This window comes from Methylobacterium sp. 001424705, from assembly GCF_059816145.1.
Map to the genome: position 1 here is coordinate 1 of NZ_JCBANU010000030.1, position 56,952 is coordinate 56,952.

General features: G+C 69.8%; 48 protein-coding genes (1 of these 48 only partly in view). 21 read left to right on the top strand and 27 right to left on the bottom strand.

Annotated features, from left to right (window positions below; all coding sequences use genetic code 11):
* Positions 1-3,096 (top strand): beta strand repeat-containing protein (locus AC6EUL_RS19575; protein ID WP_499872118.1); only part of this gene is annotated, 3,096 nt, incomplete at its 5' end.
* Positions 3,097-3,179: 83 nt separating this feature from the next.
* Here AC6EUL_RS19575 and AC6EUL_RS19580 read toward each other — a convergent pair.
* Positions 3,180-3,371, bottom strand: coding sequence for a hypothetical protein (locus AC6EUL_RS19580; protein WP_499872119.1), 192 nt, complete (start codon positions 3,369-3,371; stop codon positions 3,180-3,182).
* A 504-nt stretch (positions 3,372-3,875) separates the two neighbouring features.
* Here AC6EUL_RS19580 and AC6EUL_RS19585 point away from each other — a divergent pair.
* Together AC6EUL_RS19585 and AC6EUL_RS19590 are read left to right on the top strand one after the other, a co-directional pair.
* Complete coding sequence (locus AC6EUL_RS19585) at positions 3,876-4,643, top strand: CDP-diacylglycerol diphosphatase (protein ID WP_499872121.1); 768 nt, start codon at positions 3,876-3,878, stop codon at positions 4,641-4,643.
* A gap of 320 nt (positions 4,644-4,963) precedes the next feature.
* A complete protein-coding gene (locus tag AC6EUL_RS19590; protein WP_499872123.1) occupies positions 4,964-6,043 on the top strand; it encodes an acyltransferase family protein in 1,080 nt (359 codons plus the stop codon).
* Positions 6,044-6,348: 305 nt separating this feature from the next.
* Here the strand turns inward: AC6EUL_RS19590 and AC6EUL_RS19595 are convergent, their stop codons facing one another.
* From AC6EUL_RS19595 to AC6EUL_RS19605, 3 genes are all read right to left on the bottom strand, one after another.
* Positions 6,349-6,879 (bottom strand): hypothetical protein, encoded by a 531-nt coding sequence (locus tag AC6EUL_RS19595; RefSeq protein ID WP_499872125.1) that lies wholly within the window; start codon positions 6,877-6,879, stop codon positions 6,349-6,351.
* Between the two features lie 1,066 nt (positions 6,880-7,945).
* Positions 7,946-8,941, bottom strand: a complete 996-nt coding sequence (locus AC6EUL_RS19600) for an AAA family ATPase (protein ID WP_499872127.1) — start codon at positions 8,939-8,941, stop codon at positions 7,946-7,948.
* A gap of 17 nt (positions 8,942-8,958) precedes the next feature.
* Positions 8,959-10,701, bottom strand: a complete 1,743-nt coding sequence (locus AC6EUL_RS19605; RefSeq protein WP_499872129.1) for a Mu transposase C-terminal domain-containing protein — start codon at positions 10,699-10,701, stop codon at positions 8,959-8,961.
* Between the two features lie 536 nt (positions 10,702-11,237).
* Between AC6EUL_RS19605 and AC6EUL_RS19610 the strand changes: the two genes are divergently transcribed.
* Positions 11,238-11,750 carry a helix-turn-helix domain-containing protein gene (locus AC6EUL_RS19610; RefSeq protein ID WP_499872131.1) on the top strand — a complete coding sequence of 171 codons (513 nt, stop codon included), beginning with the start codon at positions 11,238-11,240 and terminating at the stop codon, positions 11,748-11,750.
* A gap of 538 nt (positions 11,751-12,288) precedes the next feature.
* Complete coding sequence (locus tag AC6EUL_RS19615; protein ID WP_244472574.1) at positions 12,289-13,149, top strand: SGNH/GDSL hydrolase family protein; 861 nt, start codon at positions 12,289-12,291, stop codon at positions 13,147-13,149.
* Between the two features lie 144 nt (positions 13,150-13,293).
* On the opposite strand, the gene AC6EUL_RS19620 is transcribed toward AC6EUL_RS19615, so the two are convergent.
* The 9 genes from AC6EUL_RS19620 to AC6EUL_RS19660 all read right to left on the bottom strand — a co-directional run bounded on the left by AC6EUL_RS19620 (position 13,294) and on the right by AC6EUL_RS19660 (position 22,712).
* The gene (locus AC6EUL_RS19620; protein WP_056349819.1) at positions 13,294-14,106 is read right to left on the bottom strand and encodes an MBL fold metallo-hydrolase; all 813 of its coding nucleotides are present in this window, start codon (positions 14,104-14,106) and stop codon (positions 13,294-13,296) included.
* A 72-nt stretch (positions 14,107-14,178) separates the two neighbouring features.
* Positions 14,179-14,958: a TatD family hydrolase gene (locus tag AC6EUL_RS19625; RefSeq protein ID WP_499872134.1), complete on the bottom strand. Its 780-nt coding sequence runs from the start codon at positions 14,956-14,958 to the stop codon at positions 14,179-14,181.
* A 59-nt stretch (positions 14,959-15,017) separates the two neighbouring features.
* On the bottom strand, positions 15,018-16,592 hold the full coding sequence (gene metG / locus AC6EUL_RS19630; RefSeq protein WP_499872136.1) for a methionine--tRNA ligase: 1,575 nt from the start codon (positions 16,590-16,592) through the stop codon (positions 15,018-15,020).
* A gap of 91 nt (positions 16,593-16,683) precedes the next feature.
* Positions 16,684-17,748, bottom strand: coding sequence for a DNA polymerase III subunit delta' (locus tag AC6EUL_RS19635; RefSeq protein ID WP_056222243.1), 1,065 nt, complete (start codon positions 17,746-17,748; stop codon positions 16,684-16,686).
* Positions 17,738-18,469, bottom strand: coding sequence for a dTMP kinase (tmk, locus tag AC6EUL_RS19640; protein ID WP_056222144.1), 732 nt, complete (start codon positions 18,467-18,469; stop codon positions 17,738-17,740). The genes AC6EUL_RS19635 and tmk overlap by 11 nt, the downstream gene beginning before the upstream one ends.
* Entirely contained in the window at positions 18,466-19,692 is a 1,227-nt protein-coding gene (locus tag AC6EUL_RS19645; protein ID WP_056274903.1) for a D-alanyl-D-alanine carboxypeptidase family protein, read from the bottom strand. Before AC6EUL_RS19645 ends, tmk begins: the two co-directional genes overlap by 4 nt.
* A gap of 169 nt (positions 19,693-19,861) precedes the next feature.
* Positions 19,862-21,394, bottom strand: a complete 1,533-nt coding sequence (locus AC6EUL_RS19650) for a septal ring lytic transglycosylase RlpA family protein (RefSeq protein WP_499872140.1) — start codon at positions 21,392-21,394, stop codon at positions 19,862-19,864.
* A 369-nt stretch (positions 21,395-21,763) separates the two neighbouring features.
* Entirely contained in the window at positions 21,764-22,090 is a 327-nt protein-coding gene (locus AC6EUL_RS19655; RefSeq protein ID WP_056222132.1) for a ribbon-helix-helix domain-containing protein, read from the bottom strand.
* A complete protein-coding gene (locus tag AC6EUL_RS19660) occupies positions 22,074-22,712 on the bottom strand; it encodes a division plane positioning ATPase MipZ (protein ID WP_056222129.1) in 639 nt (212 codons plus the stop codon). Before AC6EUL_RS19660 ends, AC6EUL_RS19655 begins: the two co-directional genes overlap by 17 nt.
* Before the next feature lie 345 nt (positions 22,713-23,057).
* On the opposite strand from AC6EUL_RS19660, the gene AC6EUL_RS19665 reads away from it, so the two are divergent.
* On the top strand, positions 23,058-23,648 hold the full coding sequence (locus AC6EUL_RS19665; protein WP_244476432.1) for a PAS domain-containing protein: 591 nt from the start codon (positions 23,058-23,060) through the stop codon (positions 23,646-23,648).
* 33 nt (positions 23,649-23,681) lie between these two features.
* Here AC6EUL_RS19665 and AC6EUL_RS19670 read toward each other — a convergent pair whose 3' ends face one another.
* Positions 23,682-24,977 carry a hypothetical protein gene (locus AC6EUL_RS19670; protein WP_499872143.1) on the bottom strand — a complete coding sequence of 432 codons (1,296 nt, stop codon included), beginning with the start codon at positions 24,975-24,977 and terminating at the stop codon, positions 23,682-23,684.
* 243 nt (positions 24,978-25,220) lie between these two features.
* Entirely contained in the window at positions 25,221-25,991 is a 771-nt protein-coding gene (gene cobF, locus AC6EUL_RS19675; RefSeq protein ID WP_056222122.1) for a precorrin-6A synthase (deacetylating), read from the bottom strand.
* A 251-nt stretch (positions 25,992-26,242) separates the two neighbouring features.
* On the opposite strand from cobF, the gene AC6EUL_RS19680 reads away from it, so the two are divergent.
* The 7 genes from AC6EUL_RS19680 to AC6EUL_RS19710 all read left to right on the top strand — a co-directional run bounded on the left by AC6EUL_RS19680 (position 26,243) and on the right by AC6EUL_RS19710 (position 36,003).
* A complete protein-coding gene (locus AC6EUL_RS19680) occupies positions 26,243-26,671 on the top strand; it encodes a hypothetical protein (RefSeq protein ID WP_499872145.1) in 429 nt (142 codons plus the stop codon).
* Positions 26,672-26,765: 94 nt separating this feature from the next.
* On the top strand, positions 26,766-28,511 hold the full coding sequence (locus AC6EUL_RS19685; RefSeq protein WP_499872147.1) for an efflux RND transporter periplasmic adaptor subunit: 1,746 nt from the start codon (positions 26,766-26,768) through the stop codon (positions 28,509-28,511).
* An 11-nt stretch (positions 28,512-28,522) separates the two neighbouring features.
* Positions 28,523-31,654 (top strand): efflux RND transporter permease subunit, encoded by a 3,132-nt coding sequence (locus AC6EUL_RS19690; RefSeq protein WP_499872149.1) that lies wholly within the window; start codon positions 28,523-28,525, stop codon positions 31,652-31,654.
* Between the two features lie 20 nt (positions 31,655-31,674).
* Entirely contained in the window at positions 31,675-32,115 is a 441-nt protein-coding gene (copM, locus tag AC6EUL_RS19695) for a CopM family metallochaperone (RefSeq protein ID WP_499872151.1), read from the top strand.
* A gap of 75 nt (positions 32,116-32,190) precedes the next feature.
* Positions 32,191-32,709, top strand: coding sequence for a (2Fe-2S)-binding protein (locus AC6EUL_RS19700; protein ID WP_056274916.1), 519 nt, complete (start codon positions 32,191-32,193; stop codon positions 32,707-32,709).
* Positions 32,706-33,779: an FAD binding domain-containing protein gene (locus AC6EUL_RS19705; RefSeq protein WP_499872153.1), complete on the top strand. Its 1,074-nt coding sequence runs from the start codon at positions 32,706-32,708 to the stop codon at positions 33,777-33,779. Before AC6EUL_RS19700 ends, AC6EUL_RS19705 begins: the two co-directional genes overlap by 4 nt.
* The gene (locus tag AC6EUL_RS19710; protein ID WP_499872155.1) at positions 33,772-36,003 is read left to right on the top strand and encodes a xanthine dehydrogenase family protein molybdopterin-binding subunit; all 2,232 of its coding nucleotides are present in this window, start codon (positions 33,772-33,774) and stop codon (positions 36,001-36,003) included. Before AC6EUL_RS19705 ends, AC6EUL_RS19710 begins: the two co-directional genes overlap by 8 nt.
* 31 nt (positions 36,004-36,034) lie before the next feature.
* Here the strand turns inward: AC6EUL_RS19710 and AC6EUL_RS19715 are convergent, their stop codons facing one another.
* The 3 genes from AC6EUL_RS19715 to serA form a co-directional block, all read right to left on the bottom strand.
* A complete protein-coding gene (locus tag AC6EUL_RS19715; protein ID WP_056222098.1) occupies positions 36,035-36,805 on the bottom strand; it encodes an anti-sigma factor in 771 nt (256 codons plus the stop codon).
* Positions 36,802-37,326, bottom strand: a complete 525-nt coding sequence (locus AC6EUL_RS19720) for a sigma-70 family RNA polymerase sigma factor (RefSeq protein WP_056222237.1) — start codon at positions 37,324-37,326, stop codon at positions 36,802-36,804. The genes AC6EUL_RS19715 and AC6EUL_RS19720 overlap by 4 nt, the downstream gene beginning before the upstream one ends.
* A 254-nt stretch (positions 37,327-37,580) precedes the next feature.
* On the bottom strand, positions 37,581-38,828 hold the full coding sequence (serA, locus tag AC6EUL_RS19725; RefSeq protein ID WP_056222096.1) for a phosphoglycerate dehydrogenase: 1,248 nt from the start codon (positions 38,826-38,828) through the stop codon (positions 37,581-37,583).
* Positions 38,829-39,097: 269 nt separating this feature from the next.
* Between serA and AC6EUL_RS19730 the strand changes: the two genes are divergently transcribed.
* The 4 genes from AC6EUL_RS19730 (at position 39,098) to AC6EUL_RS19745 (ending at position 44,560) form a co-directional block, all read left to right on the top strand.
* The gene (locus AC6EUL_RS19730) at positions 39,098-40,501 is read left to right on the top strand and encodes an FAD-binding oxidoreductase (RefSeq protein ID WP_056274924.1); all 1,404 of its coding nucleotides are present in this window, start codon (positions 39,098-39,100) and stop codon (positions 40,499-40,501) included.
* Between the two features lie 93 nt (positions 40,502-40,594).
* Positions 40,595-41,569 (top strand): S1C family serine protease, encoded by a 975-nt coding sequence (locus AC6EUL_RS19735; RefSeq protein WP_056222089.1) that lies wholly within the window; start codon positions 40,595-40,597, stop codon positions 41,567-41,569.
* Positions 41,570-41,666: 97 nt separating this feature from the next.
* Entirely contained in the window at positions 41,667-43,097 is a 1,431-nt protein-coding gene (gene trmFO / locus AC6EUL_RS19740; RefSeq protein ID WP_056349788.1) for a methylenetetrahydrofolate--tRNA-(uracil(54)-C(5))-methyltransferase (FADH(2)-oxidizing) TrmFO, read from the top strand.
* A 137-nt stretch (positions 43,098-43,234) separates the two neighbouring features.
* Positions 43,235-44,560 carry an MFS transporter gene (locus AC6EUL_RS19745; protein ID WP_499872159.1) on the top strand — a complete coding sequence of 442 codons (1,326 nt, stop codon included), beginning with the start codon at positions 43,235-43,237 and terminating at the stop codon, positions 44,558-44,560.
* On the opposite strand, the gene AC6EUL_RS19750 is transcribed toward AC6EUL_RS19745, so the two are convergent.
* Complete coding sequence (locus tag AC6EUL_RS19750; protein ID WP_056349784.1) at positions 44,541-45,071, bottom strand: GNAT family N-acetyltransferase; 531 nt, start codon at positions 45,069-45,071, stop codon at positions 44,541-44,543. The two genes, AC6EUL_RS19745 and AC6EUL_RS19750, sit on opposite strands and share 20 nt — an antisense overlap.
* A gap of 142 nt (positions 45,072-45,213) precedes the next feature.
* Entirely contained in the window at positions 45,214-46,932 is a 1,719-nt protein-coding gene (locus AC6EUL_RS19755; RefSeq protein ID WP_499872175.1) for an L-lactate permease, read from the bottom strand.
* A 267-nt stretch (positions 46,933-47,199) separates the two neighbouring features.
* Between AC6EUL_RS19755 and AC6EUL_RS19760 the strand changes: the two genes are divergently transcribed.
* Positions 47,200-48,123: a manganese catalase family protein gene (locus AC6EUL_RS19760; protein WP_056222081.1), complete on the top strand. Its 924-nt coding sequence runs from the start codon at positions 47,200-47,202 to the stop codon at positions 48,121-48,123.
* A gap of 114 nt (positions 48,124-48,237) precedes the next feature.
* Here the strand turns inward: AC6EUL_RS19760 and AC6EUL_RS19765 are convergent, their stop codons facing one another.
* The 5 genes from AC6EUL_RS19765 to yajC form a co-directional block, all read right to left on the bottom strand.
* Positions 48,238-49,119 carry a phytoene/squalene synthase family protein gene (locus tag AC6EUL_RS19765; protein WP_056274930.1) on the bottom strand — a complete coding sequence of 294 codons (882 nt, stop codon included), beginning with the start codon at positions 49,117-49,119 and terminating at the stop codon, positions 48,238-48,240.
* 13 nt (positions 49,120-49,132) lie between these two features.
* Entirely contained in the window at positions 49,133-49,522 is a 390-nt protein-coding gene (locus AC6EUL_RS19770) for an Mth938-like domain-containing protein (protein ID WP_056222075.1), read from the bottom strand.
* 8 nt (positions 49,523-49,530) lie between these two features.
* Positions 49,531-50,478, bottom strand: coding sequence for a protein translocase subunit SecF (gene secF, locus AC6EUL_RS19775; protein WP_056349780.1), 948 nt, complete (start codon positions 50,476-50,478; stop codon positions 49,531-49,533).
* A gap of 191 nt (positions 50,479-50,669) precedes the next feature.
* Positions 50,670-52,280 (bottom strand): protein translocase subunit SecD, encoded by a 1,611-nt coding sequence (gene secD, locus AC6EUL_RS19780; protein WP_056222070.1) that lies wholly within the window; start codon positions 52,278-52,280, stop codon positions 50,670-50,672.
* A gap of 79 nt (positions 52,281-52,359) precedes the next feature.
* Positions 52,360-52,695: a preprotein translocase subunit YajC gene (yajC, locus tag AC6EUL_RS19785; protein ID WP_055949106.1), complete on the bottom strand. Its 336-nt coding sequence runs from the start codon at positions 52,693-52,695 to the stop codon at positions 52,360-52,362.
* Positions 52,696-53,021: 326 nt separating this feature from the next.
* On the opposite strand from yajC, the gene AC6EUL_RS19790 reads away from it, so the two are divergent.
* Positions 53,022-53,927 carry an ATP-binding protein gene (locus tag AC6EUL_RS19790; protein ID WP_499872166.1) on the top strand — a complete coding sequence of 302 codons (906 nt, stop codon included), beginning with the start codon at positions 53,022-53,024 and terminating at the stop codon, positions 53,925-53,927.
* Positions 53,928-54,041: 114 nt separating this feature from the next.
* On the opposite strand, the gene AC6EUL_RS19795 is transcribed toward AC6EUL_RS19790, so the two are convergent.
* On the bottom strand, positions 54,042-54,455 hold the full coding sequence (locus AC6EUL_RS19795; protein ID WP_056274936.1) for a DUF3597 domain-containing protein: 414 nt from the start codon (positions 54,453-54,455) through the stop codon (positions 54,042-54,044).
* A gap of 364 nt (positions 54,456-54,819) precedes the next feature.
* Between AC6EUL_RS19795 and AC6EUL_RS19800 the strand changes: the two genes are divergently transcribed.
* The gene (locus AC6EUL_RS19800; RefSeq protein ID WP_499872168.1) at positions 54,820-55,872 is read left to right on the top strand and encodes an ABC transporter substrate-binding protein; all 1,053 of its coding nucleotides are present in this window, start codon (positions 54,820-54,822) and stop codon (positions 55,870-55,872) included.
* Between the two features lie 9 nt (positions 55,873-55,881).
* Here the strand turns inward: AC6EUL_RS19800 and AC6EUL_RS19805 are convergent, their stop codons facing one another.
* Positions 55,882-56,271 carry a tautomerase family protein gene (locus AC6EUL_RS19805; protein ID WP_499872170.1) on the bottom strand — a complete coding sequence of 130 codons (390 nt, stop codon included), beginning with the start codon at positions 56,269-56,271 and terminating at the stop codon, positions 55,882-55,884.
* A 115-nt stretch (positions 56,272-56,386) separates the two neighbouring features.
* On the opposite strand from AC6EUL_RS19805, the gene AC6EUL_RS19810 reads away from it, so the two are divergent.
* Positions 56,387-56,952, top strand: partial view of a LysR substrate-binding domain-containing protein gene (locus tag AC6EUL_RS19810; RefSeq protein WP_499872172.1) — the 5' portion only. The gene runs 331 nt beyond the window's last position; 566 of the gene's 897 nt are visible here — the first part of the coding sequence; it begins with the start codon at positions 56,387-56,389; its stop codon lies off the right edge, out of view.

Sequence of the window (56,952 nt, forward strand, 5' to 3'; positions counted from 1 at the left end):
ATCGTCAACGGCGTTACCCTGACCGCCGCCCAGCAGGCCGCCATCTTCGCCGCCAGCATCGAGACCATCACCGACGCCTCCGGCACCTACACAAAGCCGAGCGCCCCGACGGGCAACCCGACCAGTGCCACCGACCTCACGACCAGCGCCGATGTGGTCGCGCTGACCGGCGCGAGCCCGCTCGTGACGGCCACGGCGACGACGTTGAACGCCGGAGATCGTCTCGATGGCGGCGGACACGCCGTGCTGTCCCTGTCAGGCGGAGGCGCCTTCAACCTGTTGGCCCTGCAGCAGTTCACCGGCTTCCAGGGGGTGCAACTCACCAACACCTCCTCCTCCGATGCGGCCCTGATCCTGCGGGACGGTGCCGATCTGAAGGTGACGCTAAGTGACGGCGGCCCCCTGAACCCGCCAGCCAACACCCTGCCCTCCACCGGCGGCATCTCGGTGACGCTGGCCAAGAGCGTCGTGGCGATCACCGGCGGTAACGAGGTCGACAGCTTCACCGCGGCGACGCCAGCCCAGCTGATGGCCGGCAGCACCCTCGACGGCGGGGGCGGCCGCGACACGCTCAATCTGAGCTACGACTTCGCTGGTCACGCCGGCACGTATCAGTTCGATCCGGTGACGGGGAAGAGCACCTATGTTCCGCCAGCCTCACCCGATACGGTCTACGACCTGACCAAAGTCAGCCTCAGCCACATCGAAACCCTGTTCGCCAACGGCGGCGGGACCACCAACGGCGGCGCGACCGTGGTCAAGGTCGATACCGCGTCGCTGAAGGACTTCACCACCCTCTACCTGAACAACAACACCGTGCTGACGACGGATGCCGCCACCCTCGATCTGACGGGCAAAAGCATCCTCGGCTTTAGCGGCGGTGGAGTGATCACGAGCTCGAACACAGCCGGCACGGCCTTCGCCACCAATAGCGCTACTGTGGCCGCCTCGATCCAGGGCGGTACGGGCCAGGATACGGTGATCGTCAACGGCGTTACCCTGACCGCCGCCCAGCAGGCCGCCATCTTCGCCGCCAGCATCGAGACCATCACCGACGCTTCCGGCACCTACACAAAGCCCGCGCCGCAACTTCTGAAAGGCAAGGCGATCGACGGTTACCTCTCCGGAGCTACCGTCTTCGCCGATACCAATGGTAACGGCACGCTTGACCAGGGCGAGGCCTCTACGGTCACCGATGGCCAGGGTAACTTCATTCTGACAGCCGACTTTGTAACCCTGATCACTCAGGGCGGAATAGACACGTCTACGGGCTTGCCCTTCGTTGGATCACTCAAGGCCCCCGCCGGATCGACGGTAATTACCCCCCTGACGACCGTTGTCGTTGCGCTCGCCGCCCAAGGGGTCGCCGATCCGGTTTCGGCGGCGAAGATCGCCTTCGGGCTGGCCGCCTCGTTTGATCTCATGAGCACCGATCCAGTCGCCGCGAGTGTGGTCGGTAATGCCGACGCACTCACTGCTCTCAAGATGGGGGCGGTGGTCGCCAACAGCTTGGCGCAGATCACCGCCGGTCTCCAGGCCCTAGGAGCGACGCCCGCGGCTGCCGAGGCGAGCGCCGAGAAGGCGCTCGCGGCCTACGTCACTAGTCACACAACTATCGACCTCACCGGTGCAGCGGCGATCAAGACCGTGGCCACCGGCGCCGGCCTGCCGGCCGAAACGGCGGACACGATCGGGGCGACCACCGCCGGTTGGAACGCTAAGCTAGCGGCAGCTAGCGATGTCGAGGCCTTGGCCGCGGTGCAAACGAAGGCGCAGGGCGGCAATGGCAACTCTGACGGGAATTCCGGTGGAGGGCAGACGGGGGGAGACGGACCGCCGGTCAATACGGTGCCCCTCCTGAGCGTGTTCCCCACCGCCGACGGCCTCATCAACTCCGCTGAAGCCAAGGCTGTCAGCTTTACGGTGAAAGGACTGGCCAGCGACGAGAGCGCACTCATCACCTTCACTGATGGCACTCACACCCAGCAGGTCAACGTAATTGCCAACAGCACCGCTACCGTGGATCTTTCAGGTCTCAACGGCAGGGTCACGTCGCGCCTCACCATCAGCGACAGCCACCAAGTGACCGCGACAGTGGAAGGCAACAGCGTCCTGCTCAACACCTACGCTCCCGCCCCCGGCGTGACTCAGACTGTGGACATTGATAGCGCAGGCGGTAAGCTGGTCAGGAACATTGACTCGAGCACAGGCTATTTAGTCGAAAGCGAAAGCTACAACTCAGATAACCAGATACTTGAAGTCAATGTATATAATACATCAGGTCAAATGATTAGTGGAACCGTTCGTAGCTATGATAATGATGGGCATTTGATCCAGCGCAGTGGTACAATCTATGATCCGTTAGATGCCCATGTTATCAAATCGACAACAGTTAAGGCCGATGGCTCACGCGTCATTATTGACAACTCTATTACTGGTAAGGCGTACACTGACCAAGTCCAGGCCTATGATGCTGCAGGGAAGGTTGTAAGTACGATCCGCCACTATGGGGATGAGGCTCACACGCTAGCGATGAGTGAGATCTTCAACAGCGACGGCTCAGGCGAGGTACACAGCTACGACACGCTTGGACGGGAGGTTTCGCGGGCCACCATTAATGCGGACGGGGCGTCGCATGTTGTGAACTCGACGTATAAAGGCTCGTTGCTCACCGCGAACACGGTGCAAGACATGCTCTACGACGCCGGACACAAGCTCCTCTCGCAGAATGTCACCAACGCCAACGGGACGCATACCCAAACCGCTTATCAGGCTGGGCAAACGTTGGTCTCGACGAGCGGAGTCTCCGATACGTTCAAGAGCTATGGGGGAGATACGTTCGTATTTGCTGCTGGTTTCGGGAAAGACACGGTTACGGGGTTCCATGCCGGATCGGCTGCCGGACACGACGTGCTGTCCCTGGACACGGCTGAGGTCTCGGACTTCGCTGAATTGCAGGGCCACCTCAAGGCAATGGGAGCGGATACGTTACTGACTCTCACCGCCGCTGACACCATCTTGCTCAAAAACGTGTCAGTTACCATGCTGGCAGCTGATAACTTCCATTTCCAGGACCACGGGCTCTTCCACGCCTAAGTGCGTCAGGCTGTAACCTACTGCTGTGCCAATTTAGTTGTTTGGCACAGCAGGGCCTTATCTCCTCTGCATGGCGCTGAAGACTAAGGTATCGGGCGGCGCGAAGCTTTATTGCCATACGATTCGGCACTTGTATGATGCGCCTTCGCAAGAGCAACCAGCACGATACCAAGTGAATCGCTTTTAGAACAATCCTCAAGCTGATTGCCAAGCGCAAGGTAATAAGCCTTGTTAAAAGCTTCCTTCTGATCGATACGGACACGGAGTTCCGCCATCTCCGCTATGCTGGGTCGTACCGGTACACCGAGGAAACGTGAGAACGTTCGGCCGAAGTTAATCATCCGGATACGATACCAACATCCAAGCCTGTTTGATAGCTCGTGTGCTTACTCGGCGTATTCTGCCGGGCGAATGAGCGCGCTTTGGCCACCCAAGCTACAGACGCGACTTGAGAACTGTCCGCAAGCAATGGGTCCGTTGGGCCGGGCGTCCGTTAGCATTCTAGAACTCATACGGCCACCTACCTCGGCAGCCTCATGGTGTCCGTGTGGGCATGCCCGTGCGGACAAACCCTATTCGGCAGCTTTTACTTTCGAGGACAGATCGAAAAGTCAGACTGGGCTGCTTGTCATTTTAAGGTTCGGGCTGGCCGACGATCTGCGGCTCGGTGCTGCCCAAGGATCTCTGCGGACTGATCGGCGCATCTAAGGTCCTTTAATATGCCCGAATGGCCGATGTGTATTGTGCCGAGTTCCGAGCAATGGGGAGGGTCAACTGACGTGAGGTCTGCGTTCCCGTTTCAAGCGCTCCTGCTGGCCGTTGTGGTGGCAGCTTCGCCAGCTCAAGCTAGCCCCGATCCTTACCGTGACGTCCTTTGGGTGGCACTTCAGGGCTGCCTTCTCACGAAGAAGACCACAGGCCGCGCCTTTCCCTGCTTAACTGTCGACCTCGGCGACAAGGACCGTCCCGGAACGGCCGTGCTGCGCGCGCCCGGACAACCAACTCACACCGTTGTCATGCCAACCACAGCGGTGGTCGGCCTAGAAGCACCTGAGCTCCAGCAGGTGGCCGGCAATGCCTATTGGAAGGCGGCGCTCGCCGCCCGGTCCTATGTGGTCTCGGCCATGGGGGGACGATTGCCGGTTGAGCAAGTGGGCTTAGCGGTGAACGCAGAGAACGGGCGAACTCAGGACCAACTTCACATTCATCTGGATTGCATTAGGTCGAGCGTCCGCGCCTCCCTGCAGCGCCATTCCCATCGCCTGCGAGAGACCTGGATAGGGTTTCCCGGCCTCCTTGAGGGGAGAAGCTTCTTGGCCCGGCGCATCAACGCGGACGAGGTCGATAGTTTCAATCCATTCGCCGCCTTGATGCAGCTCCCTGGTCGCTTACCCGATCTACGCGCAACGAGCTTTGCAATCATCCCCGACGCACACACCGGACTGGGCAAAGGGTTCGTCATGCTTGCCTACAGGGCCACCAAAGCCCACGCTGAAATGCTTCTGGATCATAGCTGTGCCGTTGAGCAAACGACGATGCCTCGTTGAACTGAATGAAACGTCACAGGTCCGTCTAGATTAGCCAACCTAATCGATCAGACCGGAAAACCGTGGTTATCTGTACATCCCTGATCGCCAGCCCTTAGGCAGGCTTGCTTTCACAGGTTTCAAAACCTGCACTACAAGGTACAAAGCAACTTGCTGGTCGCAACCGCCTGTCGACGGCATAGGTGTAAATCCATTCGAAGCGCCGATCGCAGCCGCTTAGCGGGCGCTTGCCCTTGTCCACCAGCGATGACACAGAGGCTCTACCCGGATCTCGCATGCGCTGCCATCGAAGGTGCCGGTTGGGAAGCATTGGGGCAGGAATGGCGAGAGCGGAGCTTCGATCGTTGACGGGCGCCCGAGGTTTGGCAGCCATCAGCGTCGTTCTCTACCATCTTGGAGAAGCTATTCAGACGCGCTTCGGCTTCGAGACCCTCGCTTTTTTTGAGCGAGGCTACATCGCGGTCGATGTGTTCTTTGTCCTTAGTGGCTTCATTATTGCCTACAACTATCATAATCTCTTTTCAGCCAGCATCTCGCTCGTAGACTATGCAGGATTCATCGTCAAGCGCGTGGCCCGGCTCTACCCGCTCTATTTTGTTCTGACTCTCGTATACTACGTTAAAAACACAGTCCGCGTGGGCGATCCATTTGCAAGCCAACCGACACTTGGAGATTGGATAGCAAACCTCACCCTAGCGAATGCTTGGGGGTTCGAAACAGTCAGAGTTCTCGGTGTCCCTTGGTCGATCAGCACTGAGCTCTTCGTCTATTTCTTTTTTCCTATGCTTGCGCATGCGCTCGTGCGCTGGCGACTTATGTCAATGGTTCTTACTTTTCTTGCAGTTCTCGTCCTCCTAGCCGTCGCTGGGTCCGGCCGAGGCGTCAGCGGTCCGCTCGATGTTGTCGCCGAAGGGTCGATGCTACCGCTCCTGCGCTGTGTTGCCGGGTTCTCACTTGGTCTCCTCACTTATCGCTCTGTCCGTCACCGCATCGGACAACCCATGGAAGGCGCCAATGGTCTTCTTGTTGCGACTGGTACCGCTAGCATGACCGCCTTGGCCTTCGGTTGGGATGTGCCCGTCGTGCTTGTCGCCTGTCCTTTGATTATTGCAGTTCTAGCCACAGGATCGCACTTAGGCGACCGCCTATTCGCCAATCGACCGATGCATCTCCTCGGTGAATGGTCCTATGCGATCTACCTAGTGCATGCCCTTTGCATCAATTCAGCCCTTCGTGTTGCGGCAGAACTAGAGAACGTTATGTCCATACCGCTAACGGTGAGTGCACCTGTCCTGTTGATCATCCCCATGCTTGTGGCTTCAGCGGCTCTCCATCGCTTCGTCGAATTGCCATGTCGACGATGTTTCTCCGGCCACTTCGCTGCCGTAGGAGCACGGTGAGCGAACGAAGCATCGGCTCCCCTTACACGAGGGAGCCTCGTACCACGCCGACGCTAACATGAAGCTGGATTACGTCGGGGCCTGTTCCGCAAGGAAACGGTGGTATTACCGACATCAAGTCATGACCGAAGCCGTCCTGATTCGTTCGTAGAGCGGACAGGCGGGTCCCAACCCTATGCGGTCATTTCTGAACCACTCCCGCACTGATCTCGCCAAGTGTAAAGTTGTCAAGAGGGGGGACCAGCAAAAAATATAATCTGATTTGACGGATTATTCACGCAAGATGTTATTGTGAAAATGAATACTTATTGCTCCCGAGTCCGTTCGATGCTACTGCCGCCTCTTTGGCGCAGTATGGAATTTACGACTTGTCCGTCCGCGCTGAGTATTTTAGAAAAATTTGCGTTTACAGTATTTCTGGCATTTGCAACATCGCTTTCAAAGCGACCTTGAGCTTGTCCGCAGTTTTCACTCGCGAGATTTTCGATTTTGAAGCTACTTCCTTGATTTTGCGTGGAAACATTCCATACCGTTGAATCCTTACCTTCGCAAAATCTCTGCCCTGTGCGAGAAACTAGACAGAGATCGCGCTTGATATAAGAATTTATGTTCCAGTGACATGTACGATCATCGATGGGATGATTCCAAGTTGATGGACGACCCGATTCATTTTTAGAGACGTCCATCAATCCTGCATAAACAGCTACAAATTTCTCTGCTGTCCCATCACTATATTTAACTAGGTACGGTATTTGAGCAGACTGTATTTGCTCTGCCATCGCCGATGAGGCAACAATAACTGAGATTATGGCCACACCAAACCGGCTGATAATCATTGCTGCCCTCTCTGCATAACGAGGTCACAACTCTTGACGGCTGCGATACGAGCAGCATTTGTGCATGAGTTTATTGCAAAGATTTGCTGGACTGCAACAGAAATCTGACACCAGCCCCCATATTGGGTTTGTGTAAAAGGTGCGAGTTTTGCACACACTCGCGTGCCCGTTGAGGGACTGCTTACCGCCCAAACAAGACATTCGTCCTATTTGCTGCGTTGTCGGGTATCCGATCGTTTTTCTGACTGTCGAGGCTACTCAGCATAAATCGACGACCGAAAAGGGAATTGCCGTCCGGTAACCGCGTCAGCTTTTCATATGTCAGGGAATGGGTGGCGGACAATCAGTTCTAAGACATCGGCAAGAGCCTTTTCCACTTTGCCTATTGTGCGCAATAGTAAAACATTTTGGTCAAGGTGGGCCAGGGACGAACAGCGGATTCATGTCCCGCTCTGCTAGAAGTAGACAGTAGAATGCCACTCAGCCTGGCCGCACTCTCCGTATTACTCGGCAACCTGGAAAGAAACCTTTCCATCGCCTAAAAGGATTTCCAAAGCAATGAATGCGAGCGGTGGGCCGTAATCCCCTCCCACACCCCGCATACGCGGGGATGACCGAACGGCCGCCCGGAGGCGAATTTTGCGCTCGCATTACAAGCCATATACGGAGCGCAAACGCTGCTCAACCGGGAAAACCCATTTTGGGGCACTGAGGCGGCTTGATGTCGAAAAGGCATACGAGGAGCCGGGATGTGCAATGCCATGTTGAACAATCCGGCGAGGTCGTTCAAGGCGTCGCCGATGCCGCTGGCTTCCCCCACCGAGCGACGCATCACGAGCACGCAGGCTTCCTGACCCTTGGACCGTCGCTCGTATGAAGCGTGCAGGCGGTGTGGCGCTTTTTGGGACCGAACCGAAGCGGATGGCGCTCGCCCGCCTCGTTGATCGCCATGATAGGCATATGTTTTGGATTGACGTGCTCGTTCATCTGAGACGGCCTTTCTGAGGAGAGGGAGACCGGCCGGCGCAAGGCTAGGTAGGGGTACGCAACGCAAGGGGAGGGGGGTTCAGCGCCGCTTCGGGAGGCGCTTGAAGCTGCTTTGACGCTCGACCTGAGGGGCTGCCTTGGCCTTCGCCAGGTCACGCGAGAAGTGCGGGAAGAGCGACAGCGCCTCACGCAGATGATCCACGTTGACCGTCCGGCTGCCGGCCGCCTCGGCGACGGCGCGGGCGATAGGCAGCACCTTGCCGATGCCGTCCGCGTGGTGGGTCTCGGCGAGGGTGCGGCACAGCCGGAGCGCTTCCGGCTCCTCGACGGCATACTGGCCAGCGAGTAGGTCCGCATCCGCGTCGAGGATGCAGTCGATCTCTTCCCGGATCGGCAGGCGCCGGGCGATCTGCCGGATGGCTGCCTTCTGCGAGTTGACGAATTTCAGTACCTCGTCGTTGCCGAGGAACAGCATCTGGACGTGGGCCTGCTCGCTGATCGCCAACAGGTCGCGTGCCACGCGGTCGGCAAGGTTCTGCGCCTCATCGAACAGCAGGACGGGAAATTCGCTGGCCTTGGTGCAAAGGAGCTTCATCGTCGCGGTGACGCTGTAAACAGTGTGCAAACCGACGTGAGGGGCGACTTCCTCCAGCACCGCCATGGTCGAATTGCCCATCACGCCGGTGACGGTCACAAGGCCGACGGGCGGCCCTTCCATCGTGCCAGAGCGGCGGACCGCCTCCTCCAGCGCACGCGTCTTACCGACGCCGGGCGCCCCGGTGATGAGCCCGTTGTGTCCGAACCGTACGCAGCGGTCGATAGTGTCGAGCACAACATGGGCCGCCGAGGTCATGACGAACGGGGTGTCCCGGCTGACATGCGCCTGACGGCGGGCCTCGAACGCCTCTTTCTGGGCGGCTTCGGCCGCGCGCTGTGCGGCGATCTCCGCACGCTTCTGGTCGATACGCTCCTGACACCTGCGCTCTTCGCGCTCTTCCTCCTCGCGCTCCAATCTATGCGCCAGGATCATGCGCTGGCTGGCAAGGGGGAGGTGAGCATACTTGGGATCGAGCATGGGCGTAAGGTCGTTCATCACAAGCCTCTGAAGCGTGCGCTGCGTTCCAGGGTGGCCTTGAGCTTGGCCTGCTTCTCCTCACGGTCGCGGTCGCGCCGCTCGGTGGGGCTCTCCATGATGCGCCGGCCGATTTCGGCGCGGTTCCCGCCTAGCTCGATCGTGCCCTTGCTCGCCGGCACCGGCGGCGCGGACTGACGGCGGCCGGAGGTGATCATCTCCGTTTTCACGTCGATCCGATTGAGATTGGCCGCCTCGGATCGGATCGCGTCGCGGGCCACGCCCTTGCGCCGGGCGGCCTCCGCAGCCCCGGCTGGATCGAGGCGGGAATAAACTGGGTCGGGGAGGGCGATGCCGATCAGCTCGCCCTTCATCGTGAACACCGGCACGGCTGGCCAGCACAGGTACTTCGGCAGGCGGATGCTGACCCTGTCGCCGGTGTGGCGAGCCAGCTCGTCGCAGTAGAACCACTCCCTACCGACCCTGATCTTGCCGTCTTGGACCTTGCGGGTGGCCTCCTCCGAGAAGGCCGTCATCAGCGCCAGTTCGTCTATGTCGGTGCGCTGCCAGCCGGCGGCGACCGCCTGCGCGTAGGCTTGCTCGGGCGAGCGGCCGGCCAGATCGCCGGTCTGCCGCTTCGTGTTGTAGAAGGCGAGAAGCCCGAGGAAGTCGTGGGAGAAGTCGTCGAAGGTGCCGTCGAACGGGGAGGGCGCTTTACCGAGGTTGGCCCGCCGGGAGTTCATGCGGTCGCCGCCGATGTAGCCGGGCACCGCCGAGAGGATCGTCTGCTCGATGACGCGAAATGAGCCTTCGATAATGCCCTTGGCTGCCGCGTTGTAGGCGGTCGCCCGGATCAGCGCCCTGCCCCGACCGAAGTCCTCGCAGTCCAAGCCGGCGAGCTTCAAGGCATCCGGCAGGAACTCGGCAAAGCCGTACTCGGAGCCGTTGTCGAGGTAGAGCTTACCCGGCATGCCCCAGTGCAGGTCCTGGGTCATATGGATAAAGCTGTCGATGACGTCGCTGTTGCGGATCGCGGTGCCGGGCTCGCACAGCACAAGGTCGATGCGCATGCGCCGAGTGCCGGCATCGAGCCATGCGATGCCCTTGGGTGTCGCCAGCGTGCCGTCGGGCCTCGCGACATACACGTCGAAATGATGGACATCGCCGAAGACGAGTTCCATCGGGGCGAGCCCGGCCGAGGTGAGGCGGACGCGCGGGCGCTGATCGTCCCAAGCCTTGATGTCCGTGCGGTACTGATGGACGCGCCGGGCGTTGCGGCCAGCCTCGACGACGCCCTTGGGCAGTTCGCACGCCGGCATGATCTCGGCGAAGGTGGCGCCGATCCCGGCTTTGAGGGTGAGGTCTGCGAGGTATTCGCCGGCGAGGCGCTGGACGACGCTGTAGGCCGCGCCACCGCCCCATAGGTCGCGGATGCGCTGGCGGACCTTGCGGGCGATCTCGGCGCGCAAGGCATCATCTAGGCCGGCGGTAGCAGCGTCCCAACGCTTCGTCAGGATCAGCCGGCTTTCCGGCTTTGTCTCGCGGCGCTTGCGCATCAACGCCTTTAAGCCGCCGACCGTCGCCTTGCTGACCTTGCGCTCGATGTCGCGTAGGCTCGGCGTGATCCACACGCCGTGCGGACCGCAAACCTCCACACCAGCTAGCGCCTCGATCGCGGAGCGTCGCTCACGTGAGCCCTTCGGGTGCGTCAGAGCGGGCCGGAGGAAATGGGCCCACCACTCGGCCGCTTGAATGGCTTTCATGGAAGCCTTCAATGGGCCTTCAACAGGGGAATGCAGAGTTTCAATGCGTAGCTGGAGTTCGACCGGAAGGCTGGTCGAAAGCACCTCAAAAGATGTACCCCCGACCCCGCCTCCAAGCGCAGCCCGACATTGCCGAACTTGAAGTGCAGCTCCACGCCAGAATGGAGATCTTTGTGTGAAAGCAAGGCTTAGGCTTTTTGCTGCACCCCTGCGGCTTATCCCAGCAATGCGGCTTAATTCCACTGTACCGATCCAACGATGCATGAACTTACGCCGCTGTTACAGAGGCTAAATTCAGCAATCGGGCTCGTAACTCGCGAGCAGCTGGACCGTCACGGCGTCCCTGAAGGACAGCGGTAGTCCACTGCCGAGAGACACCATTCTCCTCGCACCATTTCGCTAGGGAGCTGCCTTGTTGTACAAGCGCAGCCCTAACGGTCCAAAGCAGTTCCGGTGACGGAGCGGGCAAGAGGGCGATCCTAGCGCAATCAGAATGCAATCAGGTATGGTTGCATTCTGATTGCAGGTCAAGCGGTATGTCTGCTCAAGCTGTCTCAGCGTTTATCGACAAGCTAAAATCAGTATTGTGGGCAACATCTGATGATGAGCTTGCGGGTTTACTCCATGTTGGGAAAAGTACAATTGCAAGCTGGCGACGCAGGGGAAACATACCCGCCAAAGTCAGAAGAGACATATACCTAAAATACAAGGTTGATTACGATCTTATCGCAACTGGAAAGCCTTGTAGCGACGTTCAGAATAGCCATTTGTTTTCAACTGCGATCTATGCAGCAGTGATGAAACTAGCGAAACAGATGGATGAAACCGAGATTGAAGAGGCTGCTAGCTGGATAGCCTCACACGAAACCGATTTCAGAGCGCTCATTATCGATCCAGTGGCTTTTTTTGTCGCCGATCCATTTAGCACTGCGGCTCACGAGCGGATGCTGGATCAGGTTTTGTCCGGCGATCTTGCTTCGCTGACGGCATTCCGTCGCTTGCAGGAAGAAGTGCGGGAGGACGAGGCTCCCACGGAGGAGGGCGCTTAGGTTCCCCACCCGGTTCTCCACCTCGCCAGTTTAGCGATTGATCCTAGGAGGCAGTTCCCCACTCCCGCTCACAAATATTTGCGAAATCAGTCACTTACAAATCGGGCGCAGATAATTGGCGAGGTGGATGAGATACGTGACGGCTCCCCAGCTAGCATGAGGTAAGCCCTGGAAAAGCAACATTTTTTTCTGATCGCCGCCAGTTAGCGGTGACAGGCGAGCCGCCAATTTCGCTGCGCCGCCCCAAGACCCCGTCCCAGACCCCATGAACGCCGTTCGCATAAGATATATTATGGAACCAGAACCCGTCGAACCGGGGCAGGGGCCTCCCGCGACGAAGGGTTCACCCATTCCCGACACCGCGTATTCATGCAATCTCCACACGGGCGATTCACGTCGTTGCCAGTTCTTGGGCGCGCAGCGACCGCCAGGGGTGCTAAACCGCTGGCGGATGTCACAATTCCTCCTCATAATACATGATACCGGGCACCAGCCGAGCGGATGCCCGTCCGAATCGATCCTCTCCGAAGCGAATGCGATGCCGATCCTTGCACGCCCCTCCGCTGCCCTGAGCCTGGTCCTGCTGGCCGTCGGATCCGTTTCGCTCGCCACCGGCGCGCCGGCGCGCGCGCAGGCCGAGCCGCAGCGCACCGCCCTGGTGCAGCCGCCCCAGGCCGCGGCGATGGAGACGGCCCGACCGATCGTCCGGACGGCGATCCCGCGCCGGGCGCTGGCCCGCCTGCCCCGTCTCGCCGGCCTGATCGCCCAGGGCCAGGCCGTCCGCATCGTGGCCTTCGGCTCGTCCTCGACCGAGGGCTCCGGCGCCTCCTCGCCGGCCACCACCTACCCGGCCCAGCTCCAGCGCGACCTCACGGCGCGGCTCGGGGCGATGGGCGCGGAGCATTCCGCCGTCACGGTGCTGAACCGCGGCAAGGGCGGCGACGATTCCGAGGCCATGGCCCGGCGGCTGGAGCGCGACGTGCTCGCCGACAAGCCGGACCTCGTGATCTGGCAGACCGGCAGCAACGACCCGATGAGCGGCGTCAGCGTCGCGCGCTTCGCCGAACTCACCCGCGCCGGCATCCTCGCCATGCGGGCCACCGGTGCCGACGTGGTCCTGATGGACCAGCAATGGTGCAAGAAGCTCTCGACCACCGCCGGGGCCGAGGCCTACGGCGCCGCCCTGCACGCCATCGCCACCGAGCTCAACGTGCCGGTGATCCGCCGCAACGCGATGATGCGCGCCTGGGCCGCCCAGGGGCTCCTGTCCCCGACCCAGATGATCGGTCCCGACGGCCTGCACATGACCGATGCGGGCTACGACCGCCTGGCCCGCGCCGCCACGGCGCAGCTCCTGGCCAATGCGGGCCTGCCGCAGGACGCCGGCACCCAGAACTGAGCCGAGGAGGGGATCGGGGGAGGCGGTGGACTGCCCTCCTCCCGGGAGTCCGTCCGGTTCATCCTGGCCGAGACGGACTGGCGATTCCTCGTCTCGCCGTTCGTCTTCTCGGGAGAGCCGGTTTCCCCCGATCCCGGACGAACGCTAGAGATCCAGCGTGACGCTCAGCCCGTCATGGGCCGGCACGACGTTCGGCGGCAGCTTGGCGCTCAGCGTGGCGTAGTCGAGATCCGTGTGCAGGTTGGTCAGGATGGCCCGGCGCGGCCGCACCGTCTCGATCAGCGCCAGGGCATCCGAGACCGAGTAATGCGTCGGGTGCGGGGTGTCCCGCAGGGCATCGATGATCAGCAGGTCGAGGCCGTGCAGCCGCGCCTGCGACGCCGCCGGCATCAGGCTGACGTCGGGCGCGTAGGCCGCCGGGCCGAAGCGGAAGCCGAGGGCCGCCTCGTTGCCGTGCTCCAGGCCGAAGGGCAGGGCCGTGATCGCCCCGCCCGGCCCCTCCACCACCGTCGATTCCCCGTCCGCCAGGTCGTGCATGTCGAGGATCGGCGGATACTCGCTGCCGGGGGGCGTCTCGAAGCAGTAGCCGAACCGCGCCTCCAGCAGGCGGCGCGTGCGGGCGTCGGCGAAGACCGGGATGCGCCGGCGCATGTGGATGACCAGGGGCCGCACGTCGTCGATGCCGTGGGTGTGGTCGGCATGGGCATGGGTGAACAGCACCGCATCGAGGCGCTGGACCGCCGCGCCGAGCAGCTGCTCGCGCAGGTCCGGCGAGGTGTCGACGAGGAGGGTGGTGGCGGCTCCTGCCGGGTCGCCGTCCTGCCGCTCCACCAGGAGCGAGCAGCGCCGGCGCCGGTTCCGCGCCTCCTGCGGGTCGCAGGCGCCCCAGCCGTAGCCCACGCGGGGCACGCCCCCGGACGAGCCGCAGCCGAGGATCGTCAATCGCAATGCGCCCATCGGCACCTCCGCCCCCGTTGGTATCGGAGGGGGCGGGGGCCTGTCACGCCCGATCCGAGCCCCCTGCCCGGCTCAGGCCGCGGCCTTGTGGAACAGGCGGTGGAAATTGGCCGTCGTCAGCGCGGCGAAGTCCGAAAACTCCATCTCGAGGGTCTGGGCGAGGGCGCGGGCGGTGTCCGCCGTGTAGGCCGGCTCGTTGGTGCGGCCGCGATGGGGCTCGGGCGCCAGGAAGGGCGCGTCGGTCTCCACCAGGAGGCGGTCGCGCGGCACCGACCGGGCGATCGCCCGCAGGTCGTGGGAGCGCCGAAAGGTGACGATGCCGGAGAAGGACACGCAGAAGCCGAGCTCGACGCCGACCTCGGCCAGGCGCGCCCCCGACGAGAAGCAGTGCAGGACGGCCGTGAAGGTGCCGCGCCCCATCTCGTCGACGAGGATCGCCTCCATCTCCGCATCGGCGTCGCGGGAATGGATCACCAGCGGCAGGCCGGTCTCGCGGGCGGCCGCGATGTGGCGGCGGAAGACCCGCTCCTGCACCGCCTCGGGGGCGGCGTTGTCGTAGTGGAAGTCGAGGCCCGCCTCGCCGATGCCGATGCAGCGGGGATGGTGCGTGCGCGCCACGATGGCCTCGGTCGGCACGTCGGGCTCATCGCCCGCCCCGTCCGGGTGGGTGCCGATGGTGTGCCAGATCTCGGGGTTGGCCTCCGACAGGGCTTCGTAGGTCCGGGCCTTGGCGATCCGCGTGGAGATCGTGACCATCCGGGTCACCCCGGCCGCGCGGGCGCGGGCGAGGACGTTGGGCAGATCCTCCGAAAAATTCGGAAAATCGAGGTGGCAGTGGCTGTCGACCAGCATGAGGCGAGGCTCGGAAAACGGTGGGGTGGGCAAGATGCCGTCGGACGAGACGCCGTCGTTCACGCCGAAGACGCCTCCGGCTCCACGAAGCGCGGGAACAGGCCGACGGGGGCGGGGAGCGGCGTCCCCGGCACGAGGCGACCGCCCTCCCCCACATCGGCCAGCTGGCGCCGGTCCGCCGGCACGGCCAGGAGGTCGAGGAGCCGGGCGCCGGAGCCCGGCATGAAGGGCTGCACCAGGATGCCGATGGCCCGCAGGGTCTCGGCCACGACGGAGAGCGCCGCCGCCATCCGGGCCGGATCGGATTTGCGCAGGACCCAGGGCTTCTGCGCGTCGAAGTAGCGGTCGGCGGCGGTGATCACGGCCCAGATCTCGGCCAGCGCCGTGTGGAGGGCGAGCCGGTCCATGGCCGCCCGCACGGTGGCGGGCAAGGCGTCGGCCAGGGCCAGCAGGGCGCGGTCGTCCTCCGTGAGGACGCCGGGCTCGGGAACCGTGCCGCCGAGGTTCTTGGCGATCATCGAGAGGGAGCGCTGGGCGAGGTTGCCCAGCCCGTTGGAGAGGTCCGCCGTGTAGCGGGAGATGATCGCCTCGTGGCTGTAATTGCCGTCGCCGCCGAAGGGCACCTCGCGCAGCACGAAGTGGCGCACCGCGTCGACCCCGTAGGTCGCGATCAGGTCCATCGGGTCGACGACGTTGCCCAGCGACTTCGACATCTTCTCGCCCTTGGAGAGCAGGAAGCCGTGGCCGAAGACGCGCTTGGGCAGCGGCAGCCCCGCCGACATCAGGAAGGCCGGCCAGTACACCGCGTGGAAGCGGACGATGTCCTTGCCGATGACGTGCAGGTCCATCGGCCAGAACTTCGTCCGCGCGTCGGCCTGGTCGGGAAAGCCCGTGACGGTGAGGTAGTTCGTCAAGGCGTCGACCCAGACGTACATGACGTGGTCGGGGTGCCCGGGCACCGGCACGCCCCAGTCGAAATTCGTGCGGCTGACCGAGAAGTCCTTGAGGCCGGAGCGCACGAAGCTCGCCACCTCGTTGCGCCGGGTCTCGGGGCCGATGAAGTCGGGCTCGGCCTCGTAAAGGGCGAGGAGCCGATCCTGGTAGGCCGAGAGCCGGAACAGGAAGTTCTCCTCCTCCATCCAGGTCACCGGCGTGCCGGTGGCCTTGGCCACGGGGACGCCGTCGGGCCCGGTCTCGAGTTCGTCCTCGGCGTAGTAGGCCTCGTCGCGCACCGAGTACCAGCCGGCATATTTCGACAGGTAGAGGTCGCCGTTGGCCTCCATCCGGCGCCACAACTCCTGGGCGGCCGCGTAATGGTCGGGCTCGGTGGTGCGGATGAAGCGGTCGTGGCTGCAATCCAGGGCCTCGGCCATGGCACGGAAGCGCGCGGACATGGCGTCGACGAGGTCTCGCGGGGTGATCCCGGCCTTGGCCGCCGTCTGCTGGATCTTGACGCCGTGCTCGTCGGTGCCGGTGGAGAACAGCACCTCGTAGCCGTCGAGGCGCTTGAAGCGGGCGATCGCGTCCGTGGCGATCACCTCGTAGGCATGGCCGATATGCGGCGCGCCGTTGGGATAGGAGATCGCGGTGGAGAGACCGAAGGTCTTCGCGGTTGCCGGGTCGGTGGCGGTCACGTCGAGGGGTTCCCCGGATACAGGGTTCACAGGATCAGGCCCCGGAATCGGGTCCCGGGATCACAGGACGGCGGGAGACGACCAGGCCCCGTCAGGCGGCGTCGCGGAGCGCGCCCGCCAGGTCGCCGAACAGGGACAGGACCAGCGGCCGGCGGTCGAGATTGTAGGTCGCGGCCTCCCGCGCGGCGCGGGCGATCTTGTCACACACCTCGACCAGGGCCGCAAGGCGGGCGGGCGGCGCGTGCCGGCGCCGGTCGAGCTCGGCCGAGACGAAGCGGAACACCGTGTCGAGGCTGGCCGCGAAGAGGTCGTCGGAGTCCCGCCCGCTGAGCTTCTCGGCCAGGGCCAGGATGCGGCGCCAGTCCGGGTGGTCGAGGCGGGCCAGCAGGGTCTCGACCTCCGCGACGAGGCTGGCCCGGGCGGGATCGAGCAGGGCGACGGCCTCGGCGACCGAGCCCTCCGAGAGCTGCGCCGCCCGGGCGAGCGCCTCGGGGCCAGGCTGCACGAAGGGCGGCGCGAAGCCGCCGATCACCCGCGCCACCTCGGCCTCCGCGAGGGGGCGCAGGGTCAGGGCCCGGCAGCGCGAGCGGATGGTCGGCAGGAGCCGGCCCGGCGCGTGGCTGACGATGAGGAACAGGCAGCGGGGCGGGGGCTCCTCCACCATCTTCAGGAGCGCATTGGCGCTGTTGGCGTTGAGGTCCTCGGCGCTGTCGACGATGCAGATGCGGTAGCCCGCATTGCCCGCGGTGGAGCCGAACAGCGCGAGGGCGCCGCGGGCCGCATCCACCGAGATCCGGGTCGCCAGGGTCTTGGCCTGGGGGGCCCGGGTCCGGCGCAGGGCCACGAGGTTGGGATGTGACAGGGCCGCGACCTGGCGCGCCGCCGGATGGTCCGGGTCGACGGCGAGACTCGCGGGCGCCCCCTGCGCCGCCGGATGGGCGATGAGCCAGCGGGCGACCCGGTAGGCCAGCGTCGCCTTGCCGATGCCGCGCGGGCCGCCGATGAGCCAGGCATGGTGCAGGCGCCCCGAGGCGATCGCCGCGACGAAGGCGGCCTCCGCCTCGGCATGGCCGACGAGATCGCTCTGCTCGCGCGGGCGCGGGACTTCCGTCAGGTCTCCGGGCTCGACGTCCTCGGGGGCGCGCTCAGGCCGCATCGCCGTGCTCCGTCCCGGGGCGGTCGTCGCTCCGGCCATGGCCGGCCCGCGCGGGCAGCAGCCCGGGCAGGCGCTCGGCCACCACGGCGCGGATCGCGGCCTCGACGGCGTCGGCGGGCAGGGCGGCGTTGACGACGGCGCAGCGTCCGGGCTCCGCCGCCGCGATGGCGCGGAAGGCCGTGCGCAGGCGGGCATGGAAGGCCAGGGCCTCGGCCTCGAAGCGGTCGACCGCGCCCTCGGCACCCGCGGCGCGGCGCGCTTGCGCGCGGGCGAGCCCGAGCTCCGGCTCGCAGTCGAGGATCAGGGTCAGGTCGGGCCGGGTCGGGCCGACGACGACGCCCTCGAGGGCGACCAGCACATCCGGGTCCAGGCCGCCGGCCGCGCCCTGGTAGGCCCGGGTCGAATCGGCAAAGCGGTCGCAGAGCACGATCTCGCCCCGCCCCAGCGCCGGGCGGATCAGGGTGTCGAGGTGGTCGATCCGGGCGGCGGAGAACAGCAGGGCCTCGGCGAAGGGGCCGTAGGGCTTGGCCAGGCCCGCGAGCAGCGCCTCGCGGATCCGCTCGGCCTTGGGCGAGCCGCCGGGCTCGCGCGTCGTCAGCACGGGGCGGCCGGATTCGGCACGCAGATGCGCGGCGAGGCGGCGGATCTGCGTGGACTTGCCGGCCCCCTCCCCGCCCTCGAAGGTGATGAAGGTCCCTCCCCCCGTCCCGGGCGCCGTCACGATTTCGCGCCGGCCTTCTCGAACGCCTTGCGGAACAGGCCGGTGCCGACCTCCCAGGCCGCGTCGAGGGCCCGCTGCGGGAGCGTGCCGGCCTCCACCGTGTCGCCGGCATAGAGCGGCTGGTCGAGGGCCTGGGTGTCGCCGCGGGTGATGCGCAGGCGGCCGATCTCGCGCCCCTGCTCGACCGGGGCGACCAGGGGGCCCTGATAGACCACCCGGGCGGTGATCTTGTCGCCGGAGCCCCGCGGCAGCAGCACCCGCACGGCCTTCTTGGCGACGAGGGGCACGCTGCCCGCCGCGCCGCCGTAGACGGAGGCCTCCGCCACGGTCTCACCGGCGGTGAAGACCTGGCGCGGCTCGAAGGCGCGGAAGCCCCACTCCATCAGCTTGCGCGATTCCGCCGCCCGGTCTCGGGCGGTCTTCAGCCCGCTCACCACCATGATCAGGCGCTGCCCGTTCTGCACCGCCGAGCCGGTGAGGCCGTAGCCGGATTCCTCGAGGTAGCCAGTCTTCAGCCCGTCGGCGCCGAGATCGAGCGTCAGCAGCGGGTTGCGGTTCTGCTGCTTGATCTTGTTCCAGGTGAACTCGCGCTCGGCGAAGATCTTGTACAGGTCCGGGTAGGTCTCGATCAGGTGCAGGGCGAGCTTGGCGAGATCGCGGGCGGTCACCTTCTGGTCGGGGGCCGAGTAGCCGGTCGCGTTGCGGAAGGTCGAGCGCGTCAGGCCGATCTCCCGCGCCCGCGCCGTCATCATCCGCCCGAAATTCTCCTCCGAGCCGGCGATGCCCTCGCCGATGGCGATGGCCGCGTCGTTGCCCGACTGCACGATGAGGCCGCGCAGCAGGTCGGACAGCTTGATGCGGCTGTTGAGCTGCGCGAACATCGAGGAGCCGCCGCCCCCCGCTCCGCCCCGGCGCCAGGCGTCCTCGGTGATCTGGAACTCCGAGTCCATGGTCAGCCGGCCCTGCCGGATCTCGTTGAACACGATCTCGGTGGTCATCAGCTTGGCCATGCTGGCCGGGGAGAAGAGCTCGTCGGCCCCCTTCTCGAACAGCACCGAGCCGGAATCGGCATCGATCAGGATCGCGTGGGGCGCCGCCGTCTGGAAGCTCTGGGCCAGGGCGGAGCCCGCCGCGAACAGGCTCAGCGCCGCGGCCAGGACCAGCCCCGGCACCGCCGCGCGGCCCGCTCCGTTCCGACCCGCGAGGAGCTCTCTCACACTCATACCCTGTCTCACGCCCTGCCTCACGCCGCCCCGTGCATCGCCCCCACGATCAAGCGTGACGTTACAGGTATTTGGCGCCGAGATCGAACCCAAATCACGTGTGGGTCCCCTCGCGCGTCGATGGGTCCCGACGGCCGCGGACGCGCCGCATGCCGCCTCGGCGGGCGTCTCAGCGGGCCTCGGCGAACTGGGCGCGGGTCCGGGCCGGCGCCTTGGCGGCGAGAGCCGTTCGCGCCGCGGGGGTCGCCTTGGCCGGGGGCGTCCCCTGGGCCAGACCGGCGGCCTTGCCGGCCGGCTTGCCGACCGGACCGGCCTTGGCGACCGCGACGGCCTTGGCGACCGCGACGGCTTTGGGCGCCGCCTTGACCTCCGAAGCCATCCTGGCCTCCGAACCGGTCCTGGCCTCCGAACCAGTCCTGGCGACCGCCATCCGGGCGACACCGGGCTGGTGGCCCGATCTCGGTCCGGCGGCCGACAGCCCGGCGGGAGCCGTCCGGGATGCGGGCGCCGGGGTCGCGGCGGCGAAGCGGGCGGTGGCGGCGCGGGGATCGCTCCTGGCCGGCGCCCCGCCGGCCTGGGCGACCGTCGCGAGCCCCTGCCCCAGCCCCTGGCCCTGGCCCTTGCCGGCCGGCGACGCGGCGGCGAGGCGGCTCGCGGTCGCGTGCGGCTCGGGCCGCGCCCCGGCGAGCCGCAGGGGCGGCGGGGTCAGGCTGAGGGGCGCGGGCCGGGCGGCGGCCAGGGTCTGGTGCGGCTCGGACGGGCTGTGCCGCACGGGCCGGAACCCCTCGGCCCGCAGAGCCGTCGGCTGCAGCGCGGCCGGGACCGCGACGGTGGCGGCGCTCGCCACCAGGATGGGGGCGGGCTTGGCCGGACGGGGCGCCGGCGCCGGCGCCGCCTCGGTCGCGGCGACCGGGGCGGCCTCGGCCGCGGGCTGGTCGTCGGCCTCCTTGAAGGCCAGGGCGGGGCGGCTCGCCCGGGCGAGGCGCTCGGCGGAGACCTGCGCCGTGTCCGGGCCGAGATCGGCCAGCATGACCGGCGAGGGGCCGTTGACGGCGGCGGGCCGGCCGTCGGTGCGCAGGGTGGCGAGGAGCTTGCGGTCGTCGCTGCCGGCGGTGGAGGCCTTGCCGGCATACTCGACGCGGACCCGTGCGGTGCCGCTGCGGCGGAATTCGAGCGCCTCGGCCACCTCCTCGGAGACGTCCATCAGGCGGTTGGCGTGATAGGGGCCGCGATCGTTCACCCGGACGATCATCGAGTGGCCGTTGGCCAGGTTGGTGACGCGGGCGTAGCTCGGCAGCGGCAGGGTCGGGTGCGCCGCGGCGATGGAGTGGCGGTCGAACACCTCGCCGTTGGCGGTCATGCGCCCGTGGAAGGCCGAGCCGTACCAGGAGGCCAGGCCCTCGCGGACATAGCCCTTGGCGTCCTCGCGCGGGACGTAGGTGCGCCCGGCCACCACGTAGGGCTTGCCCGAGAAGCGGCGGCCGCCCCCCTTCGGGATCACGTCGCCCTCGTTGTAGAGGCGCGGGCTGGCCTTGACGCCGTATTTCGGATCGAGGCTGGAGCCGGTTCCGGAGGCGCCCGCGAGCTTCTGCGGGGACTGCGCGCAGTTGGCCGTGGTGAGGGCCACGGCCGAGACCGCCAGCAGCCGCCAGAGCGGCAGCGGGGCCGGCCCCGGATGTCCCGGCTTCGTCGTACGCGCCATCGCGATGATCCGCCCCAGCCCCCGCCCCGATCCACAAAACACATTCGAGAGGGACCGCCGGCGGGCGAGAGCAGGACCGGACGAGCCCCCGGGACCGGCGCCCTGCGCCCTTCCCGAGACGGATAAGATTGTCCGAATGCCGTAAAGGAAGACTGAACGCAGGCCTGTCCCGGCGGGGGGACCGGGCCGGGGCCGGGACCGCGGGCCCGGACGGAGGCTCAGCCTGAGGATCGTCCGCCAAGCCTTTGCGGGATTGGGGAAAAATCGTGGTCCGATCGATCGCGGCCGCGGGCCGTCACGCACCGCACGAGGCTGATTCGAAACATCGGAAAGCCCCGGCAAGCTCTTGCTGGGGCTCTTCTTTCGTGCTCAGCGCCCGTCCGGCTCGTTGAGCTGGTCGATGGAGCGGGCGCCGCGCTGCTTGAACAGCAGATCCAGGGCCTCGAGCATCAGGCCGTGCATCTTGGCCCGCTCCGCATGGGCGATGTCGCGCAGCTGATCGTAGACCGGCGGCTCCAGGTAGACCGACATCTGACGGGCGCGCTGCTTCAGGGTGGCGGTGGGGCGCCGCAGCGGGGGCGCGCCGGTGTCGAGCTGGACGATTTCGGCGGTCTGCTGGGGGCCCTGGTGGGACTTGCCCGGCGGGGTCGAGGCGGCAACGATGGAGGCGAGACTCAGCTTAGGCGGCTTTGGCATGCTTGCTCACCTGCATGCGCTTCTCGATCCAGCTCCAGAGCTTGCGCACCTCGGAGGCGGCCTGGCCCTTCGGATTGAACTCGGTGACGCCCTGGCCGACGCCGATGGCGTCCTGGTGGTCGGTGCGGGCGACGATGTTCACGTCCGGCAGGATGCCGAGCACGGCGAGGCCGTCGGCGGCATCGCGGATGCGGTAGGAGCGGGGCGGGGTCTGGTTCAGCACGAAGGCGAACTTCTTCTCCAGCCGGTAGATCGCCGCGAGCGTCGGCTTGAAGGCGCGCAGGTCCGCCGGGGTCGGGCGGCACGGGATGACGCAGAGATCGGCCGCGCGGATCGCCGAGAGGGTGCCGGCGGAATCGACGCCGGGGGTGTCGATGAAGACGTAGTCGTAGGCGGAGTCGCGCAGCTGGGCCATCACGCCCTCGATCTGCGTCGCGTCGATCTGCGCCACTTCCGGGCCCTCGGCGGTGCGATGGTCGAGCCAGTCGCTGATCGTGGCCTGGCGGTCCATCTCGAGGATGCAGACCGAGAGGCCGCGCTCCTGGGCGGCGACCGCCAGGGAGATGCAGAGCGTGCTCTTGCCGCTGCCCCCCTTCTGGGTGACGAACGTGATGGCTTTCATCCTGGCATCCCTTCGCGAGCGTCGACGAGTTCGGGTGACGGTTGGGGGCGGACGGATCCGGCAGTCTGGATCGCCGGTGGACGGGGCGGTGGCCTTCCGTCCTGTGACCCAAGGATGCTGCGATCCCGGATGTCGCCGATCATGGTTAACCAACGGTTAAGCCCGGCGCGGCGGCGGAGATGTGGACAGGCAATTTCAGGTTGCCGGTCTCGCGTGGAATTCGGCCTGGGACCCTTTTCGCAGCGAATCTTCCGCTCTAGGGTGCTGCACGCCCAGCGCTCTGTGCGGCCGATCAGGCAACCTCAGGTCGTCTGCGCGGATCCGCTCCTGCCGGTGAGGAGACCCATGATGCGATCCCCGCCGCCGGAGTCGGAGGCCGACATTCCCGGGGGCCTGCGGGCGGCCCTCGCCGCCTCGGGCGTGGTCGGCGCCTGGGTGCACGACATCTGGGCGGACCGCCTCGTCGTCTCGGCCCCGGTGGCCCGGGCCGTCGGGTGGCCGCCGGAGGCGGGCGCGCGGGGCGTGCCGCTGGCGCGCTTCCTCGCCCGCATCCACGACGCGGACCGCGCGCGGGTCGACAACGCCCTCCACGCGGCGATCGCCCGGGGCGGCGCCTTCGCGGTGGCCTTCCGCACCCGCGGCCCGCGCCGGCTGGACCTGCGCCGGCTGGACCTGCGCGGACGCATCGAGCCCGACGCCGCGGGGACCCCGGCGCGGGCGCGCGGCATCGTCCTCGACCTGGCCGAGGACCGCGCGGACGGCCCCCGGGACCAGCATGCGGTGAACCGGATGGCCGAACACGCCATCGCCCTGCGCGGCCTCGCCGACGATCTCGCCCGGCCCGGCCTGTCGCGGCTCCTCGATCGCCTGATGGTGGAGATCGGCCTCGAGCTCGCCCGCCACCTCCGGGACAGTCCGGACGGCCAGCGGCACTGACACGAAGAGCCCGGATGAGACGAAGGGCCCGGATCAGCGGGTCAGGGCCGTGGCCTCCCGCGTCGGGTGGCCCCGGTGGCTCGCGAGCTCCCGCAGGATCGGCCCGGCTCCGGGCCGTGCCAGGGCCTCGGCGTAGGCCGCGATCAGGCCGGCGCAGTCCCGGGCGATGCGCGTCGTGCGCGCGGGCTCGGCAGCGGGCGCGGCCATCGCCGCGCCCGCCCCCTGCCCGGCCGCCCGGGCGAGCACGGTCGCGGCCGCATCGTCGTCCAGGATGTCCTGCGCCGCCAGGAGGTTGCCCGCTCCGCCGATGCTGAGGCAGACCTGCGGGTCGGCCCGGCGCATCGCCCGCAGGAGAACGCGGCCGGTGGCGACCCAGGTGGCGTCGTCGGCGCCGCGCAGGATGCGGGCGATGGCGCGCGCGGCCCCCGCCCGCAGGCGGTCCAGGGCCGCGCCCTCGGGCAGGCCGGCCCGGTAGCCGTCGAGATAGGCGGCCGCCAGCGCGTCGAGGACGTCGCCCCGCCCCGCGAGGGCGCCCCGCCCCGCGAGGGCGCCCCGCCCCGCGAGGGCGCCGAGGAGCGGCAGCGCGCCCAGGATCGCCGCCCGGGCGCCGGCGGAACTCGGATCGTCGTCGAGGGTGGAATCGGGGAAGCGGTCGGTGTCGACCAGCGCGGTGGCGACCCGCGCCCGGATCAGGCGGGCGGGCTCGGGGATCCACAGGCTGTCGGAGGCCACGGCGAGGGCCTCGGCGGCGAAGGCCGGGTCGACGCCGGCGGCCAGGTAGGCCGCCCGCTCGGCCGAGGCGTCGGCCTGCACCACCTGGCCGAACAGGCCGGGATCGTAGGGGGCATGGAAGCCGAGGCGGCCGTCCGTCACGAGGTAGCGCTCGGCCCCGCGCACGAAGGCCAGGGTGCAGGCGGAGACGCAATAGTCCGGCACGTAGGTGGCAAGGCCCCGGGCGGCGATGAGGTCGCCGATCGCCGTCGCCTCCTCCACGAGGCCGCCCTCGCTGGTGAGATGGATGCGCGTCACCTCCGGATGGATCGCCAGCAGGGCTGCGAGGCGCGCGGCCGTCCCGGCCCCGATCGCCCCGGCGAACCGGATGTCGCGCCCCTCCGGCCCGAGGGCGATGCGCGCCGGGGGCCCGGGCTCCTGCGTGTGGAAGTGGTCCTCCAGGTGCAGGGACAGGGCGGTGTAGGCCGCGCCGAGGGCGGGAAGCGCCCCGGCGGCCGCCAGGACGGCGCAGGCGACCCCGGCGACCAGCACCGCACAGAGCGTCCGCGCGCGCCCCTGCCCTCCGAACCCGTCCGCCCAAACCTCGTGCGCCGCCATCCGCAAGCCCTCCCGATCCTAGCCCGCGACAGTCGTCGTCGCGGCCGGATCGGACGATTATTGGCCCGGCGAAGTCTCGTGCAAACACCCGGCCAAGTCTCGGACAGTCACGGGTCGCACCAGCTTTGGAGGAAATGGATTTTTGTTGATGTGTCCCTGCGGCGACGCGGGAGAATCCCCTGTCGGTCGGGCAGGAGGCCGGAGGATCCTTCCGGCGGATGGGCGACCATGTCGCAGGCGGTCTCAGTCCGCGCTGGCCGGCTCGGGCGGGCGCAGGAGATAGGTGTCCATGATCCAGCCGTGCCGGGCGCGGGCGGCCGCGCGGACGGCGCCGATCTCGTCGGCCACGTCGCCGAGGCGGCCCGAGACCAGGATCTCGTCGGCGGTCCCGAGGAAGGCGCCCCAGTAGATGGTCAGGTCCGGGTCGAGATGGTCGAAGCGGGGCCGGCCGTCGAGCATCACCACGGTGGCGTCGCTGCCCGCGGGCAGGCCGCCGGCGATCTGCCGGCCGGTGGTGATGGTGATCGGGCCGCCGATGCGGTTGAGGGGGATGCGGTGGCCGGCCGCGAGCGCCTGGACGCTGGTGATGCCCGGGATCACCCGGACCGCGAGGTCCAGGGTTCGGCGCGCCCGGATGCGGTCGAGGATGCGGAGCGTGCTGTCGTAGAGGGAGGGATCGCCCCAGACCAGGATGGCGCCGCAGCCCTCCGGGCCGAGTTCCGTCGCGATCATCGCCTCGTAGAGCGCCGCGCGCGCGGCGTGCCAGGCCTCGACGGTGGCTCCGTAATCGGACGGATTGCGGTCGCGCTCGGGATCCTGGGCCTCGACGAAGCGGTAGGGCCTGTCCGTGAGATACCGGCTGCAGATCTCCCGGCGCAGGTCGACGAGGTCGGCCTTCGCGCGGCCCTTGTCGAGGGCGAAGACCACGTCGGCGGTGTTGAGGGCGCGGATCGCCTGGATCGTCATGTGCTCGGGGTTGCCGGTGCCGATCCCGATCACCAGGAGAGTTCTCATCGCGCGCCGTCCTCCGCTGCCGCCTACAGGCGGTGCCGCCTGCAGGCGGTGCCGCCCGAAGGCGGAGCCTCCGGGTCGCCCGCTTAGAGCATGCGGCGGGGGAGGGGAACCGGTGCCGCGAGAAACCCCGTGCGTTCCCAGCCTCTTAGGTCGAGCCGGGGTGCCCGCGGGCACGCCCTGCGCGAAAACCGGCCTGTCGTCGCCCGGCGCGGTGTGCTATGTCTGTCGTTGATATGATGCGCGTCCGGCACATGGCACTCTGGCTCGCGGCGGTGATCGTGCTGATCGCCGTCGGCCTCATGCCGTCCGGCGCCGAAGCCCATGCGGGCCATCCGCACGCCGCGGGTGTGGCCGCGACCGCCCCCTCCCCCGCCGTCTCGGCGGAGGCCCGGCTCGGCGGCGAAGACCGGATCCTCCTGCCGCGGGCCGCGATCCGGACCCGCGTGGTGCTGGCCGCCGCCCCGATCAAGGCGCTGAGCACCGGCGCCTGCGACGGCCTCTGCGGCCATGCCGGCTGCCGCAGCTCGAACGCCTGCTGCACCGGGGCCGGGCTCGCCCCGGAAAGCGACGCCGTGGCCGGCCCGCGCGGGCCCGGCGACCGCGCCCTGGCACGCGCCCTCCCCGCCCGGACGGACATCGTCCCGGAAACCCTCCCCGAACCGCCTCGATTCGACGCCTGACGCTGCCGCGCGTCCCATGAGGCCCGCGAGACTCCCGATGGAGGCTCGCGGCCGGGACGCCGTTCCGTGCTCCTCGGCGAAAGACTCCCGGTCCATGTTCCGTTGCCTTGCGGCCGCCCTGCGCGCGCTCGCCCTCCTCGTCGCCCTCGCGCTCCCCGCCCTGCCCGTCCTGTCCGGGGCCGCCCTCGCCCATGAGGGCCACGATCATGGTGCGGACGCGCCGCCGGCTCCGGCCGCGACGGCCCCGCGGGCGGAGGCCGTCTCCGAGCGCTTCGAGCTCGTCGCCGTGGTGCAGGGCACCGATCTCGTGCTCTACCTCGACGCCTTCGCCACCAACGCCCCCGTCCCGGAGGCGGGCGTCGCCGTGATGACGCCCGAGGGCCGGCGCAAGGCCACCGAGACCGCGCCCGGCACCTACCGCCTCGCGGCGCCCTGGCTCGCGGCCGGGACCGACCACGACCTCGTCGTCGGCGTCTCGGCCGAGGGCCGCACCGACCTCCTCGACCTCGATCTCCACCTGCCCGCCCCGATCGCGGCCCCGACCGCCGGACCTTCGGCCTCGGGCGCCGCCGCCTCGGCCACGGCCCTGGCCGACCGCCTCGCGCGGCAGAGCCCGGCGGCGCTGGCGGCCGGCGGATTCCTGATGGGGCTCGGGGCGTTCGCCCTGGCGCTCCGGCGCCGCGCGGGCCAGTCTCTGGCCGTGATCCTGGCCGTCCTCCTCGCCGTCGGGGCGACGCTGGTGCTCGCCCTGTTCCTCGGCGGCGCGGCGCAGGCGCACGAGGGCCACGGCCCCGACCAGACGCAGCCGCCCGTCACCCCGGCGGCGCTCACCGGCGGCACCCTGATGGAGCGGGCGCGCCGCCTGCCCGACGGCTCGGTCTTCGTGCCGAAGTCGCTGCAGCGGCTGCTGGCCCTGCGCACCGGCCTGACGGCGCAAGCCTCCGTCACCCGGAGCGTCGCGTTGCCGGGCCGGATCATCCCCGACCCGAATGCCAGCGGCGTGGTGCAATCCTCCGTCGGCGGCCGGCTGGCGCCGCCGGAGCGGGGCTTTCCCCGCCTCGGCACCCGGGTGACGCGCGGCGAGGTGCTCGCCACCGTGACGCCGCCGGTCCAGGCGGTGGACGTCTCCGACATGCGCCAGCGCCAGGGCGAGCTCGACCAGCAGATCGCCATCCTGGAGCGCCGGGTCGGGCGCTTCGAGCGGCTCTCCACCACCGGCGCGGTGGCGCAGACCCAGCTCGACGACGCCCGCTCGGAACTCGGCGGCCTGCGGGACCGCCGCGCCGCCCTCGACGCCATCCGGCGCGAGCCCGAATCCCTCGTCGCCCCCGTCGACGGCGTCATCGCCGAGGCGAACGCGGTGGCGGGCGCCATGGCGGCCCCCGGCACCGTGGTCTACCGCATCGTCGATCCGGGCAAGCTCTGGGTCGAGGCCCTGAGCTTCGAGGCGCTGGCCGAGGGCAGCCGGGCCACCGCGCGCCTGGGCGACGGCGGCACCCTGCAGCTCGCCTATCGCGGCACGGGGCTCGCGGACCGCAACCAGGCGGTGCCGGTCCAGTTCGCGGTGGAGGGCGAGGCGAAGGGCCTGCGCCTGGGCCAGTTCGTCACCGTGCTGGCCCCCGTCGGCCAGGCCCGCCCCGGCCTGCCGGTGGCGCGCTCCGGCGTCGTGCGGGCGGAGGGCGGCAGCCTCGTCTACGAGCACGTCAGCGCCGAGCGCTTCCTCGGCCGCCCGGTGCGGGTGGCGCCGCTGGATGCCGACCGGATGCTGGTGGAGGACGGGATCGCGGCCGGGCGCCGCGTCGTCGTCCAGGGCGCCGAGCTCCTCGACCAGATCCGCTGAGGAGAGGCCCGATGTTCGAGACCATCGTCGCGCAGTCCCTGCGCAACCGCCTGCTCGTGCTGGCGCTGGCCGCCGCCCTGGTGCTGACCGGGCTCCTCGCCCTGACCCGCCTGCCCGTCGACGTGCTGCCGGACCTCAACCGGCCCACCGTCACGGTGATGACGGAGGCGGAAGGGCTCGCGCCCCCGGAGGTCGAGCAGCGCGTCAGCTACCCGATCGAGACCCGGATGAACGGCCTGCCCGGCGTCACCCGGGTGCGCTCGGTCTCGGGCATCGGCCTGTCCATCGTCACCGTCGAGTTCGCCTGGGACGCCGACCTCTACCGGGCGCGCCAGTTCGTGGCCGAGCGCCTGGCGCTGGCCCGCTCGGAGCTCCCCGCCGACGTGATGCCCCAGATGGGGCCGGTCTCGTCGATCATGGGCGGCATCCTGCTGGTGGCGGTGACCTCCGAGACCGCGAGCCCGATGCAACTGCGCGAGACCGCCGACTTCACCATCCGGCCGCGCCTCCTGTCCATTCCGGGCGTGGCGCAGGTCATCCCGATCGGCGGCGCGGTGCGCCAGTTCCGGGTGGCGCCGAACCCCGCCGCCATGCGGGCCCTGGGCGTCACCCATGCCAGCCTGACCCAGGCCCTGGAGGGCTTCGGCACCAATGCGGGCGGCGGCTTCACCGATGCGGGGGCCCGCGAGGTGCTGATCCGCGCCATCGGCCGGACCATCGACCTCGACGACCTGCGCAACCTCGTGGTGGGCACGCCCGCGGGTCCGGTCTACCTGCGGCAGGTGGCGGAGGTGGATTTCGCCCCCCGGCCCCGGCGCGGCGATGGCGGCTATCTGGGCAAGCCCGCCGTCATCGTCTCGGTGGAGAAGCAGCCGGGCGTCGATACGGTGCGGCTGACGAAGACCGTGGAAGAGGCGCTGGCCCAGCTCGGCCCCAGCCTGCCGCCCGGGATCCAGGCCGACAAGGTGCTGTTCCGGCAGGCGGATTTCATCGAGACCTCCCTGCACAACGTGGTCCAGGTGCTGCTCGAGGCCGTCGCCGTGGTGGCTTTGGTGCTGTTCGCCTTCCTGATGAACGCGCGCACCACCCTGATCTCGCTCACGGCGATCCCGGTCTCGATCCTCGCCACGGCGGCGATCTTCTCCGCGCTCGGGCTGTCCATCAACACGATGACGCTGGGCGGCCTCGCCATCGCCATCGGCGAGCTCGTCGACGACGCGGTGGTGGATGTCGAGAACATCCTGCGGCGCCTGCGCGAGAACCGTCACGAGGGCGCGCCCCGCACGGCCTTCGCGGTGATCGTGGCGGCCTCCAACGAGGTCCGCTCCGGCATCGTCTACGCGACCGTGATCATCTGCCTCGTCTTCGTGCCGCTCTTCGCCCTGTCGGGCATCGAGGGCCGGCTCTTCGCCCCCCTGGGGCAGGCCTACATCATCGCGATCCTGTCGAGCCTGCTCGTCTCGCTCACCCTGACACCCGCCCTCGCCTCCTGGCTGCTCCCCGGCCTGAAGACCCTGGAGGCGCCGGAGGGCCGGCTGATCCGCGGTCTCAAGGCCGGCAACGGCCGCCTCGTCGCGTTCGCCTTCGGTCACCCGCGCGCCGTGATGGCGGCGGCCGTGCTCGGCGTCGGTGCGGCGGCCTTCGCCGCCACCACGCTGCCGCGGGCCTTCCTGCCGGCCTTCAACGAGGGCTCGTTCACCGTCAACCTCGCCTTCACGCCGGGCATCTCCCTCGCCGAATCGAGCCGGATCGGCGCCATCGCCGAAGGTCTGGTCCTCGACATCCCGGAGGTGGACCGGGTCGGGCGCCGCACCGGCCGGGCCGAGCTCGACGAGCATGCCGAGGGCGTCCACTCCACGGACCTGGAGATCGCGATGAAGCCCGGCGGGCGGCCGCGCGCGGCCATCGTGGCGGATCTGCGGGCGCGCCTGGGCGTGCTGCCGGTCTCGCTCAATGTCGGCCAGCCGATCTCGCACCGCCTCGACCACATGCTCTCGGGCGTCCGAGCCGAGATCGCCCTCAAGCTGTTCGGCGAGGACCTCGACGGCCTGCGCCGCACGGCCGAAGCCCTCACGACCGCGTTCGAGACGATCCCCGGCATCGCCGACCTGTCCATCGAGAAGCAGGTCCGGATCCCGCATCTCGAGGTCCGGGTCGATTCCGGACGCGCCGCCCTCTACGGCATCGCCCCCGGCGCCGTGGTCGAGGCGGTGAGCCGGCTGGCCAACGGCCGGGTGGTCTCGACCCTGGTGGACGGCCTGCGCCGCTACGACGTCACCCTGCGCCTGCCGGAATCCGGCCGCTCGGTGGCGGCACTTCGCGAACTCCTCATCGAGACGCCCACCGGCTGGGTGCCGGCCCACGCGCTGGCCGACATCACCGAGCGCGACGGCCCCAACCAGATTCTTCGCGAGAACGGCCGGCGCAGGCTGGTCGTGCAGGCCAACACCCAGGCGGGCGCGGACGGCGCGGCGGTGGCCGCCGCCATGGCCGACACGCTGGCGCGCACGACGCTCCCCCAGGGCATCACCGCGAGCCTGGAGGGCGCGTTCCAGGCGCAGGGGGAGGCGACCCGCACCATCGGGCTCCTCAGCCTCGTCTCGCTGGCCCTGGTCTTCGCCCTGCTGGCGAGCCGCTACCGCTCCGGCGTGCTCGCCCTCATCGTCATGGGCAACGTGCCGCTCGCCCTCATCGGCAGCGTCGCGGCGCTCTTCCTCGCCGGGCTGCCCCTCTCGGTGGCCTCGATGATCGGCTTCGTGACGCTCACCGGCATCGTCGCCCGCAACGGCATCCTGAAGATCAGCCACATCCTCAACCTCGGCATCGCCGAGGGCCTGCCCTTCGGGCCGGCCCTGGTGCTGCGGGCCAGCAACGAGCGGCTGGTGCCCGTCCTGATGACGGCGCTGGCCGCCGGCATCGCCCTGGTGCCCCTCCTCGTCGACGGCACGGCGCCCGGCAAGGAGATCCTCCACCCCGTCGCGGTCACGATCTTCGGCGGCCTCTTCAGCGCCACCCTCCTCGACGCGGTGCTCACCCCCGTCCTCGTCCTGCGCTTCGGCCGGGGCGCCTTCGGCCGCCTCCAGGCGGCGCAAGGCCCTGCCTCGGCGCCGGCCGCGGGCGCCCCCGCCCCGGCCCTGTTCTGATCTCCCGGAGACCGACCCCCATGAAGACCGCCGCCGCCGTCCTCGCCACCGTCGCCCTCTTCGCCCTGACGGGCGCCGCCCCGGCCCATGAGGATCACCCCGCGGGGGATGGCCACGACCACGGCCACGCCACACCGGGCCATTCGCACGCGGAAAAACCGGCCGGCGCGGCGAAGGCCGGCGCATCCCCCTCCACCAGGGCGTTCCAGGAGGCCGCCATGCGCATGCACGGCGACATGGACATCCGCTATTCCGGCGATGTCGACCGCGATTTCGCCGCCGGCATGATCCCGCACCATGCCGGCGCCATCGCCATGGCCCGGGTCGCCCTGCAATACTCGAAGGACCCGGAGGTCCGGGCGCTCGCCGAGCGCATCGTCACGGCGCAGGACACCGAGATCGCGCAGATGCGGGCCATCCTGGCGCGCAAGGAGGCGGAGGCGAAGGCCGCCGCGCGCTGAAGCCCCCCCTGGTCGGGCACCGCGCCGGTTCTATCTGGAGCCTTTCCAGACAAGCCGGCCGGAGGTGTCCCCCGCATGAGCTTTCCCATCACGCTGACCGTGAATGGCGTGCGCCGCAGCGTCGTCCTGGAGGATGCGCGCGTCACCCTCCTCGACCTGTTGCGCGAGCGCCTCGACCTCACCGGGGCCAAGAAGGGCTGCGACCGGGGCCAGTGCGGGGCCTGCACCATCCTCCTCGACGGCGTCCGGGTGAATGCGTGCCTGGCGCTCGCCGTCAGCCACGACGGGGCCTCGATCACCACCATCGAGGGCCTCGCCGCGGGCGACGCCCTGCACCCGGTCCAGGCCGCCTTCCTGGAGCATGACGGCTTCCAGTGCGGCTTCTGCACCCCGGGCCAGATCCTCGGCGCGGTCGGGCTGATCCAGGAGGGCCAGACCGGGGGCGACCCCGAGCGGGTGCGCGAGGGCATGAGCGGGAACCTCTGCCGCTGCGGCGCCTATGCGGGCATCACGGATGCGGTGCTCACCGCCCATGCGGCGATGAGCGGGCCGGACGTCCTGCCCGGCCGCCAGCTCGCGGAGGATGCGGCGTGAAGGCCTTCGACTACATCCGCGCCACCAGCGTCGCCGAGGCGGTGGCGGCCGCCGCCCGGCCGGGGGCGGCCTATCTCGCCGCCGGCACCAACCTCGTCGACCTGATGAAGGGCGGGATCAGCCGGCCCGACACCCTCGTCGACGTCACCCGCCTGCCCGGCCTCGACCGCATCGAGCGCGGCGCCGACGGGTCGACCCGGATCGGCGCCCTGGTGCGCAACGCGGCCCTGGCGCACGACGCGACCATCGCCCGGCGCTACCCGGCCCTGGCGGAAGCCCTGCTCTCGGGCGCCTCGGGCCAGCTCCGCAACGCCGCCACCACCGCCGGGAACGTGCTGCAGCGGACCCGCTGCCAGTATTTCTACGACACCGCCAGCCCCTGCAACAAGCGCGACCCCGGCGCCGGCTGCGCGGCGCTGGGCGGCGTCACCCGGAGCCACGCGGTGCTCGGCTGGAGCGATCACTGCATCGCCACCCACCCGTCCGACTTCTGCGTGCCGCTCGCCGCCCTCGACGCCACCGTCGAGATCGCGGGGGCCGGCGGCACCCGCTCCGTGCCCCTGGAGGCGTTCCACCGCCTGCCCGGCGATCACCCGGAGCGCGAGACCGTTCTGGAAGCGGGCGACCTCGTCGTCGCCGTCACCCTGCCCCCCGAGGCGGAGGCCTTCGCCGGGCACAGCCGCTACCTCAAGGTCCGCGAGCGTACCTCCTACGCCTTCGCGGTGGTGTCGGCGGCGGTGGGTCTGGCGATGGACGGGGACCGGATCGGGCAGGCCCGCATCGCGCTCGGCAGCGTCGCCCTGAAGCCCTGGCGCGCCCGGGCGGCGGAGGATCTGCTGGCCGGTGCCGCCCCCACGCCCGAGACCTTCGCGAAGGCGGCCGAGGCGGCGCTGGCCGACGCCAGGCCCTCGGGGGACAACGCCTACAAGATCGAGCTCGCCCGCCGCATCGTGGTCCGCGCGCTCACCCTGGCGGCCGCCGGCACGCCGGAGCGCGTCCCCGCGCTCCCGGCCAGCCCCTTCGCTCCCCATCCCCCCACCCCCTCGGCCGGAGTTCCCGCCCATGCCTGAGCGTCAGCGCCACGGCGCCTCCATCGGCCAGCCGCTCACCCGGCGCGACGGCCATGCCAAGATCACCGGGGCGGCCCGCTACAGCGCGGATTTCCGGCCCGAGGGCCTGGCCCACGCCGTGATGGCGGTGAGTGCGGTCGCCCGCGGCCGGGTCACCCATCTCGACGTCGCGGCGGCGGAGGCCCATCCCGGCGTCGTCGCGGTGATGACGCCGCAGAACGCCCCGGCGCTCGCCCAGTCGCCGGACCTGAAGGACAATCCCTTCGCCTTCCGCCTCGACCTCCTGCAGAACGACGGCGTGCGCTACGCCAACCAGCCGATCGCGGTGGTGATCGCCGAGACGCTGGAGGCCGCCACCGAGGGCGCGGCCCTGCTGGCGCCCCGCTACGATTCGGAGCCCGTCAGCGTCGCCCTCGGGGCCGGCGAGATCTTCCGCCCCGAGACCGTCGGGGCCGGCTCGGCCACCGACGAGGGCTCGGGCGACCTCGCCGCCGGCATGGCGGCGGCCGAGACCCGGATCGAGGCGACCTACGACACGGCCGCGCAGTACCACAACGCCCTGGAGCCCCATGCCAGCGTGGCCGCGTGGGACGGCGACCGCCTGACCCTCTACACGCCGACCCAGGCGCTCTGGATCGCCAAGGGCCGGCTCGCCGGCCTGTTCGGCATTCCGCCCGAGAACATCCACGTGGTCTGCCACTATCTCGGCGGCGGCTTCGGCTCGAAGGGCTTCATCGCCGCGCCGCAGATCCTCGGCATCATGGCGGCGAAGCTCGTGGGACGCCCCGTCAAGCTGGTGACCCGGCGCGAGCAGATGTTCGGCCCGGTCGGCCACCGCGCCGCCACGCGCCAGACCCTGAAGCTCGGCGCCTCCCGGGACGGCACCCTCACGGCCCTCGACCACCACACCCTGACCCTGACGAGCCGGCACGACGACTTCATCGAGCCCTCCGGCATCCTCTCGCGCCACCTCTACGCGGCCGGCGCGATCGCCACCACGCACGCGGTCTCCCGGGCCGATATCGGCACCCCGATCTTCATGCGGGCCCCCGGCGAGGCCTCGGGCAGCGTCGCGGTGGAGAGTGCGCTGGACGAGCTGGCCCTCAAGCTCGACCTCGATCCCCTGGAGATCCGCCTGCGCAACTACGCGGAGGTCGAGCCGATCACACACCGGCCCTTCTCCTCGAAGGCGCTGCGCGAATGCTACGCCCAAGGAGCCGCGCGCTTCGGCTGGGCCGCCCGCCCGCGCCAGCCGCGCCAGATGCGCGACGCCGACGGGCTCCTGGTCGGCTGGGGCCTCGGCACCGCCACCTACCCGGCCGGGATGATGCAGGGCGAGGCCCGCGCCACGATCCGGGCCGACGGCACGGGGCTCATCGAGACCGCCGCCCAGGACATGGGCCAGGGCGCCTGGACGGTGCTGGCGCAGATCGGCGCCGACGGGCTCGGCCTCCCGATTACCCAAGTCGAGCTGCGCATCGGCGATTCGAACCTGCCCAACGGCGGCCTGGCCGGCGGCTCCACCGGCACCGCCACCAGCGGCACGGCGGTGGACAACGCCGCGCAGGGCGCCATCGCCGCCCTGGCGGAGCTCGCCGTCAACGACCGCGCCTCGCCCCTCTACGGCGCCGGCAATGCCGGCGTCACCGCCGCCGACGGCCGCCTCGCCCGCCGGGACGACCCCGCCCGCTCCGAATCCTTCGGCGAGATCCTGGCCCGCGCCGGCAGGACCTCCGTCGAGGCCAAGGGACAGGGCGCGGGCGACCCCGCATCGCGAAAGACCTACGCGATGCACGCGCACGGGGCGGTCTACGCGGAGGTGAAGGTCGACCCCGACCTCGGCCAGATCCGGGTGACGCGCCTCGTGGGCGCCTTCGCGGCCGGGCGGATCATCAACCCGCATCTCGTGCGCAGCCAGTATTACGGCGGCATGATCTGGGGCGTGTCCCTGGCCCTGCACGAGCACGCGTTGCTCGACCCGCGCTCGGGCCGGGTGATGAACGGGAACCTGGCCGAGTACCACATCCCGGTGAACGCCGACGTGCCCGCCATGGAGGCGATCCTGGTGGAGGAGCACGACCCGCACGTGAACCCGCTGGGCATCAAGGGGGTGGGCGAGATCGGCATCACCGGCACCGCCGGCGCCATCGCCAACGCGGTCTGGCACGCCACCGGCGTGCGGGTGCGCGACATCCCGATCACCCTGGACAAGCTGCTGGGGTGAGGCGCAGGGGCGGCCGTCCCGGGCCCGCCGCCTATTCGCGGATCAGCGGGCCGGAATAGACCACCGGCCCGGTCGGCTGGCCGGTGGGCGAGCCACCCGCCGGCTCGACGGAGACCGCGAAGGTGCCGCCCGCCAGCGCGCCGGCCTCGGCCGGCAGGGCCAGCGCCTTGTCCAGCACCCTGGCGTCGGTGCCCACGAGGCCGAGGGTCTTCGGGGCCGCGCCGGCGCCGACGTACCAGAGTTCCAGGCTGTGCCCCGCCGGGGCCTGCGCCCCCACCGGGCGCACCCGGGCGGTCCCGGCCCGGGTGTCGATGCTGACGAGGAGCGCCGGGGCCTCGCCGCCGCGGCTGACCACCGCCACGTAGCGCCCGTCGCCCTCGCCCGGCCCGGTGCCGGGGCGCGGCCCGCCGACGGCGATGAACAAGGCGAGCCCCGCCGCCAGGGCGGCCGCCGTGCCGGCGGTCAGGCGCCAGCGCCGCAGGGCGCCCTGCAGGGCGCCGATGCGGTCGTCGTTGGCGGCGGGTCCGAGATCGCCGCCCGGATGGACGTCGATCGGCGAGGCGGGACGCGGCCCGTCGGCGGCGAGCCGCCGGGCGATCGCCGGCCAGACCTCCGGCCCCGGCACGACCTCGGGTGCCCCGAGGGCGAGGGGCGCGAGGCGGCGTTCCCAGGCGTCGCGCGCCGCGCGGGCGGCGGGGTCCACGGCGAGCTCGAGATCCACCGCCGCCCGCTCGGGCAGCGGCAGGGTGCCGAGCACGTACTCGGCCAGGCGCAGGTCGCGCTCCTCCGGATCGGGGGTCATGGGGCACCGTCCAGGCAGCCGCGCAGGGTCGCGAGGCCGCGATGCAGCCAGGTCTTGATGGTGCTCACGGGGCGGTCGTAGCGCAGGGCGAGATCCTCCCGGGACTGGCCCTCGCAATAGGCCAGCACGATGCAGTCGCGGTGCAGCGCCTCGAGCCGGCCGAGGCAGGCCTGGAGGGCGTTGCGCCCGAGGATCGCGCCCTCGCTGTCGTGGGGGTCGGCCAGCCGCTCCACCCAATCCTCCCCGTCCTCGGTCACCGGCCCCTGCGTCTCGCTTCGCCGCCGCACCCCGTCGATCGCCCGGTTGCGGGCGATGGTGCAGAGCCAGGCCAGCGGCCGTCCGGCCGCCGGGCTGTAGGTGGCGGCCTTCTGCCAGATGCGCAGGAACACGTCCTGCAGCACGTCCTCGGCCAGGCCGCGATCGGACTGGATACGCAGGACCACGCCGAGAAGTTTCGGGGCCGTCCGATCATAGAGGGTCCGCAGGGCGGCCTCGTCGCGCCGGGCGATCCGGGCAATCAGATCGGCGAGGACCGCATCGGTGCGCGCCGGATCGTCCGCCGAGGGACCATCGGGCTGGGAACCGCCACGCGGGGGGCCGTCACGCAGGGGACTTGCACGCAACGGCTGGGCTTCCTCTGTCTCCGGCGCGCGCGGGATCGGTCCGGCGACGGTGCTTCGGATGGCACCGTCTCAACCCAGGTTAACCGAGGCGGCGCCGGTGCGCCACTGCGCGCGCGTCAGCGGCACGCGTAGAGCAGGCGACTGCGCGCGCCTCAGCGGCGCTCGTAGAGCAGGCGGGCCCGGATGGTGCCGTCCAGCGCCCGGATCTCCTCCAGCAGGCTCTCGGCGTCGGCATCGGTGACGTCGGTCTCCACCACCACGTAACCGACCTCGCCGTCGGTCTGGTAGAACTGCGCCGCGATGTTCACCCCGCGCCGGGCGAAGGTGTCGTTGAGGCGCCCCAGCATGCCCGGGATGTTGCGCTGGACGTGGATCAGGCGGGTGCCGGTGGGACGGGCGGGCAGCTGCACCTGCGGGAAGTTCACGGTGCCGACGGTCGAGCCGATGTCGGAGTAATCGACGAGCTTGCGCGCCACCTCGGAGCCGATGCGCTCCTGCGCCTCCTCCGTCGAGCCGCCGATATGCGGCGTCAGGATCACGTTGGGCAGGCCCTGGAGCGGGCTGACGAAGCGCTCCTGGTTGGAGCCGGGCTCCACCGGGAACACGTCGACGGCGGCCCCCCGCAGGTGGCCGTCGCGCAGGGCGCGGGCCAGGGCGTCGAGGTCCACCACGGTGCCGCGGGCGTTGTTGATCAGGAAGGCGCCGGGCTTCATCGCCCGGATCTCGGCCTCGCCGATCATGTTGTGGGTCTCGGGCGTCTCCGGCACGTGCAGGGAGACCACGTCGCTCTGGGCCAGCAGGGTCTCCAGGCTGTCGGTGGGCTCGGTGTTTCCGTGGCGCAGCTTGTCGGTCTGGTCGTGGAACACCACCCGCATGCCCATGCCTTCCGCCAGCGTCGAGAGCTGCGAGCCGATGTTGCCGTAGCCGACGATGCCCAGCGTCTTGCCCCGCACCTCCTGCGAGCCGGTGGCCGACTTGTCCCATTCGCCCGCATGGGCGCCCACCGAGCGCGGCACGATCCGGCGCAGCAGCATCACGATCTCGCCGATGACGAGCTCGGCCACCGAGCGGGTGTTCGAGTAGGGCGCGTTGAAGACCGGGATGCCCCGGTGGCGGGCGGCCTCGAGGTCGACCTGGTTGGTGCCCACCGAGAAGCAGCCCACCGCCAGGAGGCGCTCGCCGTGGGCCAGGGCCGCCGCGTCGAGCTGGGTGCGCGAGCGGATGCCGAGGATGTGCGTGCCCTTCAGGGCCTCGTGCAGGGCCTCCCGGTCCAGGGCCTTGGCCACCCGGACGACGTTGGTGTAGCCGGCGGCGGCGAACAGCTCGGCGGCGCTGTCGTTGATGCCTTCGAGCAGCAGGACGCGGATCTTGTCCTTCGGGAAGGAGAGTCGTTCGGCCATGGTCGTGTTCTTCTCGGATCTCGCGCCCGTGGCGGGCGGATGGGGCGCCGGCCCCGAAGGCCGCGCGACGCGGCCGGGACCGTGACGCCGGCGCCCGAATGGGCCGTGTGAGAAGCCAGTTCACGGGTCCGGTCAAGGGCCGGCCTTGAGCATCGGCGGCGATTGTCAGGCCGCCCCCTTGACCCGGCGGGCCGGCGCCGGAATGCCGGGACGACCCGTTTCCCGGACCGTCCGGCCCGGGCCGGACCGCCAGCACGAGGAGCCTTCCGATGAGCCAGACGCGCGCGCAGGCCGACCTCCTCGGCCGCCTGGAGGCCAGCCTCGGCCGGGGCGGCCTGCTGACGGGCGAGGAGGATTGCGCGCCCTACGCCGTCGACTGGCGCCGCCTGTTCCCGGGCCGGCCGGCGGCGGTGGCGCGCCCGGGCACCACGGCGCAGGTCGCCGCCGTGATGGCGGCCTGTCACGCCGCCGGCGTCGCGGTGGTGCCCCAGGGGGGACATACCGGCCTTGCGGGGGGCGCAACCCCGGACGCCTCCGGCGGCCAGGTGGTGCTGTCGCTCGCCCGCATGAACGCGATCCGCCGGGTCGACCCCCTCGGGCTGACCCTGGAGGCGGAGGCCGGCTGCATCCTCAAGGTGGCGCAGGAGGCGGCGGCGGCGGAAGGGCGCCTCCTCCCCGTCAGCCTGGCGGCGGAGGGTTCGGCCATGCTGGGCGGCGTCATCGCCACCAATGCGGGCGGCCTCAACGTCCTGCGCTACGGCATGACCCGCAACCTCGTCCTCGGCCTCGAGGTGGTGCTCGCCGACGGGACCGTGGTCGACGGCCTGCGCGCCCTGCGCAAGGACAATGCGGGCTACGACTGGAAGCAGCTCTTCATCGGCAGCGAGGGCACCCTGGGCATCGTCACCGCCGCCATCCTGCGCCTGGTGCCGCGCCCGCGCCACACCGCCACGGCGCTCCTGGCGGTGCCCGATCCGGCGGCGGCCCTGCGCCTCCTCCGGGCGGCCCAGGATGCGCTGGGCGACACCATCCAGGCCTTCGAGCTGATCGCGGGGGAATCCCTCGCCCTGGTGGCCCAGCATGCGGGCCTGGCGAGTCCCATCGCCGCCGCCGACTGGACCGTGCTGATGGAGGCGGGATCGAGCCTGCCCGGCCTGCGCGAGGCCGTCGAGACGCTGCTGGGCGAGGCCCTGGAGCGGGGCGACGCCACCGACGGCGTGCTCGCCGAATCCGGCCCGCAGGCGGCCGCCCTCTGGGCCCTGCGCGAGCACATCACCGAGGCCGAGGCCCGGGCCGGCAAGAGCGTGAAGCACGACGTCTCGGTGCCGATCCCGGCGATCCCGGACTTCCTGGCGGCGGCGGGCGAGGCCCTGGCCGCGGGCGCGCCGGGCACCCGGCCGAACATCTTCGGCCACATGGGCGACGGCAACATCCACTACAACGTCCTGATCGGCCCCGGGCACGGATCGGACGCCATCAACCGCATCGTCCACGACGCGGTGGCGCGGTTCGGCGGCAGCATCTCGGCCGAGCACGGCATCGGCCAGTACCGGGTCGACGCCCTCGTCCACCACCGGCGGCCGGAGGAGATGGCGCTGGCCCGCCGGATCAAGGGCGCTCTCGATCCCCAGGGCCTGCTCAATCCCGGCAAGGTGCTGCGCGCCGGGCCTTGAGCGGTCGCAGGGTCGCTCCAGACTGTCGGAATCCGAGCCGGCGACCTATCTCCGGTCTCATCGACACGACACGACGGCAGGAAAGACGCGCCCATGGCCTCGCCCGGAGACTGGAAGATCCCCGCATCCGCCCAGCCCAAGGCCGCCGATTACGGCTACGACCTCGAGCAGGCGCTCACCGCCGTCGTGGCGCTCTCCACGCGGGTACCGCCGGAGGCCTTCACCGCCGAGACGCTGGGCACCGAGCGGGCCGGCAACGGCGTCGTCATCGGCGAGGACGGCCTCGTCCTCACCATCGGCTACCTCGTGACCGAGGCGGATTCCGTCTGGCTCACCACCCATGACGGGCGCTCCGTGCCCGGCCACGTGGTCGGCTTCGACGCGGTCACCGGCTTCGGCCTCGTCCAGGCGCTGGGCGACCTGCGGATCAAGCCGCTGAAGCTCGGGCGCTCCGCGCCCGTCAAGATCGGCGACCGGGCCGTGATGGCCGGGGTCGGCGGACGCGCGCGCAGCCTCGCCGTGGAGATCGTCGCCCGCCAGGAATTCGCCGGCTACTGGGAATACGTCCTCGACGAGGCCCTGTTCACCGCGCCCTCGCATCCGCACTGGGGCGGGGCGGCGCTGATCGGACCGGACGGGGCGCTCCTCGGCATCGGCTCCCTGCAGCTGCAGCAGGGCGGCACCGCCGGACCGAAGACCATCAACATGATCGTGCCGATCGACCTGCTGCCGCCGATCCTCGACGACCTCACCACCCGCGGGCGCGTCGACCGGCCGGTCCGCCCCTGGCTCGGGCTCTATGCCAGCGACGGCGAGGATTCCGTGGTGGTGATGGGGCTCGCCGACGACGGTCCCGCCGAGGCGGCGGACCTGCGCCCGGGCGACGTCATCGTGGCGGTGGCGGGCGAGCCGGTGGCCGACCTCGCGGGCTTCTTCCGCCAGGTCTGGGCCCTGGGCGAGGCCGGGGTGCGGGTGCCCCTGACGATCCAGCGCGACGGCAAGCCCCTCAAGCTCTCGGTGACCTCCTCCGACCGGGAGCGCTTCCTGGTCTCGCCGCAGCTGCATTGAGCCGCCCCGCATTGATCCAAGCCCCGCATTGATCCAAGCCCCGCATTGATCCAAGCCCCGCATTGATCCAAGCCCCGGGCGGGTCTATCCCGTGCCGATGACGGACCACGCGGAATCCTTGCCCATCCACATCGTCGGCGGCGGCCTCGCCGGGTCGGAAGCCGCCTGGCAGATCGCCGAGAGCGGCCACGACGTGGTGCTCCACGAGATGCGCCCGGTGCGCGGCACCGAGGCCCATCACGGGGGCGACTTCGCCGAGCTCGTCTGCTCGAACTCGTTCCGCTCGGACGACGCCAACGGCAACGCCGTCGGCCTCCTGCACCAGGAGATGCGCACCCTTGGCTCGCTGATCCTGCGCGCGGCCGACGCGCACCAGGTTCCCGCCGGCGGGGCGCTCGCCGTCGACCGCGAGGGCTTCGCCCGGGCCGTCACCGCGGCGATCGAGGGCCATCCGCGCATCCGCATCGTGCGCGAGGAGGTCGAGGGCCTGCCCCCCGAGGCCTGGGGCCGCACCATCATCGCCACGGGCCCCCTCACCGCCCCGTCCCTGGCGCAGGGGATCCGCGAATTGACCGGGGCCGAGTCGCTGGCCTTCTTCGACGCGATCGCGCCGATCGTGCACCGTGACTCCATCGACATGGGCAAGGCCTGGTTCCAGTCGCGCTACGACAAGGTCGGGCCCGGCGGCACGGGCGCCGACTACATCAACTGCCCCATGGATCGCGACCAGTACGACCGGTTCATCCAGGCGCTCGTCGCCGGCGACAAGATCGGCTTCAAGGAGTGGGAGGCCTCGACCCCCTATTTCGACGGCTGCCTGCCGATCGAGGTCATGGCCGAGCGCGGCCCCGAGACCCTGCGCCACGGCCCGATGAAGCCGGTGGGCCTCACCAACCCGCACGACCCCACCGTGAAGGCCTGCGCTATCGTCCAGCTGCGCCAGGACAACGCGCTGGGCACCCTCTACAACATGGTCGGGTTCCAGACGAAGCTGACCTATTCCGAGCAGGTCCGGGTGTTCCGCACGATTCCCGGCCTGGAGAACGCCGAGTTCGCGCGGCTGGGCGGCCTCCACCGCAACACCTATCTCGACAGCCCCCGCCTCCTCGACGCGACCCTGCGCCTGAAGGCGCGGCCGTCCCTGCGCTTCGCCGGCCAGATCACCGGCTGCGAGGGCTACGTGGAGAGCGCCGCCATCGGCCTGATGGCCGGCCGCTTCGCGGTGGCCGAGGCCCGCGGGGAGGCCCTCGCGCCCCTCCCCGCCACCACGGCGCTGGGTGCCCTGATCGGCCACATCACCGGCGGCCACATCGCGGCCGAGGAGGCCGGCGCCCCGCGCTCGTTCCAGCCGATGAACGTGAATTTCGGCCTGTTCCCGCCCCTCGACCACGCCCCGAAGGGCGAGGGGGGCAAGCGCCTGAAGGGGCCGGAGAAGGCGGTGGCCAAGAAGAAGGCGATGACCGACCGGGCCCGGGCCGACCTCGCGGCCTGGCTCGGCCACGGACCGGCGCAGATCGCGGCCGAGTAGGGAGCCCGCCGCGGCGCCCCGAACACGCCGCCCGCATTGAAACCGCTCCGCCCCTCCCCCGCCCTAGCGGCGGCGAAAAAATGCGGTCACCCTGGGATGAACGGCCCAGGGCCGAACGTATCAGGCGAGGAACTGCGATGGCGGGCCATGCGGATCACGACCAGGCCGGCTCCCGGGCCGCCGCCGTCCTGCGGGTGACGAGCGGCAACTTCCTGGAGATGTTCGACTTCTTCGCCTTCGGGTTCTACGCCGCCTACATCGCCAAGGCGTTCTTCCCGAGCGAGAGCGACGTCGCCGCGCTGATGCTGACCTTCATGACCTTCGGGGCCGGCTTCCTCATGCGGCCCCTGGGGGCCGTGCTGCTTGGGGCCTATGTCGACCGGGTCGGCCGCCGGAAGGGGCTCATCGTCACCCTGGCCATCATGGCCGCCGGCACGATCCTGATCGCCCTGGTCCCCGACTACGCCAGCATCGGCCTCGTGGCGCCGATCCTGGTGCTGGTCGGCCGCCTGCTCCAGGGCTTCTCCGCCGGGGTCGAGCTCGGCGGCGTCTCGGTCTACCTCGCCGAACTCGCGCCCCCCGGCCGCCAGGGCTTCTACGTCGCCTGGCAATCGGGCAGCCAGCAGGTGGCGATCATGGCGGCGGCGGCCATCGGCTACGCCCTCAACCGCCTGCTGATGCCGGCCGAGATGGGCGCCTGGGGCTGGCGCATCCCCTTCCTGATCGGCTGCCTCCTGGTGCCGTTCCTGTTCTACATCCGGCGCTCGCTGCAGGAGACCCCGGCCTTCCAGGCCCGCAAGGTCCACCCGCCGGTGGGCGCGGTGCTGCGCACCCTGGGGCGGAACTGGCGGATCGTCGGGCTCGGAATGCTGATGGTGGCGATGACCACGATCGCGTTCTACGCGATCACGGTCTACACCCCGACCTTCGGCAAGACCGTCCTCCGGCTCTCCGACACCGACAGCCTGATCGTCACCTTCTGCGTCGCGGTGTCGAACCTGGTCTGGCTCCCCGTGATGGGCGCGCTCTCCGACCGGATCGGCCGGCGCCCGATCCTGCTGCTGTTCTCGGGCCTGACCCTCGTCACCGCCTATCCGGCCCTGGTCTGGCTCGTGGCGCATCCGAGCTTCGAGACCATGCTGGGGGTGCTGCTGTGGCTGTCCTTCCTCTATGGCGGCTACAACGGCGCCATGGTGGTGGCGCTCACCGAGATCGTGCCGCCGGAGGTGCGCACGGCCGGGTTCTCCCTGGCCTATTCCCTGGCGACCGCGCTGTTCGGCGGGATGACGCCACTGGTCGCCACCTGGCTCATCGCGGAGACGGGCAACAAGGCGGCCCCCGGCCTGTGGCTCGCCCTGGGGGGCGCCTGCGGTCTCCTGGCCACGGTCGTCGTCTACCGCCGGCGGGCGTCGGACCTGCCGGCGACCGGAATCCCGGCCCCGGTCACGCCGACGCGACCGTGAAGATCCGGCGTCCGGGCAGCTGGCCCGGGTCGCCGGTGTCGCGAAAGCCGACCTTGCGCAGGAGGCCGACCGAGGCCGCGTTCTCGGGGCGGCACTGGGCGATGATGACGCGGTGGGGGAAGCGCTCCTGCAGCAGGCCCACCGCGGCGGTGACCGCCTCGGTGCCGAGCCCCTGCCCCCGGGCCGCGCCGCCGACCCAGTAGCCCACCTCGGCGGCGTGGTCGCCGCGCAGGTGCAGGCCGATCACCGCCGCGAGCGCCCCGTCCGTCCGCAGCCATGCGCCGAGGAAGCAGTCCTTCGTCACCTTGGCCGGGCCGATGAGCTGGCGCGCGTCCTTCAGGGTGAAGGGGGCGGGCAGGAAGTCGACCGCCCCGGTGATGGCCGGGTCGTCGGTCAGGGCGCGCAGGGCCTCGGCGTCGGACGGCACCAGCGGCGCGAGGCGCAGCCGCGCGGTCTCCACCGGCTTGAGGTTCGCGAGGCTGTAGCGCGCGGCGAGCTTGCGGAAGAACATCCCCAGGATTTGCCCCCGCGCGGCCCGGGACACAAGCGGCATCGCGGGCGGCCGGCCCCCGGGCCGTGCGCGGTCACGAAAAAACCCGCCCCGGATCGTCTCCGGGGCGGGCCCTGTCGTCAGGGTGTCGAGCGGATCGCCCCTACGGGTGGATCACCATCGCGCTGAACGGGTGCACGTAGGCCTGCAGCATCACGAGGCCGCCGACCAGGCAGGCCAGCACGATCGAGTGCCAGAACACGAAGCGCAGGATCTTGCCCTCCTGGCCGAAATAGCCGGTGGCGGTGGAGGCGACGACGATCGACTGGGCGTCGATCATCTTGCCCATCACGCCGCCCGACGAGTTCGCCGAGGCCATGAGGATGCCCGACAGGCCGAGCTGCTCCGAGGTGATCTTCTGCAGGCCGCCGAAGAGCACGTTGGAGGCCGTGTCCGACCCCGTGAGCGCGACGCCGAGCCAGCCCAGCAGCGTGCCGAAGAACGGGTAGAGGATGCCGGTGCCGGCGAAGGCGAGGCCCAGGGTGGCGTCGACGCCGGCGTAGCGGGTGAGCACGCCCAAAGCCAGCATCGCCGCGATGGTGATGAGCGAGTAGCGCAAGACCCAGATCGTCTCGATGTAGGCCGTCACCAGGCGCCAGGGCGAGAAGCGCATGATCAGGCCGGAGATGATCGCCGCGAACAGCACGCCGGTGCCGGTGTAGGACATGTAGGTGAAGGCGAAGACGGCGGCTTCCGGATGGGCCTTGGCCACCACCGGCGGCACCTTCATGATGACGTTGTGCAGGCCCGGGACCTCGTACTTCCAGGTGAAGATCGGGTTGACGAGGCTCTTGAACCAGCCGGTGCCCCAGATCGCCACGATCACCGAGAGGATGATCCACGGAACCCAGGCCATCGCGATCTCGCGGGAGGTCGCGGTGCGGCTGCCGAGATCCACCTTGGGCAGGTCGCCCGGGACGGCGGCGCCCAGGGAGACCGGACGGCCGCCGTTGACGTAGCCGATCGACGGGTCGTTGCCGCGAAGCGCCGGGGAGGTCCAGACCTCCTTGGGCTGCCAGACCTTGAGGAAGGCCACCAGGGCGGCCATCGAGATCAGGGAGGCGCCGATGTCGACGATCCAGGGGTTCACGTAGTTCGAGATCAGGAACTGGGCCGCCGCGAAGGAGCCGCCGCAGACCAGGATCGGGGGCCAGATCTTGATCATGCCGCGGAAGCCCGCGAACACCCAGATCAGCCAGAACGGCACGATGATCGAGAAGAACGGCAGCTGCCGGCCGATCATGGCGCCGAGGATGTAGGGATCGTAGCCCGTCACCGAGGCGAGGCCCTGGATGGGCGCGCCGAGCGCCCCGTAGGCCACGGGCGCCGTGTTGGCGATGAGCGAGAGGCCGGAGGCGGCCAGCGGCGAGAAGCCGAGGCCGATCAGGATCGCGCCCGTCACCGCCACCGGGGTGCCGAAGCCGCCCGCCCCCTCGAAGAAGGCGCCGAAGGCGAAGGCCACGAGGAGGAGCTGGAGGCGCCGGTCCGTGGTGATGCCCGCCACCGATTGCTGGAGGGTGGCGAACCAGCCCTTCTCCACCGTCAGGCGGTAGAGGAAGATGACGTTCAGGATGATCCAGCCGATGGGGAACAGGCCGAGGGCGACGCCGTAGCCGGAGGCGCGCAGGGCGAGGTCGCCCGGCATGCCGAACAGGAAGACGGCGACGCAGAAGGCGAGCACCAGGGAGAGCACGGCCGCGATATGGGCCTGGACCTTGCCGCTCGCGATCATGCCCAGCAGGGCGATGACGGGCAGCGAGGCCGCAAGCGTCGAGAGCCAGGCATTCCCGAATGGGTCGTAGACCTGATTCCAGGTGGTCACTGTGTTCACGGGGGCCGTCCTCCTCCAGGGCAACCCGATCTCATGCCGGGCCTTGTTCCCGTTGCTAGCAGAGCCGTTCGGCCGGCTCAACGCGGTTAATCATGTATTCAGAGGGTGTTGCACGAAGATCCGTCCGCGCCGCCGGCGCACCCGCCCCGGTCCGCGACGCCGCGGCCGCCGCATTCCTGGCCGGGCCAGCGGAACATGCGCGTCCGGCGACCACTTCCCTGTCGAGACCCCGAACGACGGGAAGCGGAGATTTAATCCATGTTTATGCGCGTCGACAAGCTACAGGCCGAGCTTCCCGCCCCCAAGCGGAAGGATCCCAACGCCGCTGCGGCCCTGCAGGAACTGCTCGGCGGCAAGTACGGCGAGATGTCGACCCTGGGAAACTACATGTTCCAGAGCTTCAATTTTCGAAGCAAGTCGAAGCTGCGCCCGTTCTATAGCCTCGTCGCCGCGATCACGGCCGAGGAACTCGGTCACGTGGAGCTCGTCAGCAACGGCGTGGCGATGCTGAACAACGGCCCCGACAACGACGGCGACGAGAAGGACGGCGGCGACATCTCGAAGGCCCCGTTCGAGGACATGAAGGACATCCGCCTCGCGGCCGCCTTCCTGTCGAACGGCGGCGGCGTCACGCCGGTCAACAGCAACGGCGCGTCCTGGAACAACGACTTCATCACCACCACGGGCAACGTCGTGGTGGACCTGCTGCACAACTTCCACCTCGAGTGCGGCGCCCGCCTGCACAAGCTGCGCGTCTACGAGACCCTGACGGACCCGACGGGCCGCGAGGTCTGCGGCTACCTGCTGGTGCGCGGCTCGGTGCACGCCCACGCCTACGCCCTGGCGCTGAAGAAGATCACCGGCGTCGAGATCGAGAAGTTCCTACCGACCCCGAACATCAACCTCGACAAGATCCCCGAGTGCCAGAAGTACCTGCAGGAGGGCTCGCACCGCCGGCTCTACACCTTCAGCCCGGGCGACTACACCGAGATGGCCGGCATCTGGGGCAACGGCGAGGTGGCGCTCCCGGGCGACCCGCCGGGCGAGCTCAGCGTGGTCGAGGGGATGCCCGACGGCGGCAAGATCCACCAGCTCACCGGCGTGCCCTCGGCCTTCACCCCGGACTACGCGCCCCAGGAGATGTTCGAGATCGCCGAGAAGCTGACGAAGAAGGCCCGCTGAGGCGGATTTTTCGCGATGGATGACGGGGCGGCTCGTTCGGGGCCGCCCCTTTCGCGACGGATGACGGGCGGCTCCTTCGGGGGCCGACCTTTTTCATGGGCGACCGGCCCGCCCTCAGGCCCGGCGGGAGGCCCGCCAGAGGGTCCAGAGGCGGCGCCAGCGCGGGATCTCGACAACGGTGTTGAGGGGGTCGTAGCCCGGCCGCTCCATGGCGGCGAGGTAGGGCTCCACCAGGGCGACGGCTAAGAAGGCGGGACGGGCCGCCGGCGCGATGGTGGCGCGGGCCGCCGCGTAGGCCTTGAGGTGGCGGCGGGCCAGCGCCCGGAGATCGGCGGTGGCGCGCAGGAGCCCGGGGCCGCCGCGCCCGGTGACGATGTCCTCGCGGGTGACCCCGTAGGTCTTGAGGATGTCGGCGGGCAGGTAGACCTGGCCGGCCCGGGCGTGCCAGGGCAGCGCGCGCAGGAGGCCGGTGACCCCGTAGGCGACGCCGGCATGGCCGGCGGCGGCCGCTCCGCCGGGCTCGACCCCGTCGCAGAGGACGAGGGCGCCGAGGCGGATCAGGGCCGAGACGGTCTCGCCGCAATAGCCCTCGAGGTCGTTCACCCGGGGCATCGGGTCCTCGTAGAGGTCGAAGACCCGGGCGTCGATCAGATCGACGAAGGGCTGGCGCCCCAGCTTGCGCCGGACGATGGCGTCGTCGAGGGCGGCGGCCACGGGGTTGGCCTTCACGTCGCCGCGGGCCTCGCCCTGGAGGGCGTCGCGCCACCATTGCAGGCGGATCTCGCCGGCCATCGGGTTGGAGGCGGCCTCGCGGACCCGCGCGACGGTGAGGCTGAAGGCGATGAGGGCGAAGAGGTGGGGACGGGCGCTCGCGGGCGCGAAGAGGGTGGCGAAGTAGCGGTCGGGATCGCCCTCCCGGACCAGGGCCTCGCAATGCTGGAAGGCGAAGGTGAGGTTGCCCTCGGCCGGGCTGGTCCGGGTGTCCGAATCCGTCATGTCCCGCAATTCATCATGCGACCGCGATCAGGGCGGCGGCGACCTTGCGGTTCTCCGCCATGAGGATGTTGTAGGTGCGCGCCGCCGCCCCCGTCTGCATCACGTCGAGGCCGATGCCGCCCTCCTTGAGCCAGCGCCGGAGCGCATCAGGAAAAGGCGCGATCTCGAGCCCGGTTCCGATGAGGAGGAGGTCCACCGCCCCGGCCTCGGCGAGGATCGGGCGCAGGCTGTTCCGGTCGATGGCGCGGGGCGCGCCCACGTCCCAGGCCCGGATGCCCGACGGCGTGACCAGGATCGAGCCGCGATGCGACATCTCGGCGAAGCGGAAGCCGCCGTTGCCGTAGGCGTCGATGAGGTGGCGCCCGGGAACGAAGCCGTCGTGCAGGCTGCCGAGGGACGCCATGCCCGCCCCTACTCCGCCGCCTGGGGCACGCGCCCGCCGGCCGGGCGCCCCTGCGCCTTCACGCCCGAGAGCATCAGGCCGAGATAGATCAGCACCGGCGTCGAGACGAAGATCGCCGAGTAGGTGCAGATCACGACGCCGGCCAGCATCACGATGGCGAAGCCCTTGATCGCCTCGCCGCCGAACAGCACCAGGGCGAGCAGCGACAGGAAGGCCGAGGTCGCGGTCATCACCGTGCGCGACATCGTCGAGTTGATGGAGAGGTTGAGGAGCTCCACCGTGGGGATGGTCTTGTAGCGCCGCATCAGCTCGCGGGTCCGGTCGAACACCACCACGGTCTCGTTGAGCGAGTAGCCCACGATGGTCAGGATCGCGGCGATCGAGGTCATGTTGAACTCGATGCGGCTGATGACGAAGACGCCCAGCGTCAGCACGATGTCGTGCAGCGTGCCCACGATGGCGCCGAGCGCCAGCTCCCGCTCGAAGCGGAACCAGAGGTAGAACAGCACGGCGAGCACCGAGAGCACGACGCCGATGGTGCCGGACTGCACGAGCTCGCCCGAGACGCGGGGTCCCACGGTCTCGGTGCGGCGGAATTCGTACTCGGCGTCGAAGGCGGCGTGCGCCTTCTGCATCACGGCGGTCTGGCCCTGCTCGCCCGGCTGCAGGGGGAAGCGCACCAGGACGGTGCCCTCGCCGCCCAGCTCCTGCACCTCCGTCTCGCCGAAGCCGAAGCCGTTGGCGGTGTGGCGGACGGCCCCGACATCGGCCGTCTTCGACTTCGCCTGCAGCTCCACCAGGGTGCCGCCCTTGAAGTCGATGCCGAAGTTCAGGCCGACGGTGAGGAACAGCACCACCGTCGCCACCGACAGGAACGCCGAGAGCGGGAAGGTGATGCGCCGGAAGCGCATGAAGTCGACGTGCGACTCGTCGGGCCAGAGGCGGAGCAGGCGCATGATCGGTCTCGGGTCTTTCGGCGATGCGGTCGATCGGGCTTCTGCGTGGCCGCGCTCGTCTCCTCCGGGCTCCCCGTCATTCCGGGCTCGCCTGCGGCGCCCCGGAATGACGTGGTGGCGTGGCGACCGAGCGGATCACGCGAAAATCGGATCGACCTCCTCTTGCAAACGGTGAACGGGCGAACGGCGGATTAGAACGGCAGCGCCTTGGGCCGGGCCATGTTGTACCACAGGGCGATCATCATCCGGGTCAGGGTGACGGCGGTGATGACCGTGGTGAGGATGCCGAGGATGAAGACCACGGCGAAGCCCTTCACCGGGCCGGAGCCGAGGAAGAACAGGATCAGGGCGGCGATCGCCATGGTCGAGTTCGAATCGATGATGGTGGCGAAGGCCTTGTCGAAGCCGGCCTGGAGGGCCGACACGATGGAGCGCCCGGCCCGGACCTCCTCGCGCACGCGCTCGTAGATCAGCACGTTGGAATCCACCGCCGTGCCGATGGTGAGCACGATGCCGGCGATGCCCGGCAGGGTCATGGTCGCCTCCAGCACCGACATCAGGCCGAGGATGAGGCCCACGTGCACGATGAGGGCGATGTTGGCGAAGAAGCCGAACACCCCGTAGGTGGCGAACATGAAGGCGATGACGAGGGCACCGGCCACCAGGGTGGCGTACTTGCCGGCCTGGATCGAGTCGCTGCCGAGGCCGGGACCGACCACGCGGCGCTCGACCACGGTGAGCTTGGCCGGCAGCGCGCCGGCCCGCAGCAGGATCGAGAGCTCGTTGGCCTGGGCCACGGTGAAGTTGCCGGTGATCTGGCCGGAGCCGCCGGTGATCGGCGTGTTGATGCGGGGGGCCGAGACCACCTCGTTGTCGAGGACGATGGCCATGCGGCGGCCGACATTCTCCGAGGTCGCCTGGCCGAAGCTCTGGGCGCCCTTCAGGTTGAACTTGAAGCTGACCATCGGCTCCTGGGTCTGATGGTCGAAGGCCGGCTGGGCGTCGGTGAGGTCGGCGCCGGAGGCCATCACGCGACGCTCCACGGGGACGCGGGCCCCCTTCTCGTCCTTGGAGGGCAGCAGGTCGACGTCGCCGGAGGGCGAATCCGCCAGCATCCGGAACTCGAGCTTGGCCGTCTTGCCGAGCTGGTCCTCCAGCTTCTGCGGATCCTGGAGGCCGGGGACCTGGACGAGGATGCGGTCGGCGCCCTGCTGCTGGATCGAGGGCTCCTTGGTGCCGCCGAAGTCGATGCGGCGCCGGATGACCTCGATGGCCTGGGTCACGGCCCGGCGCGTCCGGTCGGTCAGGCCCGCATCCGTAAGGGTGAGCTGGATCACGCCCTCGGGCTTCTCGGCGACGGTCAGGGTCTGGCCGCCGCCCTGGCCCACCAGGGCGTTGGAGATCGGCTGCGCGAGCTCGCGCAGCTTCGGCAGCACCTTGGCGCGGGCGGCCTCGTTGGAGATCCGGAGCTGGACGCCGCGCGGGATGATCTGGATGCCGCCCTCCGGCGTCACCCCGCCGGCCTCGCGCAGGACCCGGCGGACATCGTCGCGCAGGGCCGTGGTCAGGGACTTGGCGAGGTCGTTCTGGTCGACCTCGAGGAGGAGCTGCGAGCCGCCCTGGAGGTCGAGGCCCAGCACGATGGCGCGCTGGGGCACGATCCAGCTGGGGAACCAGCTCGGCAGGGAGGCCATGAAGTGGCTGCGCTGCTCGGCCGAGAAGAAGCTCGGCACGGCGAGGCTGAGGCCGATCAGGATGACGGCCAGCGTCGTGACGATCTTGGTTCTCGAGAAGCGCAGCATCCGCCGGGTCCGTCCTGTGTCCGTTTCCTCAAGGGCGCCGCGGGCCGTGGGCCCGGCCTGCAGCGCCCGGGTCGCCGCCTCAGGCGGCCTTGACCGGCGCGCCCTTGACGCGGACTTCCGAGATCATCGCGCGCACGACCTTGACGCGGACGTTGGGCGCGATCTCGACCTCGATCTCCGAGGCCTCGTCGGCGACCTTGGTGACCCGGCCGACGATGCCGCCGGTGGTCACGACGGTGTCGTCGCGGCGGACGTTCTTGACCATGTTCTGATGCTCCTTCACGCGGCGCTGCTGCGGGCGGAGGATCAGGAAGTACATGATGACGAAGATGAGGACGAACGGCACCACCTGCAAGGCGATGTCCGCTCCGCCAGCGGCCGAGGTGGCCCCTTGCGCGAAGGCGGGGGTGATCAAGCGGGTGACTCCTCAAGGATAAGGCCCGCGCCGCCAGACCCTCGGTCGAGGGGGCGTCCGGGCTTGTCAAAAAGCGCGCGGACTATAGCCAGGGCCTAAGTGAAAGCAACGCCGCCCGGGTGAGGCGAATGGGTCCGGGGCCGCGAATCGCCGGCGGCGGCGCGATTTATCGGGTTCATCGCGGCGCTCCGGCGCCGTAAAGCACGGGACCCGCCACGTCCGACCCGCCACGTCTGACCCGCCACGTCTGACCCGCCACGTCTGACCCGCCACGTCTGACCCGCCCTGTCCGCCCCGTCGCGGGACCCGAGTTCGAGGAGCCGTCCATGACCGCCACGCCCCCCGCCGACCCGGCCGTCGATCCGGCAGCCCTGGCGGCGCTCCTGCCGGTGCTGGAGCGGATCGCCGCCGCCCTGGAGCGCGCCGCCCCCGCCCCGCGCGCGCCCGTCGACCTGACGGAAGCGGACGCCTTCCTGTGGGGGCCGGAGCGCCGGCTTATCCCGGTGCCACGCGTCAACCGGGTGGCGATCGGCCTCCTGACCGGCATCGACCGGGCCCGCGACACCCTGGTGGCGAACACCCGCCTGTTCGCCGACGGCCTGCCGGCCAACAACGCGCTCCTCTGGGGCGCGCGCGGCATGGGCAAGTCCTCGCTGGTCAAGGCGGCGCACGCGGAGATCAACGCGGCGCGGGCGCCCGGCGCCCTCCCCCTGAAGCTGGTGGAGATCCACCGCGAGGACATCGAGGCCCTGCCCGACCTGATGGCGACCCTGCGGGGCGACGCCCATCGCTGGATCGTCTTCTGCGACGACCTCTCCTTCGACGGGGACGACACCTCGTACAAGTCCCTGAAGACGGCGCTGGACGGCGGCATCGAGGGACGGCCCGAGAACGTGCTGTTCTACGCCACCTCGAACCGGCGCCACCTGCTGGCCCGGGACATGGTGGAGAACGAGCGCTCCACGGCGATCAATCCCGGCGAGGCGGTGGAGGAGAAGGTCTCCCTCTCCGACCGCTTCGGCCTCTGGCTCGGCTTCCACAAGTGCAGCCAGGACGAGTACCTGGCGATGATCCGCGCCTATGTCGCGCGCCATGGTCTGCGCGCCGAGCCGGACCGGGTCCGCGCGGAGGCCCTCGAATGGGCGACCACCCGCGGCTCGCGCTCGGGCCGGACCGCGTTCCAGTTCATCCAGGATCTCGCCGGGCGCCTGGGGCAGCGGCTGGAGGGCTGAAGGCGGGTTCCCGCGCCGGCGACCCGGACCACCATAGAAAAGGGGCAGGGAACGCCGTCCCCTGCCCCGACGGCGCGACCCGGATGCAGGCCGCGCCGGATCACTCGGAAAAGATCAGTCCTTGAGATCGGCCGGAACCTTGCCGCCGTTCTCCTCGAGCTTCTTGATGACCTGCTTGTGCAGCCAGACGTTCATCGTGGCCGAGTCCTCCTTGTCGCCGGTGTAGTGCAGTTCGTCGGCGAGCTGCTTGCGGGCGGTGAGGCTCGAATCGAGGTCGAGGAGCTTCATCAGGTCGACGATCGAGGTGCGCCAGTTCAGGGTCTGCGAATTCTTCGCCGCCATGCCGTTGAGCACCTGCTCGACGTCGACGGGGCCGCCGGCCGGGGCGCCGGTGCTGGTCGGGGTCGAGGCGGGGGCGTCCGAACCGCCGGCGGAGGGCTGTGCGTTCGCCTCGGACGGCTTGGCCTGCGCGTCGCCGCCGCCGAACGGATGGAGGATCTTGCTGACGATGCTGCCGAGGAGGCTCATAACAGGTTTCCCTCAATCTCACGTCGGCGGCCGGTGCCGCGACGGGGTGACAACGGGGTGGGTCCGGACCCGTTCCCGTAACGGGACGGATCCCGAAGGCGGCGCGGGCGAATTCGACGGGCTCTCGACCTTGCCGGCCCGCCCGCAACCCTTCGCCGGCGGGAGATTCATCTTCTCCTTCGCGCATGCGGTGGAGATGAAAACGCCAAACATCCGGGGTGGAGCGCCGAGACCGGAGCGGATTCTTGCGCTGACGCCCCGTGCGTGCCACTGCGCGGCATCCTCCTGGCCGGCCCCGCGCCGCCGCACGCCGTCCCGCCGCGTGCGCGCCCGGGTTCGGCCCGCCCCCGACCGGAACCACCCGATGCGCCCGACCCGCCGTAACGTCACCTTCGCCGCGACCTTCTTCGCCGCCACCCTCGCCGCCAGCGCGGGCCTCCTCGCCGCCGGACCGGCCGCGGCGCAGACCGCCGCGCCGGTCCCGGTCCGCATCGGCGTGATCCCGGTGATCGGCGCGGCGCCGATCTTCGTGGCCAACGGCGAGGGCTGGCTGAAGGAGGCGGGCCTCGCACCCACCTTCACCACCTTCGAATCCGGCCCGAACATGATCCAGGCCCTGGCCTCCGGCACCATCGACGTCTACGTCGCCGGCGTCGCGCCGCTGGCCGTCGCCCGCACCAAGGGCATCGACGTGCGGGTGGTGGCCGCCACCGCCATCGAGGAGATGGTGTTCGTGGCCGGCCCGAAGCTCGCGCCCTACTTCGCCGACGGCGCCGACAAGGCGCAGGCCTTCGCGCAGTTCCGGGCCAAGGAGGGCAAACCCGCCCGCCTCGCCACGCAGCCGCCGGGCTCGGTGCCCAACACCACCCTGCAGCACTGGCTCTGGCAGGTGGCCAAGGCCGACAAGGCCAATGCCGAGGTGGTGGCGATGGGCATCGACGCGACCCAGCAGGCCATGCTGGCCGGGGCCGTCGACGGCGCCTCGATCCGCGAGCCGGCGCTCACCATCGTGCAGATGCGCAACCCCGCCATCAAGCTCGTCGCCACCGGGGGCGAGATGTTCCCCGACCAGCCGGGCACCGTGGTGGGCGTGTTCGGGGCCTTCGCCGACAAGAACCCCGCCGCCGTGGAAGGCCTGGTGAAGGCCGTGGTGCGCGCCACCGAGCTCCTGAAGAGCGATCCGGCCCGCGCGGCCAAGCCCGTGGAGGCGGCGCTGGGCAAGGGCATCACCGACACCGCCACCATCACCCGGGCGCTGACCTCGCCGGCGGCGAAGTTCACCGCCGACCCGCGCCAGATCATCGCGGCCACGAAGGCGATGCAGGCCTACCAGGTCTCGATCGGCACCCTCGACAAGGACGTCCCCCTGGAGGGCCTGTTCGAGCCGAGATACTACGAGGCCGCCACGAAGCGCTGAAGGCCCCCGTCAGCCCCGGTCCCGGGCGCGCTGCGCCTGGGTGAGCCCGCCATAGCCCCAGGACTCCGCCGGGACCTCGTTCACCACCGCGTAGGTGGCGAGGGGCAGGCCCGCCCCGAGGGTCTCGGCGAGCAGCCGGTGCGCCGCCGCGAGGAAGGCCGCCTTCTGGGCCGGGCTGTTGCTGCCGGCCGTGATCGTGGCCTCGAGATGGGCCGCGGTTTCCACCGGTTCCGCGCCGATGCTCCAGGCCCCGGGCGCCGTGCCCTCCACCAGCACCGCCGTCAGGTCGGCGCGCTTGCCCAGGACCTCGGCCATCAGGGCGGTGACGCCCCCCTGGAGTGCCTCGCGGGCGAGCCCGCTCGGGGGCGGGCCGGAGAGGGTGACGCGGACGAACGGCATGGGGGGCTCCTGCGGGTGGGGGTTCGCGGGGTGTGGTGTTGACCCATCCAGGCTTAAAGGCGCAGCATCGTCGCGAAAATCGCGAAGATCCGAACGGATCGTTTGGGAAAACCGAATGGTCGCCACCAGCCTCGACCTCGATGCCCTGCGCAGCTTCGTCGCCGGAATCGACCTCGGCAGCTTCGCAAAGGCCGCCGACCGCCTCGGCCGCTCGCCGTCCACCCTCAGCCTGCAGCTGCGCAAGCTCGAGGCGCAGCTCGGCCAGCCGCTGACCCGGAAGTCCGGCCGGGGCCTCGCCCTGACCGAGGCCGGCGAGGCCCTCCTCGGCCCGGCCCGGCGCCTGCTCGCCCTCAACGACGACACCCTGGCCCGGCTGCGCGAACCGGCGCTGGCCGGCACCGTCCGCCTCGGCCTGCCGCAGGATTTCGCCGAGACCTGGCTGCCGGGCCTCCTGGGCCCCTTCGCGCGCCAGCACCCCGGCGTGCAGGTGGAGGTGCGGGTGGAGACCAACGCCGCCCTGCTGGCGGGGCTTCAGGCCGGGCGCCTCGACCTCGTGCTGGCCTGGGAATCCGGCGCCGTGCCGTCGGAGGCCTGGCCGGGCCCGGCGCCGCTCGCGCGCCTCGACCTGCCGATGGCCTGGATCGGGCCGCGGGACGGGTTCGTGCGCGCGCCCGACGCGAC

Excerpts from the sequence above, each read along its gene's own strand:
- AC6EUL_RS19580 (WP_499872119.1), bottom strand. The coding sequence starts at position 3,371 with ATGGCGGAACTCCGTGTCCGTATCGATCAGAAGGAAGCTTTTAACAAG.
- AC6EUL_RS19590 (WP_499872123.1), top strand. The coding sequence starts at position 4,964 with ATGGCGAGAGCGGAGCTTCGATCGTTGACGGGCGCCCGAGGTTTGGCA.
- AC6EUL_RS19595 (WP_499872125.1), bottom strand. The coding sequence starts at position 6,879 with ATGATTATCAGCCGGTTTGGTGTGGCCATAATCTCAGTTATTGTTGCC.
- AC6EUL_RS19600 (WP_499872127.1), bottom strand. The coding sequence starts at position 8,941 with ATGCTCGATCCCAAGTATGCTCACCTCCCCCTTGCCAGCCAGCGCATG.
- AC6EUL_RS19605 (WP_499872129.1), bottom strand. The coding sequence starts at position 10,701 with ATGAAAGCCATTCAAGCGGCCGAGTGGTGGGCCCATTTCCTCCGGCCC.
- AC6EUL_RS19610 (WP_499872131.1), top strand. The coding sequence starts at position 11,238 with ATGTCTGCTCAAGCTGTCTCAGCGTTTATCGACAAGCTAAAATCAGTA.
- AC6EUL_RS19615 (WP_244472574.1), top strand. The coding sequence starts at position 12,289 with ATGCCGATCCTTGCACGCCCCTCCGCTGCCCTGAGCCTGGTCCTGCTG.
- AC6EUL_RS19620 (WP_056349819.1), bottom strand. The coding sequence starts at position 14,106 with ATGGGCGCATTGCGATTGACGATCCTCGGCTGCGGCTCGTCCGGGGGC.
- AC6EUL_RS19625 (WP_499872134.1), bottom strand. The coding sequence starts at position 14,958 with ATGCTGGTCGACAGCCACTGCCACCTCGATTTTCCGAATTTTTCGGAG.
- AC6EUL_RS19635 (WP_056222243.1), bottom strand. The coding sequence starts at position 17,748 with ATGCGGCCTGAGCGCGCCCCCGAGGACGTCGAGCCCGGAGACCTGACG.
- AC6EUL_RS19645 (WP_056274903.1), bottom strand. The coding sequence starts at position 19,692 with ATGAGTGTGAGAGAGCTCCTCGCGGGTCGGAACGGAGCGGGCCGCGCG.
- AC6EUL_RS19650 (WP_499872140.1), bottom strand. The coding sequence starts at position 21,394 with ATGGCGCGTACGACGAAGCCGGGACATCCGGGGCCGGCCCCGCTGCCG.
- AC6EUL_RS19655 (WP_056222132.1), bottom strand. The coding sequence starts at position 22,090 with ATGCCAAAGCCGCCTAAGCTGAGTCTCGCCTCCATCGTTGCCGCCTCG.
- AC6EUL_RS19660 (WP_056222129.1), bottom strand. The coding sequence starts at position 22,712 with ATGAAAGCCATCACGTTCGTCACCCAGAAGGGGGGCAGCGGCAAGAGC.
- AC6EUL_RS19665 (WP_244476432.1), top strand. The coding sequence starts at position 23,058 with ATGATGCGATCCCCGCCGCCGGAGTCGGAGGCCGACATTCCCGGGGGC.
- AC6EUL_RS19670 (WP_499872143.1), bottom strand. The coding sequence starts at position 24,977 with ATGGCGGCGCACGAGGTTTGGGCGGACGGGTTCGGAGGGCAGGGGCGC.
- cobF (WP_056222122.1), bottom strand. The coding sequence starts at position 25,991 with ATGAGAACTCTCCTGGTGATCGGGATCGGCACCGGCAACCCCGAGCAC.
- AC6EUL_RS19680 (WP_499872145.1), top strand. The coding sequence starts at position 26,243 with ATGGCACTCTGGCTCGCGGCGGTGATCGTGCTGATCGCCGTCGGCCTC.
- AC6EUL_RS19685 (WP_499872147.1), top strand. The coding sequence starts at position 26,766 with ATGTTCCGTTGCCTTGCGGCCGCCCTGCGCGCGCTCGCCCTCCTCGTC.
- AC6EUL_RS19690 (WP_499872149.1), top strand. The coding sequence starts at position 28,523 with ATGTTCGAGACCATCGTCGCGCAGTCCCTGCGCAACCGCCTGCTCGTG.
- copM (WP_499872151.1), top strand. The coding sequence starts at position 31,675 with ATGAAGACCGCCGCCGCCGTCCTCGCCACCGTCGCCCTCTTCGCCCTG.
- AC6EUL_RS19700 (WP_056274916.1), top strand. The coding sequence starts at position 32,191 with ATGAGCTTTCCCATCACGCTGACCGTGAATGGCGTGCGCCGCAGCGTC.
- AC6EUL_RS19710 (WP_499872155.1), top strand. The coding sequence starts at position 33,772 with ATGCCTGAGCGTCAGCGCCACGGCGCCTCCATCGGCCAGCCGCTCACC.
- AC6EUL_RS19715 (WP_056222098.1), bottom strand. The coding sequence starts at position 36,805 with ATGACCCCCGATCCGGAGGAGCGCGACCTGCGCCTGGCCGAGTACGTG.
- serA (WP_056222096.1), bottom strand. The coding sequence starts at position 38,828 with ATGGCCGAACGACTCTCCTTCCCGAAGGACAAGATCCGCGTCCTGCTG.
- AC6EUL_RS19730 (WP_056274924.1), top strand. The coding sequence starts at position 39,098 with ATGAGCCAGACGCGCGCGCAGGCCGACCTCCTCGGCCGCCTGGAGGCC.
- AC6EUL_RS19735 (WP_056222089.1), top strand. The coding sequence starts at position 40,595 with ATGGCCTCGCCCGGAGACTGGAAGATCCCCGCATCCGCCCAGCCCAAG.
- trmFO (WP_056349788.1), top strand. The coding sequence starts at position 41,667 with ATGACGGACCACGCGGAATCCTTGCCCATCCACATCGTCGGCGGCGGC.
- AC6EUL_RS19745 (WP_499872159.1), top strand. The coding sequence starts at position 43,235 with ATGGCGGGCCATGCGGATCACGACCAGGCCGGCTCCCGGGCCGCCGCC.
- AC6EUL_RS19750 (WP_056349784.1), bottom strand. The coding sequence starts at position 45,071 with ATGTTCTTCCGCAAGCTCGCCGCGCGCTACAGCCTCGCGAACCTCAAG.
- AC6EUL_RS19760 (WP_056222081.1), top strand. The coding sequence starts at position 47,200 with ATGTTTATGCGCGTCGACAAGCTACAGGCCGAGCTTCCCGCCCCCAAG.
- AC6EUL_RS19765 (WP_056274930.1), bottom strand. The coding sequence starts at position 49,119 with ATGACGGATTCGGACACCCGGACCAGCCCGGCCGAGGGCAACCTCACC.
- AC6EUL_RS19770 (WP_056222075.1), bottom strand. The coding sequence starts at position 49,522 with ATGGCGTCCCTCGGCAGCCTGCACGACGGCTTCGTTCCCGGGCGCCAC.
- secF (WP_056349780.1), bottom strand. The coding sequence starts at position 50,478 with ATGCGCCTGCTCCGCCTCTGGCCCGACGAGTCGCACGTCGACTTCATG.
- secD (WP_056222070.1), bottom strand. The coding sequence starts at position 52,280 with ATGCTGCGCTTCTCGAGAACCAAGATCGTCACGACGCTGGCCGTCATC.
- AC6EUL_RS19790 (WP_499872166.1), top strand. The coding sequence starts at position 53,022 with ATGACCGCCACGCCCCCCGCCGACCCGGCCGTCGATCCGGCAGCCCTG.
- AC6EUL_RS19795 (WP_056274936.1), bottom strand. The coding sequence starts at position 54,455 with ATGAGCCTCCTCGGCAGCATCGTCAGCAAGATCCTCCATCCGTTCGGC.
- AC6EUL_RS19800 (WP_499872168.1), top strand. The coding sequence starts at position 54,820 with ATGCGCCCGACCCGCCGTAACGTCACCTTCGCCGCGACCTTCTTCGCC.
- AC6EUL_RS19805 (WP_499872170.1), bottom strand. The coding sequence starts at position 56,271 with ATGCCGTTCGTCCGCGTCACCCTCTCCGGCCCGCCCCCGAGCGGGCTC.